Origin of the sequence: Mycoplasmopsis hyopharyngis, from assembly GCF_045276885.1 — a bacterium.
In the GTDB taxonomy this organism is placed as follows: domain Bacteria; phylum Bacillota_I; class Bacilli_A; order Mycoplasmatales; family Metamycoplasmataceae; genus Mycoplasmopsis; species Mycoplasmopsis hyopharyngis.
Window position 1 is genome coordinate 1 of record NZ_CP174164.1, and the last position, 57,671, is coordinate 57,671.

Annotated in this window: 42 protein-coding genes and 1 pseudogene (1 of these 43 running past the window's edge); 16 read left to right on the forward strand and 27 right to left on the reverse strand. The window is 26.2% G+C overall.

Features of this window, described 5'->3' with window-relative positions; translation table 4 throughout:
- Window positions 1-137 precede the first annotated feature (137 nt).
- The 5 genes from dnaA (at window position 138) to ACJA25_RS00025 (ending at window position 4,556) form a co-directional block, all read left to right on the forward strand.
- On the forward strand, window positions 138-1,562 hold the full coding sequence (gene dnaA / locus ACJA25_RS00005) for a chromosomal replication initiator protein DnaA (RefSeq protein WP_406615484.1): 1,425 nt from the start codon (window positions 138-140) through the stop codon (window positions 1,560-1,562).
- A gap of 129 nt (window positions 1,563-1,691) precedes the next feature.
- Window positions 1,692-2,798: a DNA polymerase III subunit beta gene (locus tag ACJA25_RS00010; RefSeq protein WP_406615486.1), complete on the forward strand. Its 1,107-nt coding sequence runs from the start codon at window positions 1,692-1,694 to the stop codon at window positions 2,796-2,798.
- Between the two features lie 2 nt (window positions 2,799-2,800).
- Window positions 2,801-3,025 (forward strand): RNA-binding S4 domain-containing protein, encoded by a 225-nt coding sequence (locus ACJA25_RS00015; protein ID WP_406615488.1) that lies wholly within the window; start codon window positions 2,801-2,803, stop codon window positions 3,023-3,025.
- Window positions 3,009-3,338, forward strand: coding sequence for a hypothetical protein (locus ACJA25_RS00020; RefSeq protein ID WP_406615490.1), 330 nt, complete (start codon window positions 3,009-3,011; stop codon window positions 3,336-3,338). Before ACJA25_RS00015 ends, ACJA25_RS00020 begins: the two co-directional genes overlap by 17 nt.
- Window positions 3,339-3,644: 306 nt before the next feature.
- Window positions 3,645-4,556, forward strand: a complete 912-nt coding sequence (locus ACJA25_RS00025; protein ID WP_406615493.1) for a hypothetical protein — start codon at window positions 3,645-3,647, stop codon at window positions 4,554-4,556.
- An 80-nt stretch (window positions 4,557-4,636) separates the two neighbouring features.
- On the opposite strand, the gene ACJA25_RS00030 is transcribed toward ACJA25_RS00025, so the two are convergent.
- The gene (locus ACJA25_RS00030) at window positions 4,637-5,053 is read right to left on the reverse strand and encodes a hypothetical protein (protein ID WP_406615495.1); all 417 of its coding nucleotides are present in this window, start codon (window positions 5,051-5,053) and stop codon (window positions 4,637-4,639) included.
- A gap of 147 nt (window positions 5,054-5,200) precedes the next feature.
- Here ACJA25_RS00030 and ACJA25_RS00035 point away from each other — a divergent pair, with 147 nt between their 5' ends.
- Together ACJA25_RS00035 and ACJA25_RS00040 are read left to right on the forward strand one after the other, a co-directional pair.
- Window positions 5,201-7,576 (forward strand): phosphoketolase family protein, encoded by a 2,376-nt coding sequence (locus tag ACJA25_RS00035; protein ID WP_406615497.1) that lies wholly within the window; start codon window positions 5,201-5,203, stop codon window positions 7,574-7,576.
- 86 nt (window positions 7,577-7,662) lie between these two features.
- Window positions 7,663-8,058 carry a hypothetical protein gene (locus ACJA25_RS00040; RefSeq protein ID WP_406615499.1) on the forward strand — a complete coding sequence of 132 codons (396 nt, stop codon included), beginning with the start codon at window positions 7,663-7,665 and terminating at the stop codon, window positions 8,056-8,058.
- A gap of 72 nt (window positions 8,059-8,130) precedes the next feature.
- Here the strand turns inward: ACJA25_RS00040 and ACJA25_RS00045 are convergent, their stop codons facing one another.
- The 18 genes from ACJA25_RS00045 to tsaB all read right to left on the reverse strand — a co-directional run bounded on the left by ACJA25_RS00045 (window position 8,131) and on the right by tsaB (window position 24,734).
- Window positions 8,131-9,420: an amidohydrolase gene (locus tag ACJA25_RS00045; protein ID WP_406615501.1), complete on the reverse strand. Its 1,290-nt coding sequence runs from the start codon at window positions 9,418-9,420 to the stop codon at window positions 8,131-8,133.
- 220 nt (window positions 9,421-9,640) lie between these two features.
- Window positions 9,641-10,651, reverse strand: a complete 1,011-nt coding sequence (locus tag ACJA25_RS00050) for a hypothetical protein (protein ID WP_406615503.1) — start codon at window positions 10,649-10,651, stop codon at window positions 9,641-9,643.
- 12 nt (window positions 10,652-10,663) lie between these two features.
- Window positions 10,664-11,833 (reverse strand): methionine adenosyltransferase, encoded by a 1,170-nt coding sequence (gene metK, locus ACJA25_RS00055; RefSeq protein WP_406615505.1) that lies wholly within the window; start codon window positions 11,831-11,833, stop codon window positions 10,664-10,666.
- A gap of 687 nt (window positions 11,834-12,520) precedes the next feature.
- A complete protein-coding gene (gene era / locus ACJA25_RS00060) occupies window positions 12,521-13,393 on the reverse strand; it encodes a GTPase Era (RefSeq protein WP_406615507.1) in 873 nt (290 codons plus the stop codon).
- Entirely contained in the window at window positions 13,393-13,785 is a 393-nt protein-coding gene (gene cdd / locus ACJA25_RS00065; protein ID WP_406615509.1) for a cytidine deaminase, read from the reverse strand. Before cdd ends, era begins: the two co-directional genes overlap by 1 nt.
- A 1-nt stretch (window position 13,786) precedes the next feature.
- Window positions 13,787-13,972, reverse strand: a complete 186-nt coding sequence (locus ACJA25_RS00070) for a hypothetical protein (RefSeq protein ID WP_406615511.1) — start codon at window positions 13,970-13,972, stop codon at window positions 13,787-13,789.
- 381 nt (window positions 13,973-14,353) lie between these two features.
- Window positions 14,354-14,821, reverse strand: coding sequence for an rRNA maturation RNase YbeY (gene ybeY, locus ACJA25_RS00075; RefSeq protein ID WP_406615513.1), 468 nt, complete (start codon window positions 14,819-14,821; stop codon window positions 14,354-14,356).
- A 7-nt stretch (window positions 14,822-14,828) separates the two neighbouring features.
- Window positions 14,829-15,257 carry an MscL family protein gene (locus tag ACJA25_RS00080; protein WP_406615515.1) on the reverse strand — a complete coding sequence of 143 codons (429 nt, stop codon included), beginning with the start codon at window positions 15,255-15,257 and terminating at the stop codon, window positions 14,829-14,831.
- Window positions 15,258-15,320: 63 nt separating this feature from the next.
- On the reverse strand, window positions 15,321-16,169 hold the full coding sequence (gene fmt, locus ACJA25_RS00085) for a methionyl-tRNA formyltransferase (protein WP_406615517.1): 849 nt from the start codon (window positions 16,167-16,169) through the stop codon (window positions 15,321-15,323).
- Window positions 16,170-16,184: 15 nt separating this feature from the next.
- Entirely contained in the window at window positions 16,185-16,469 is a 285-nt protein-coding gene (locus ACJA25_RS00090; protein ID WP_406615519.1) for a hypothetical protein, read from the reverse strand.
- 11 nt (window positions 16,470-16,480) lie between these two features.
- Complete coding sequence (locus ACJA25_RS00095) at window positions 16,481-17,734, reverse strand: HNH endonuclease (protein WP_406615521.1); 1,254 nt, start codon at window positions 17,732-17,734, stop codon at window positions 16,481-16,483.
- A complete protein-coding gene (locus ACJA25_RS00100; RefSeq protein WP_406615523.1) occupies window positions 17,734-18,384 on the reverse strand; it encodes a sugar-phosphate nucleotidyltransferase in 651 nt (216 codons plus the stop codon). The genes ACJA25_RS00095 and ACJA25_RS00100 overlap by 1 nt, the downstream gene beginning before the upstream one ends.
- A gap of 68 nt (window positions 18,385-18,452) precedes the next feature.
- The gene (metG, locus tag ACJA25_RS00105) at window positions 18,453-20,003 is read right to left on the reverse strand and encodes a methionine--tRNA ligase (protein WP_406615525.1); all 1,551 of its coding nucleotides are present in this window, start codon (window positions 20,001-20,003) and stop codon (window positions 18,453-18,455) included.
- A 1-nt stretch (window position 20,004) separates the two neighbouring features.
- Window positions 20,005-20,784, reverse strand: a complete 780-nt coding sequence (locus ACJA25_RS00110; protein WP_406615527.1) for a tRNA1(Val) (adenine(37)-N6)-methyltransferase — start codon at window positions 20,782-20,784, stop codon at window positions 20,005-20,007.
- A complete protein-coding gene (rnr, locus tag ACJA25_RS00115) occupies window positions 20,768-22,924 on the reverse strand; it encodes a ribonuclease R (RefSeq protein WP_406615529.1) in 2,157 nt (718 codons plus the stop codon). Before rnr ends, ACJA25_RS00110 begins: the two co-directional genes overlap by 17 nt.
- Window positions 22,925-22,927: 3 nt before the next feature.
- On the reverse strand, window positions 22,928-23,173 hold the full coding sequence (gene secG, locus ACJA25_RS00120; RefSeq protein ID WP_406615531.1) for a preprotein translocase subunit SecG: 246 nt from the start codon (window positions 23,171-23,173) through the stop codon (window positions 22,928-22,930).
- A 65-nt stretch (window positions 23,174-23,238) separates the two neighbouring features.
- Window positions 23,239-24,189, reverse strand: a complete 951-nt coding sequence (gene tsaD, locus ACJA25_RS00125; RefSeq protein WP_406615533.1) for a tRNA (adenosine(37)-N6)-threonylcarbamoyltransferase complex transferase subunit TsaD — start codon at window positions 24,187-24,189, stop codon at window positions 23,239-23,241.
- Complete coding sequence (tsaB, locus tag ACJA25_RS00130) at window positions 24,189-24,734, reverse strand: tRNA (adenosine(37)-N6)-threonylcarbamoyltransferase complex dimerization subunit type 1 TsaB (RefSeq protein ID WP_406615535.1); 546 nt, start codon at window positions 24,732-24,734, stop codon at window positions 24,189-24,191. Before tsaB ends, tsaD begins: the two co-directional genes overlap by 1 nt.
- Before the next feature lie 260 nt (window positions 24,735-24,994).
- Here tsaB and ACJA25_RS00135 point away from each other — a divergent pair, with 260 nt between their 5' ends.
- Window positions 24,995-26,224, forward strand: coding sequence for a hypothetical protein (locus ACJA25_RS00135; protein ID WP_406615537.1), 1,230 nt, complete (start codon window positions 24,995-24,997; stop codon window positions 26,222-26,224).
- A 335-nt stretch (window positions 26,225-26,559) separates the two neighbouring features.
- Here the strand turns inward: ACJA25_RS00135 and fusA are convergent, their stop codons facing one another.
- Genes fusA through rpsL form a run of 3 tightly spaced genes read right to left on the reverse strand, consistent with a single transcriptional unit; the run spans window position 26,560 to window position 29,590 of the window.
- Window positions 26,560-28,650, reverse strand: a complete 2,091-nt coding sequence (fusA, locus tag ACJA25_RS00140) for an elongation factor G (RefSeq protein ID WP_406615539.1) — start codon at window positions 28,648-28,650, stop codon at window positions 26,560-26,562.
- A gap of 12 nt (window positions 28,651-28,662) precedes the next feature.
- A complete protein-coding gene (rpsG, locus tag ACJA25_RS00145) occupies window positions 28,663-29,133 on the reverse strand; it encodes a 30S ribosomal protein S7 (RefSeq protein WP_406615541.1) in 471 nt (156 codons plus the stop codon).
- 43 nt (window positions 29,134-29,176) lie between these two features.
- The gene (gene rpsL, locus ACJA25_RS00150) at window positions 29,177-29,590 is read right to left on the reverse strand and encodes a 30S ribosomal protein S12 (protein ID WP_406615543.1); all 414 of its coding nucleotides are present in this window, start codon (window positions 29,588-29,590) and stop codon (window positions 29,177-29,179) included.
- Between the two features lie 217 nt (window positions 29,591-29,807).
- Here rpsL and ACJA25_RS00155 point away from each other — a divergent pair, with 217 nt between their 5' ends.
- Together ACJA25_RS00155 and ACJA25_RS00160 are read left to right on the forward strand one after the other, a co-directional pair.
- The gene (locus ACJA25_RS00155) at window positions 29,808-34,172 is read left to right on the forward strand and encodes a PolC-type DNA polymerase III (protein ID WP_406615545.1); all 4,365 of its coding nucleotides are present in this window, start codon (window positions 29,808-29,810) and stop codon (window positions 34,170-34,172) included.
- A 32-nt stretch (window positions 34,173-34,204) separates the two neighbouring features.
- A complete protein-coding gene (locus ACJA25_RS00160; protein WP_406615547.1) occupies window positions 34,205-37,639 on the forward strand; it encodes a hypothetical protein in 3,435 nt (1,144 codons plus the stop codon).
- Between the two features lie 4 nt (window positions 37,640-37,643).
- On the opposite strand, the gene ACJA25_RS00165 is transcribed toward ACJA25_RS00160, so the two are convergent.
- The 3 genes from ACJA25_RS00165 to ACJA25_RS00175 form a co-directional block, all read right to left on the reverse strand.
- Window positions 37,644-38,588, reverse strand: a complete 945-nt coding sequence (locus ACJA25_RS00165) for a phosphatidate cytidylyltransferase (RefSeq protein WP_406615549.1) — start codon at window positions 38,586-38,588, stop codon at window positions 37,644-37,646.
- A 646-nt stretch (window positions 38,589-39,234) separates the two neighbouring features.
- Window positions 39,235-39,636, reverse strand: a complete 402-nt coding sequence (locus tag ACJA25_RS00170) for a hypothetical protein (RefSeq protein ID WP_406615551.1) — start codon at window positions 39,634-39,636, stop codon at window positions 39,235-39,237.
- Window positions 39,636-40,295, reverse strand: a complete 660-nt coding sequence (locus tag ACJA25_RS00175; RefSeq protein ID WP_406615553.1) for a hypothetical protein — start codon at window positions 40,293-40,295, stop codon at window positions 39,636-39,638. Before ACJA25_RS00175 ends, ACJA25_RS00170 begins: the two co-directional genes overlap by 1 nt.
- Before the next feature lie 227 nt (window positions 40,296-40,522).
- Between ACJA25_RS00175 and tpiA the strand changes: the two genes are divergently transcribed.
- Entirely contained in the window at window positions 40,523-41,257 is a 735-nt protein-coding gene (tpiA, locus tag ACJA25_RS00180; RefSeq protein ID WP_406615555.1) for a triose-phosphate isomerase, read from the forward strand.
- A 9-nt stretch (window positions 41,258-41,266) separates the two neighbouring features.
- The gene (locus ACJA25_RS00185; RefSeq protein WP_406615557.1) at window positions 41,267-42,004 is read left to right on the forward strand and encodes a phosphotransferase family protein; all 738 of its coding nucleotides are present in this window, start codon (window positions 41,267-41,269) and stop codon (window positions 42,002-42,004) included.
- Between the two features lie 82 nt (window positions 42,005-42,086).
- Here the strand turns inward: ACJA25_RS00185 and proS are convergent, their stop codons facing one another.
- Both proS and ACJA25_RS00195 read right to left on the reverse strand, forming a co-directional pair.
- The gene (proS, locus tag ACJA25_RS00190) at window positions 42,087-43,523 is read right to left on the reverse strand and encodes a proline--tRNA ligase (RefSeq protein ID WP_406615559.1); all 1,437 of its coding nucleotides are present in this window, start codon (window positions 43,521-43,523) and stop codon (window positions 42,087-42,089) included.
- Between the two features lie 150 nt (window positions 43,524-43,673).
- Entirely contained in the window at window positions 43,674-45,029 is a 1,356-nt protein-coding gene (locus ACJA25_RS00195; RefSeq protein WP_406615561.1) for an ATP-binding protein, read from the reverse strand.
- Window positions 45,030-45,291: 262 nt separating this feature from the next.
- Between ACJA25_RS00195 and pth the strand changes: the two genes are divergently transcribed.
- The 4 genes and pseudogenes from pth to ACJA25_RS00215 form a co-directional block, all read left to right on the forward strand.
- Window positions 45,292-45,858: an aminoacyl-tRNA hydrolase gene (gene pth, locus ACJA25_RS00200; RefSeq protein ID WP_406615563.1), complete on the forward strand. Its 567-nt coding sequence runs from the start codon at window positions 45,292-45,294 to the stop codon at window positions 45,856-45,858.
- Window positions 45,858-46,745 carry a tRNA lysidine(34) synthetase TilS gene (gene tilS / locus ACJA25_RS00205; RefSeq protein ID WP_406615565.1) on the forward strand — a complete coding sequence of 296 codons (888 nt, stop codon included), beginning with the start codon at window positions 45,858-45,860 and terminating at the stop codon, window positions 46,743-46,745. The genes pth and tilS overlap by 1 nt, the downstream gene beginning before the upstream one ends.
- A gap of 49 nt (window positions 46,746-46,794) precedes the next feature.
- Window positions 46,795-48,765 (forward strand): annotated as a pseudogene (ftsH, locus tag ACJA25_RS00210) (ATP-dependent zinc metalloprotease FtsH); the annotation flags it as partial.
- A 489-nt stretch (window positions 48,766-49,254) separates the two neighbouring features.
- Window positions 49,255-57,671, forward strand: the 5' portion of a protein-coding gene (locus tag ACJA25_RS00215) for an FtsX-like permease family protein (protein WP_406615567.1). Its footprint extends 94 nt past the window's final position; only the first 8,417 of its 8,511 coding nucleotides appear in the window; its start codon is at window positions 49,255-49,257; the stop codon falls past the right edge of the window.

A 57,671-nucleotide genomic window follows, 5' to 3' on the forward strand; every position in this document is an offset into this window, starting at 1 on the left:
AAAAATTGTTATTTTAGCATTATTCCCCTATAAATAAGCATAATTCGTTGTTAATAATATTGTTAATATATTGTTAATAAACATTATTAATTAACAAAAGAAACATTTTTTTATTTTTTAAATATATTATTTAAATTATGAACAAATATCAAGATGAAAAAACAATTAAAAAAATAGAGTTTAAAGCAGCGACATCAACTTTTTTAGATTCTATTTCTATGGACATTAATGACCCTATGAGTTTTAAGACATTTTTTGAAAATTTGTCTATTCATAAAATCGGTGCTAACAATATTGTATATATCACATCAGAAAAATTAACTGATATTATGATTAACTTTATAAATCAACAATATAAAGAAGTTATTCTAAAAGCTTTAAAAGATACTTTTGAGCAAGCATACGACTATAAATTAATAAAAAATATTGATGAAATTGAGGAAAAAACTCCTTCAATTAAAACTTTAGTTAAACAAAATGCTTCTTTAAAAAAACAAGAAAGTTCATCTTTAAATAAAGATTTTACTTTTGAAAACTATGTTGAATCTAAATTTAATGAATCAGTTATTAAGTTAGGAAAGTATATTATTGAAAACGTTGATCAACAAAATGAATATAACCTTATATTTATATATAGTAAATCAGGATTAGGAAAAACTCACTTTCTTTATGCAATGGGGAATGAACTAAATAAAAAAGGCTTAGTAGTTAAATACATAAATCCAGATATTTTTTCAAGAGATATTTCCTCACTTCTAAAAGAGAACAATCAAGCAAAAATTAAAGCAATTCACGAAGTTTTTCATCGGGCTGATGTTGTTATGTTTGACGATTTTCAAAATTATGGAATCGGGAATAAAAAAGCTACTGTTCAAACTATTTTTAATATTTTAGACTACAGAATAACCAATAATTTATTAACTTTAATTTGTGCAGATAAACCTACTAATACTCTTTCTAACAGTTTTGATGCTAGAATTTCAACCAGATTATCTCAAGGGTTACAACTTGAAATAAAAATGCCTGATAATAATGATTGAAATAAAATTTTAGATTTTATTTTAGATAATAATGATATTGACCCAAATAATTGAGAAAATGAAGCTAAATCTTTTTTAACCAGAAATTACACTTCTTCTATTAGAGCATTACTTGGTGCTGTAAAAAGAGTTAAATTTTATGGTGAATTTATTAAACAAACCAACACAAAATATACTTTAGCAGTTATGAATTCAATCTTTAAGGATATTCAACAAAATAAAGAAAACATAACTCCAGAATCAATTATCGAACATGTTTGCAAGTATTACAAGATAAACAAAAAAGAGGTTTTAGGCAAGGGTCGAAATAAAAATGTTGTTCTTGCTAGACATATTGCTATCTTTATTATAAGAACACAGTTAGAAATTTCTTTAGAACAAATTGGAAAAATATTTGGCAATAGAGACCACTCAACTATAATCAACGCAATAAAGAAAATAGAAAAAGAAATAGACGAACCTGATAAATCAATTTCGAAAGCTATTTCACTACTTAATAATGATATTTATAAAGTTAAGTAATAGTTTTCCACAAACTAAAAAAATGAAAAAAGCGCTTTATGTTTTAAAATAACCATTATTTTTTACTTTTTGAGCCTTATTAACAAAATAACAAAATATATTATTTATATAAGAAAAAATGGAGCCAAAATGAACTTTGAAATTCAAAAAAATATTTTAGATAAAGCAATAGAAATAGTTTCTAGATACTCTGATACTGCTAATGCTTTTTATTCATTAAGATGTATTTTAATTAAAGTTACAAATGAAGTAATTTATTTAGTTGCTTCAAATGGAAGTCAAAGTATTGAAAAACAACTTATTGTTGATAACGATAAAATTAAAGTTTTTGAAGAAGGAAAATTTTTAATAAACACACAATACTTTAAAAATAGTATTAAAAAATTTAATCAAAACATAATTATAAAATTTGACAATGACAAAAACCTAATCTTAAAAGAAAAATTCACATCTTACTCTTTAACTACAGTTGATCCCGAAACCTTTATTCCTATTGAATTTGAATTACCTGAAAAATTCATTACAGTTAATAGTGAACAATTTAGAAAAGGTCAAAAAGATGTTGAAAAAGTTGTAGCAATAGATTCGGAATTAATTTACAAATGTATCAATGTTAAATTTAAAGACAACTTAATGATTTTCGGAGCAACTGATACTTATAGATTAGCTTATGAAAAATTTAAAGTAAAAAATGAAAATAAATATGAATATGAATTTTCACTTGAAAGTAATTACTTTAAAGACTTATTACCAGTTGATGTTCCAAATGAATTTAAACTTTACTTTGACCAATTAAAAATTTGTGTTGTTTATGAACAAACTAAAATTTTTTCAAGAATTGTGGATATGGAATTTTTTGATTTAGCAAAATTAATTCCTAGTGAGTTCAAATATCAAATAAAAATAAATAAAAATGAATTATTAAACTTAATTGATAAAGTTTCTGTTGTAACAAGCGAAAAGCAAAATAAAATCGAAATGAAGATTGAAAAGAATGAACTTACTTTAAAAACATTTGTCAAAGAAATTGGTACATCAATAGCTAAAACAACTAATTTTAATAATTTAACTAAACTTGAATTGGAATTAGATCTTAATATTACTTTCTTAAAAGATGCTATTAGTGTTTTTAATGATGAAATAACTTTAAACATTGATGATAAGGTTTCTAGAATTTTAATTGTTTCAGAAAAAGATCCTGAATTAAAACAAATTATTACTCCAAAAAGAAGATAAAAATGAACATACAAATAAAAGGTGAATTTATTAAAGTTGGCCAATTTCTAAAGAAAATAGGTTTTATTGATAGTTGTGGTGCTGCTAAAAGCGTTTTAAAAACTACAAAAATATTAATCAATAATAAATTGGCGATTGGAAGAAGTTCAAAAATAAAACCAGGTGATACAGTTTGAATCAACGATAAGGTTTATTTTGTAGAGGCAATGAATGAAAAAGAAAATTAATAAACTATTGTTAACAAGTCTTTTAGTTCCTATGTCTTTAAGCTTGTTTTCTACTTCCTTTGCTTGTACTAACTTACAACAAAAGTTGGATAAAGAAATAGAAAAAATAGAAATAACTTTGAAAAAAGTTGACAAAACAATTAACCAAATTAGCGTTAATGATTTACAAATAGAAAACAAAAATGAAAAATATAAATTCTTTATTTATTTGACAAAAGATGAAAATAAGAAAATTCTTTTTGTTAGATATTGATATAAATCAACAAACGTTGAGTCTAAAAAAATTAATAAAGAAATCAAAGTTCTTAAATAAAAAACTCGTGGAAATAAACACGAGTTTTTAAATTCTAAAATGAAATTGATTTTCTGAACTATTCATCTTTTTTCCTGTTTCACGTCATTCTTTAATTTGTTTTTTAAGTCTTTTATCGGAAGGGAATTCATATAAAAACTAGAAACTATTTCATTTTTTTTCTCAAAAAATTTATAATTTTAAGACAAAGGAAAAACTTTGTAAAATGAATGTGAACAGTTAGAATAGACTTATAAAAAGAATCAGAAGCAGTTTCTCCAAGAAAATATTTTGCTTTCAAAAATGAAATGATATCAGGAAAAGAATATGGAAAAACACCTAGAAAATAATTTTTATACACCATTTACTTTTATTTTTAAAATAGCAACTATTTATAAAGAAAATAAACAAAAAATAAATAGTAAATCTTTATCTTTAAGTATTTTGTTTTTTATACTAAACTATACTTTATTAATTCCTTTATTAGTTACAATACCATTAATAGGATATTATGAATATCGTTATGTAGGTGAACAATTTTGAAAATTCATTAATAAGATGATAATTTTAAATATCGTTTTTGTTTTTTTATTTTTTATATTTTATACATTGAATACTTTTATTTTTAATAATTTAATCGATAAAACAATTTCAAATAGTAAATTAAAAATAATCAATAGATTTAAAAATACTTTTAAACAATTATTTTGATTAGATAGTATTTTTGCGTTTTTATACTTTTTAATCCCAATTTCTTACTTAGTAGGTAACATTGGAAATGATAGAACTAACACCAATGTTAGTTTCGAAATTTTGTTGGCTGTTTTTTTGCCAATATTAATTATGTGGTTATTGAAATTCTTGTTATTTGACTTACACCTTAATATTAAAACTTTTAAATATGAACTTGAAGAAAATGAATTTATTACAAAACATAATTTATTTGCTATTGTAATTATGACAATTCAATTATTATGATTTGTAATGATTATTTGATTTATAGGTGGTTTTATTTTTTACAATAATATGTTTGATGAAGCATTTCTTTCCGGTATATTAAAAATGCATCCTATAAGCATTTGAGCAATTTATTGAGGAATTTCAATTCCAATATCAATATTATTGTTTTGTTTAATAAAAGTTTTAGCTAAATACTTTATTTTAAAAAAAGAAACAATATCTAAAAAGTATAAAGTTTTTTTAACTTTAATTCCTTGTTGAATTAGAATAACAAAATAATTAATAAAGAAATTAAGGTTCTAAAATAAAAACCCGTGTTAAATTTCTACGGGTTTTTAAATTTGTTTTTTTATACTTTATTATTTAGAATGTCCAATTGCATAAACTAAGATAGCAAAGAAATAAGGTAACATTGTTGTTCAACCTAAACATAGAACAGCAATAGAAAAAGCTTTCATATTTATGTTGCCACCGCCTGAAATACTTACCATTGAATAAATAAATAATAAGATTATTCCTAGAAATGCTATTGTCATCAAAATCAAAATAACTTTTGCTCAAACGCTACTTAATTTAGCTCTTGTATAAATTGGATTAAAGAAAAAACCAATGTAAATTTGAATCATTAAAGCAAAAGAAAGTGGTCCTATTGCTATTCCATAATCTCTAGTGTTTTTCCCCATTACAACAAAAATAAAACCTATTAATGCTAATGTAAATAATATTCCACTGTAAATTACAGATTGAGCAATATATGCTTTTTGTGTTTTGTTCATACTCCTCCGTATTTAAAATAATATATATATTATAGAATTAATATAATATATAATTATTAAGCATTTTTTAAGTATCGTTTTTCTTAGAAAAAAGGTGCTTTTTTAATCACTTTTAAAACAAAAACTTAAGTTTATTAAGGAGAAAAAATGAAAAAAAATAACATTTTCGATACTAAAGAATATTTAGAAAAAGTTGATGCTTGATTTAGAGCAGCAAACTATTTATCTGTTGCTCAAATTTATTTGAGAAATAATCCACTTCTAGAAAAACCTTTAGAAAAAGACGATGTAAAAATCTACCCTATTGGTCACTGAGGAACAATTCCTGGCCAAAATTTTATTTATGCACATTTAAATAGAGTTATCAACAAATATGATTTAAATATGTTTTATATTGAAGGTCCAGGACATGGTGGTCAAGTTATGATTTCTAACTCATATCTTGATGGAAGCTATACTGAATTATTCCCTCATGTAACTAAAGATAAAAAAGGTTTAGCTTACATGTTTAAGAACTTTTCATTCCCTGGTGGAACAGCTTCACATGCTGCACCAGAAACTCCTGGTTCAATACATGAAGGCGGTGAATTAGGTTATTCTCTTTCACATGCTACCGGAATGATTTTAGATAATCCTGAAGTTATAGCAGCAACAGTAATAGGAGACGGAGAGGCAGAAACAGGTCCATTAGCTGCTGGATGATTTTCAAATTCATTTATTAATCCAGTAAATGATGGTGCTGTATTGCCTATATTACATTTAAATGGAGGGAAGATTTCTAACCCAACTATTCTTTCTAGAAAAACTAATGAAGAATTAACAATGTATTTCGAAGGAACAGGATGACATCCTTTATTTGTTGAAGGTTCAGAACCTGAAAAAATGCATAAATTAATGTCTGAAAAATTAGATGAAGCAATTGAAACAATTAAGAAAATTCAAGCAGATGCAAGAAAAAAAGATGCTAACAAAGCAACCAGACCAGTATGACCAATGCTTGTTGTAAGAACACCAAAAGGTTGAACCGGACCAAAAGAATGAAACAAAGAAACAGTTGAAGGAAGTTTTAGAGCACACCAAGTTCCTATTCCTGTAAGTGCAGAAAAAATGGAACATATTGCTGAATTAGAAAAATGATTACGTTCATATAAACCAGAAGAATTGTTTGAAAAAGATGGTTCATTCAAAAAAGTTTATGCAGAAATCGCACCTAAAGGCAATTCAAGAATGGGTATGAACCCAGTAGCAAATGGTGGACTAAATCCTAAAAAATTAGATTTAGGTGATTGAACTAAATTTGCTTTATCATTCGATAAACCAGGTCAATTCATCGCACAAGATATGGTTGAATTAGGAACCTATTTTGCTGATTTAGTAAAAAGAAACCCAACTAACTTTAGAATTTTTGGACCAGATGAAACTAAATCAAACCGTTTATACAATTTATTTAAAGTTACTAATCGTCAATGATTAGAAAGAACTGATGCTAAATTAGATGAATTTATGGCACCTGCTGGAAGAATTATTGATTCACAACTTTCAGAACACCAAGCAGAAGGTTTTCTTGAAGGTTATGTACTAACAGGTAGACACGGTGTTTTTGCTTCATACGAATCATTTTTAAGAGTTGTTGATTCAATGATTACTCAACATATGAAATGAGTTAAAAAAGCAAGAGACATTGAATGAAGAAAAGATTATCCTTCATTAAACTTAATTGCTACTTCAAATGCTTTCCAACAAGACCACAATGGATATACACACCAAGATCCAGGTTTAATTGGACACTTAGCAGATAAAAGACCAGAATTGGTAAGAACATATTTACCAGCTGATACTAATACCTTGTTAGCGACAATGGACAAATCATTACAAGAAAGAGATGTAATTAACTTAATCATTGCTTCTAAACAACCAAGACACCAATTCTTTTCAGTTAAAGAAGCACAAGAATTAGTACAAAAAGGTTACAAGGTAATCGACTGAGCTTCTACTTGCAAAGAAAATGAAGAACCAGATTTGGTTATGGTAGCTTCAGGAACAGAATCAACCATTGAATCATTAGCAGCCATTTCTTTATTAAATAAAGCATTTCCAAAACTAAAAATTAGATTTGTAAATGTTCTTGATTTATTTAAATTAAGACACCCAAGCGTTGATCCTAGAGGAATTTCAAACGTAGAATTTGATAAAGTATTTACAAAAGACAAACCTGTTGTATTTGCTTTCCATGGTTATGAAGCAGTTCTAAGAGATATTTTCTTCTTAAGAAATAACCACAATTTAATTACTCATGGATACCGTGAAAATGGAGATATAACCACTTCATTCGATATTCGTTTATTAAGCGAAATGGACAGATTCCATATTTCAATCGATGCTGCTAAAACATTAGCGAAAGAAAATACTCAAGAATTTGTTAAACAAATGGAAGAAAAAATTGCTTACCATAAAAAATACATTAGAGAATTTGGTACAGATATTCCAGAAGTTAAAGAATGAAAATGAGAAGGTTTTAAATAGTTCGAACAAATATAGAAACATGTTTTCTATATTTTTTATTTTTTAAAGCAACAAAAAAAGCAAGCAATATTTCATATAATTTTAGTATGCAAAAAACAAATAAGGTTTTAATAATTTTAATTGCTATTAGTTTAACTTTAGGTGTTATATTTTTAACATTACCATTTGTTTTTAAAATGTTAGAATCGATAGCAATTGTTCTTTTAACTATTGTTACAATTGGTTTGATTTGAACAACTGAAGAGGGACAAGATTTTATGCAAAATCAAATCTCTGATAATTGAAAAATAATGTCTTATATTTCTTGAGTTTTATTAACAATTACCATTGCCTTATCGATTACACTCATAATTTTAAAAATCAAAAAATGAAAAGAACAACCAAACACCAACGGATTTATTTTTTCATGTGTAGCAACAGCAAGCGCAATATTTTTATTGATTATTGGAGTTGTTTTCTACGTTTTCAACTACTTTATTTAATGTGATTGAGATTAACAAAAAATTCCGTATTTATCTTTAAAATAGACGAATACGGAATTTTTTATTGTTTAATTAATTCAATTTTTGTTTTAGTTTTTCAAAAATAAAATTACATTTTTTAATCAATTGCCTAATGTTTAAAGACTTAAATTTTTTGTTTTCATAAACAATGTTACCATCAATAATTGTAGTAATTACATCCTTACCAGAAGTTGAATAAACTAATGATGCAGGAATGTCAATATTAGGACAATGGTTGATATTGTTAATATCTACAATGATTAAGTCTGCTAAATAATTTGTTTGAATTTTACCTAGTTCATGTTCCTGTTCTAATGCTTTTGCTCCATTATTCAAAACCATTTGAATAGTAGTTTTAGCATTCAAATTTTTTGGTTGCAAAGTAGAACCTTTTGCTAATAAAGAAGCAAATTTCATTTCTTCAAACATATCTAAAGAATTGTTAGAAGCTACCCCATCAGTTCCAAGTGTTAGGTTTAAACCTAAATCAATATTTTGTTGAGCATTCATAATTCCGCTTGCTAATTTTAAATTTGAAACTGGATTATGAACCAAGATAACATCTTTTTGCTTAGCAATTTCTTTTTCTTTATCTGAAAGTCAAACACAATGACCACCAATTAAATGTTGGTCTGTTAAACCTAAAGAATGAACATATTCTAAAGGTGACATTTGATTTTCTTTAATTGAGTTATTAACTTCTGTTTGTGATTCATTAAGATGCATGTTGATACCAACATTTAATTCTTTTGCTAGATTTAATGCTCTTGTTAAATCTTCTTTGCTGTTAGTATAAACCGCATGAGGAGCAATCATGGTTTTGATTCTACCGTTTTCTTTATTGTGTCATTTATAATAAAAATCTTTTGCAATTTTTAAATCTTTTTCTATTGAATAATGAGTAATCCCTTGACTAATTATTCCTCTCATTTGCATTTTTTGTGCTGCTTTAGCAACTTCATCAATAAAGAAATACATATCAATAAAAGAAGTGGTTCCAGTAGAAATCATTTCTGCCATTGAAAGTAATGATGAATAATAAACATCTTGCGCTGTTAATTTTTCTTCAATAGGAAAAATAAATTTATATAATCATTCTTCTAAAGAAACATCATTACCATAGTTTCTAAATATTCCCATTCCTATGTGAGTATGACAATTGATCAAACCAGGCATAACCAAATTATTTTTTGCATCTATTACTTTGTTTATTGATAAAGTTTGTTCTTCATTACCAACATAAAGGATTTTGTTATCTTTAATATAAACATTAGCGTTATAAAGAATGTCAAAATTTTGGTTATTAGTTAATACTGTAGCATTTTTAATTAATATGTTCATTATTGCTCCTTTTAAATAAAAAACACCGTACTGGCGTTTTTGTTATTTAGCTGCTGCTTTTCTAGCTTCTCTTCTTTTAGCACGAGCTGCTTCTAAAGCTAATTTGTGTTTTCTTTTTTCTGCTCTAATTTTATTTTTTTCTCTAACAATCTTTCTCATGATTATCCTTTTATGGTGTTTTAATAAAAACTTAGTTTTTTACTGTTGGTAAAATATATTCTTATTTTAACAATTTTATAAAAATTGCTATAACATTTTTTTCAAATTCTAAATTTAATTCTTTAGTTTGGTATATTGAAATTGCTTCTTTTTTTCTTTTTTCTAAGAGATCTAGATATGTTTGTTTTTTATTATTAAAAACAACTTCATCTCATAATTGTGAATCTTTAGCATAGAATTTAACTCATTCAATAGCGTTTGAATCTTTATTATCTAGACCTTTAAAATCCTTAACGTTTTGAATAAACTTATTCATATATTTTAAGTTTAAATCATCAATTTGTTTTACTTGTTGATAAGCATTTTGAAGATTAACATTTAAATTAAGACAAGCATCAAAAAATGTTTTATATCTAATGCTATAAAGTAAAGATTTAGCTAGTGTTGTACTATCATAAACTAAATTGTCTTTTTTTAATTCTGCTTTAACAAAATCAGTATAAGTATATTCGCTTAAATCTTTAGTTGCTGATAAGAATAAAGGATCTAATGAAGATGAAAAGTTTAATGATGTAGATAAATAAGGATTTAATATTTCTGCTATATCTTGATAATGTTTAATCAAAATTTCAAATATTTCTTTTTTAGTTTCAGCATCTAATTTTTCATTATTCTTAATTTTGCTTTTAGACGAATTAATAAACAAAACAAAGTTTTGTGCAACAGGTTTCATTATGTTCTCAAAAACGAATTGCTCAACTTCTTTCGAATCTTTTTTATTGGTAATTTCCTTGGTTTTAGTTACAAGAAAATTTGAATAATAATTTAAAGTGTTAGTAAGCTGTTTTGCGTAATTTCAAGCAATTGTTTTTAATAAACTATGATTTTTTAAGTTTAAAAATGATTTTTTATCGCTATCTAAAAAGAACTTAATACTTTGATTGAATTCATTTTTTAATGAATTAATTTGACTAGTAACTTCATTATTTTTGGTGCAAGAAGCAGCAACAACTGGTAAAAAGCTACTTAATGATAAAGCGGGTAAAATAAGTAATGTTTTTTTGCTTTTCATATTTTCCCTTTCTTATTTTTTGTTAGTTTTATTAATTATATATTCTTGTATTCCTTTAACCTTATTTAATCTTTCTCAAGGCAAGTCTAGATCATCTCTACCAAAATGTCCAAAATATGCGGTTTTACTGTAAATTGGTTTTAATAAATCAAGTTCCTTAATAATGTTTTTTGGAGTTAAAGAAAAACAATTTTTGATTATATCTAGAATAAATTCATTATCGTATTTTGAACTATTAAAGGTTTCTACTGAAATAGAAACGGGTTCAGCAACCCCAATTGCATAAGAAACTTGAATTTCGATTTCATTAGCTACATTTGCTGCTACCAAATTTTTAGCAATTCATCTACAAGCATAAGCCGCTGATCTATCTACCTTGCTAGCATCCTTACCACTAAAAGCACCACCACCATGGTGAGCATAACCTCCATAGGTATCAACTATAATTTTTCTACCTGTTAGTCCAGTATCACCTAATGGCCCGCCTATTACAAATCTCCCGGTTGGGTTAATAAAAACCTTTTTAGGAAAGTTAAGTTTATATTTTTCACATACAGGTTTAAAAATATTGTTTTTAATATGCTCTTTGAATTCTAATTCGTTGTAATCATCGCTATGTTGGCATGAAAATAAAAATGTATCAATTTCGTTAGTTTCATAATTAAAAGTAACTTGTGATTTCATATCTGCTTTAGCTCATTTAAACTTATTATTAATTCTTAAATTGTTTGCTAACTTAACAATATCATGTGCTAAAGAAATTGCAATTGGCATATAGCTAGGTGTTTCTTTACAAGCATAACCAAACATAATTCCTTGGTCTCCAGCACCAATTTCTTGGTTTTCTAAAACGACACCTCTAGCAATATCAACGCTTTGTGGTTTTAAATCAGTAATAATTTGTAAATCATTATGATAATAATCTAGTTCCTTTAAAATGTTTTTTGCTATTTCAACCACATTGACATTTTTAGCATTTGAACTATATTCACCTGCTATTAATAATTTATTTCCTGTAGCTACTGTTTCAATAGCAGTTCTAGAATAAATATCTTCTTTTAAAAAAGCATCTAAAATAGCATCCGAAATTTGATCGCAAATCTTGTCAGGATGTCCTTGACCAACTGATTCGCTTGTAAATAATTTTTTATTGAACAAAAAAACCTCCTTATTGACAAACATAAGAAGGCAAGCACATTTATATTTTAATAAACATGTTAATCAAACGATTCTAACCTTCCACCATAATTTATTAATCTGGTTGGCATGCTTCTACGCAGGTAATGCTCAGCAACTCTTTATGTTTATGAAAAAAATTATAAAGTAAAAAGTGCTTACTAGCGTTAAAAAAGTAGATTTTGCAAAATTAAATTTTTTAAAATCAGCATTTTCAAAAGATATATTTTAATAAAAATATATTAATGTTAAAATGTAAAATGAGGAAAAAGAATTCCTCAAATAAATTATGGAATATAATAATAAGTCTTATGAATTCAAAATTGGCGGAACGTTTTTAATTCATAAGACAAATTAATAAATTTGTATTAAATAAATACTTTGACTAATATATAAAAAAGACATTTAAAGAAGTTTCAAAATTAATAGATATTAAAGAACTTTATATTTCTCTTTCCCGAATGACAAATAATATCATTTTCATAATCACCTTAAACTACGAGAGTAGTTCCATATAATTGTTTATTTTTCATTACAGTAAAATAATTACTATCTATAACTATTAAGTTTTATAAATAAATAAACTCATTCGAAAACTTTGATGTCTAGTAAGGGTTAAAAACATCAGTCGTAAGTAGTGGTACTTACGATTTTTATTAAAAAAATTGTCAATTTAAGCGTTGACAATTTTTTCTATTCATACCCAAATTTTTTTAGTGTTTTCTTATCATCATTTCATTTGTTAGCGATTTTAACTTTTGTAAACAAATTAACTTTTGTTCCAAATTGAGCTGACATAGACTTTCTTGCATCTGTACCAATTTTTTTTATTTTTGAACCATTGTTTCCAATTACCATACCTTTTTGAGAAGCTTTTTTAACATATATAACCCCATGAATTTCAATGTGGTCTTGGAATTCATTAAATTGTTCGATTTCAGTAGCAATTGAATGAGGCAATTCCTCATACAATTCATTAATTGCTGCTTCACGTAAAATTTCTTTTGCTATAAATCTCATTGACTTATCAGTTATAGCTTCTTGGTCATAATAAGGAACAGATTCATATGAATAAGTTTTTATAAGTTTTATTAAGCTATCAATAGATTTATTATTTTTAATTGACACTGAAGCAATTTGTTCAAAGCCAATTTTTTGTAATTCTTCTTGCTTTTGCAAAATGAGTTTCGGATCTTTAATTAAATCAATTTTGGTAATTACCGCAATTTTATTTTTTACGTTTTTAATTTTGTCAATTATTAAGTTATCACCAGCACCAATTTTTTCATTTGCTGGACTTAAAAATAAAACTAAATCGGTTTCTTGAAGTGAAGAATAAGCGTTTTTGTTTAGAATTTCGCCAAGTTCTGATTCTGGTTTGTGAATTCCAGGAGTATCAGTAAAAACTATTTGGTAATCTTCTTCATTATAAACACCTACAATTTGATCTCTTGTAGTTTGTGCAACATTAGTTACAATAGAAACATTGTATCCTAATATATTGTTTAACAGTGAAGATTTACCTGTATTTGGTCTTCCTAATATTGAAACAAAGCAAATCTTCATTATTTGATTTGCTCACTTCTAATTGCGAAAGGAATCAATTCAGCAATAGTATTAACTCTAACTTGTTTTCCATCGCCTGAATATTGATATACCTTTGCATCATCTTGCATAAATTCTGTCATAACTTGACGACAACCTGCGCAAGGAGAAATAATCCCTTGTCCAGAAGAAATGATGTGAATTTCTTTGAATGTGCCAACTTTTGCACCGTGAGCAACAGAACCAAACATTGCTGAACGTTCAGCACATAAACCAGAAGGGAATGCAGCATTTTCTACATTAACCCCAGGGTATTCTTCCCCATTTTCATCTATCGCAATAGCAGCAACTCTAAAATGAGATCAAGGCGCGTATGAGTATTGTAATAAGTCTTTTAATTTTTTAAATTCCATTTTATATCTCCTTAGTTGTATTTTTTATTCAAACATTAAAAGAAGCAGTTCCTAAACCACACTTATCAGGATATTTTTTTCCTTTGTATGTAAAAGAATTTTTAGGTAGCCAATTAGATTCAAAAATTAATTTCAAATTAGGATTGATTTGTTTTTGAACATTTCATCTTTGAAATTGTAAAGGCAAAACAAAAGCAATTATATTTGAAAACAAACTTGAATGATTAATAAATTTGATAGCTAATGAAGATTTATAACCAAAAGGCGGATTGCCAATTGTAACTAAGTTAGTATCAGGTTTTAAATCAATATTAAGAAAGTCTGCTTTTTGAATCTTTTCGTTTCTAGGTTCAATATCAAAACTTGTGATTTTGCTTTTTGGTCATTTATTTTCAATACCTTTAACAAATTGACCGTTACCAGCAGAAGGTTCTAAAAATTCAACTTTATCAAAATCTAAGCAGTCTTTTAATGTTTTGTCAAAATATTCAAGGCAAATTTTAACTGTGTCATCACAAGTGTAAAATTGGTCAAAATAAACTGAAGATGATTTATTAAGTTTGCTATTTTAATTTCCATATTCATCCTCCCGAGTAATATTTAAAGGAGCAATTATTTGATCCACCATATTATTCATTTGGATTCTTTCTTCTTCTAATTCATGGTCATATCCCATCAAGTGAACTAATCCATGAGCAAAAAGGTAGCAATATTCTCTTTTTAAAGAATGATTAAATTCTTGGGCTTGTGCAATAATTTTTTCAGGACAAATAACCAATTCACCAATAGCGACAAAAGGCATATCATTGTAAATATCTTCATGTCCAAAGTCAAAAGACAATATGTCGGTTACATAATCTTTATTTCTATATGTTTTATTTAACGTTTGGATTTCATAAGTGTCAACAAAAGTAATGTCAACCAAAATTAGTTTGTCTAAATTAAAAAAACTTTTAAATGATTTAAAAACATTTAAAAAGTCTTTCTTAAAATTAAACTTAAATTTGGTTTTGTTAAAAAAGTTTAATTCTTCCATTTTGTACCTATTCTGTTTGCTCGTTAGCTTTGGTTTGTAAATTTTGATTTATCTTTTGTAGTTCTAATAGTATTTTTTCTTCAGTGGTTGGTTCTTTTTCTTTTTCAATTAATAATTCAGGATGTCTTTTAGTTTTTCATTTTCAAATTAAATTTTTGATTATAAAGAAAATAAATAAACTTAAAAAGATAATTAGTGAAACAATCAAGAATGAAATCAATGCTCCGATGAATTTACCTATTAATATTCCATTGATTGATAAACTTTCAACTGAACTTGCATTTCATATTTTAGCGATTGCCGCCATAATTACATCGTTTGCCAATGAAGAAATTACAGAGTTAAATGATGCTCCTAGCAATAAACCAATTGCTAGCATAAACATATTTCCTCTTTTAACTATTTTTCAAGAATCTTGCATACTTTTTTTAATCATAATGTAAATATTATATATTTAACTATGTAATAAAAATTAGATAATCTAACCAGGATTATCTAACTAATACTTCTTAATTCTCTTTTTACTTTCAAATTGATAGTCTAATAAATATATTTCTTTATCTTTGCATTTTAAACAAATAGTATTTTTAACAAATTTAGTTGTAGCTAAATAAACTTTTAATCTTTTACCATCTACAAAAGTATATGCGCCAGGGTTGGCTTCAAAAGCTTTAATGATTTGAATAATTTCTTGAGCATTTTTATTTTCCAAATCCAATAAAGCATCCTCTTTTAAAAGTTTTTTGCAAAAAGAAACTTGATCTTCATTTTGTTCAATTTCTACAATTTGTTTGTTGTCGATTTGCTTAATTCAATTATTTATATTAGCAACAATATGGTCATCGAACTTTTTAAATAAGGTGCTAGCGGTTTCGTTTTCATCTATGTCAATTCTACTTTGAACTAAGATATTTCCAGCATCCATTGCTTTAACCATTCTAATGATTGAAACCCCTGTATATTCATCGCCATTTAGCAAAGCGTATTGAATAGGCGAAGCGCCACGATATTTAGGTAATAGTGATCCATGAATATTAATGTTATCTTTTTTAGCAATATTCAAAACGGATTCAGGAATGATTTGACCAAATGCACAAGTGATTAAATAGTCATAATTTAATTGGGTTAATTCATCATAAATTTCTTTAATTTTAGTTGGCTGAAAGCATTTTATATTGTATTTTTTGGCTAATGTTTTGGTTGGAGTTTCAACTATTTGATAATTCCTATTTGCTTGTTTGTCAGGTTGTGAAACAATTCCTACAACTTCAAAATCAGAGCAATTAATAATTGCTTCAAAAATAGGAACAGAAAATTCAGGAGTTCCTGCTAGTAAAATTTTAATCATTACAATACCAACTTTTTAATTGATAGTTGTATAACCAAAATATTTAATAGGCTCAACAACAAAAGAATTTATTTTTACATATTTTTCTTTATTATCTTTTTTAGCATAATAAGTTTTGCAAGCCATTTCGCTGCTTCATCTTTCTAAAATAACGAAAGTTGAATCACTTTTTCAACCACCATCATATGATAGGTTCATACTTTCTTTTTTAATTTCATTAATAAAGGCGTAAATTCATTTATTAAATTCATCCTTCATTTCAGGTTTAACGTTTAAAGTTTTACAGGTACAGTAAATCATTTTATTTCTCCTTAATTTTTTGTTCTAACTTTATGTCTTTTAACATTCTCTATAAATTCTTCTGTTATAAAATTTCTATTTAATTCATTCATATTAATTCGAAAATTAATAAATTCAAAAGTTTCAATATCTAAGTTTTCTGAAGCAACCATCTTTTTTGAGTTAGGATCAAAATAAATATATCCTTTTTCGAATTCTTTATCATGATTAGGACAAAGCATAAAACCATTATCTCCTGAAATAATGTATTCTTGTGCCTTTTCCAAAGAAATGTTGCGGTTTTTATAATCAGAAATTATGTCAGCAACCCTATAAATATGTGATGCTATTAAATTACTAGTTATCATATAATTACAACAAAAACACTTGCTAGGATTTAAAGTATCATATTTTTTTAAAATGTTTTTAATAAAATAAGGTTGATTTCTCCTTAAATCATTTTCAATATCTTTTTCAGTTATTTTTGTATTTAAACCAATAAAATCATTTTTATTGTATTTAATAGTATCTATATATTCAAAATTATATTCTTCATTTATAGTCTTAATAAAGTTTTCAGAAAGTGTTTTTTTACCAATATTAAAAAATCAATAATTTTTTATATTATCAACATCTCTAAATTTATTAATCATTCTCATTGAATTTAAAGCATCTATTCCAGAAGCACCATCCATATTAGCGTAAATAGCAATTGTGTTTAAAAAATCAAATTTTTTAATAAAAGTTGATTGATTAAAAGAATTTTTAGATTTTAAAAAATTCTTCATATTTATATATTCATCAATACTTTTAAAATCAAAAATATTATTATCAATATTGATTGATTTGTTTATTATTACCCCTAGTGTTGATAAAGTTCTAATATCTTTAATTATAGTATTAGGAAAACTAGGAACTTTTGTTCCTAAATCAAGAGGATTTAAAGATAAGCAAATGTAGGAATTATTTTCTATAGCTATTTTTTGAATAGGATTAAAATTTTGACTAACAAAAGTGTTTCTGCTTTTTGGTTTTCCATTTGAATTTAATAATTGTGAAAAATAAACAAATAAATTTTTTTCAGAAATAAAAATTCCTTGATATGCTCTTTTATCTTTTATTCATTTAATATTCGAAAAACTAATAGTTTCCCTTAAAATCCCATCATTTATTAATAGCGCATATATTTTTTCAAATAACACAGATTCTAGTAAAGAGATTAAATCTCTTTTTTTGATGGAATTTAAAGCATTTTTAATGAAGCTTTCTGATACTAATATTTCCATTAACAATATTCCTTGTCATCTTTTTTATAGTTAACACCATCTCAAACTTGTATATCTTTTTTAAACATATTATTACATACTCACATAGATGCAAAAGAAGGTCTTTGTAAATTCATAACATCATAATTCAAATGATCTTTTGTAAAACACATTCTTCTCTTTAAATGAATATACTGTGGTCTTTCAAATTTTTGAAGCATATCACAAAATTTTTCACTATTCAAACATTGAATTCCAAAAATTAGTGCTCAAGGCTTTTTGAATTTTAACAATCTTTCTAATAATCTATGTTTATTTCTAAAAGGAGGATTTGAAATTATTATGTCCCATTTTTCACTTGGTTCAAAATTGTAAAAATCTTGTCCATTAGCAATATGAGAACTTATTACTTTATAACCATTATTTTTAAATACGGTAACAAAATTAGAACTTGGTAAGTCAAAAGGACATCAAATTACTTTATCTTTTGATATATGAGCTTGGTTTATAAAGTGTTGAACATCTTCTTTTGTAGTATACCATTCATCATCATTAGCATAGTTAAATGCTTTGTTTATTGTGTTTTTTGATTTAGCAAGCATAGTTTTGTGATACTCATCGTAAAATTGTTTAGCTATTTTATATTCACTTTGTATTTGATTTTTGCTCATATTTGCCTTTCTTATATATTTTAATCCTACCTATATTAATTAGTTATTTTTTATTAAATGTAAAAAAATTATTTTAATCTATCAAAAAGAATAAATTTTTCTTCTTGGATAAGATTATCAAATTTATTAAATTTATCAATTTGTTCAATGCTAAATTCTTTAACTTTTAAAGCATTAGCAACTTCTTTGATTTTCTTTGGTAAAATCATTTGTAAAAATGTTGACACAGCATAAATACCATTTAGTAATCTAGAAATTACTAAATTAAGCTCTTCTAAATTATTGGTTAGTTTTCAAGGTTGAGTTTTATCAATATAACTATTCAAACTAGAAGCTAAATTTATTGCTACTTGTAAACCTTCTTGTAGTTCAAATTTATCCATATGTTTGATAAAGTCATTTTTAGCTTGTAGAATTAATTGTTCAATTTCATTGTGGATTTGAGTATTTGACTTTTTATAAACAATTCCATTGGGGAATGAATTGAATTTCATTTTTAAAGTTCTAGAAATTAAGTTCCCATAAGTGTTTATTAATTCAGCATTAACTTTTTCTTTCAATTGTGCTTCACTAAAGTTTCCATCTTCACCAAACCTAATTTGTGAGCATAAATAATATTTGACCATTTCAGGATCAAATTTTTCAAGAAGCGAATCTAAATCTACAATGTTGTTAAGTGATTTAGACATCTTTCTTCCTTCTTTATCTCTTAGAAGTCCATGTACTAAAATATTAGTTGGCTGTTTAAGATTTAAAGCATTTAAAAATATCGGTCAATAAATAAAGTGAAATCTAGCAATTTCTTTTCCAAGTAAATGAACAATTTCAGTTCCTTCTTGTCAATACTTTAAGTAGTCTGCTTTTGATTTTTTCAAATCAAATCCCAATGCAGATACATAGTTAAACAAAGCATCTAGTCAAACATATATTGTGTGTTGGGGATCACTTTTTACTTTGATACCTCATTGAACATTTTTTCTTGTAACCGATAAGTCTTCTAAACCTTTTAAAACAAAGTTGTTTTTCATTTCAATAACACTACCAATTGGTCTTAGTCAATTTGGATTATCATCAACTTCTTTTAGTCATCATTTTTCAAAAGCACTCATTTTGAAAAAGTAACTTTCTTCTGAAATTAAGGTTAATTGATGTCCGCTAGTAGGATGGAACAAGTTTCCTTGTTCATCTTTTACTGCTTGAGTTTCAGTTAAATATTCTTCATCATTTATTGAATATCAACCTTGATATTTAGCTTTATAAATGATTCCTTGTTTTAAAAAGTGTTCAAAAATGTTAGCAATTAATTCTTCATGTTGTTTGTCGGTAGTTCTACTAAAATAGTCAAAATTAATGTCTCATTTTTTTCAAAGTTCTTTGTAGTTTTTGATTAGACCATCAACATATTGTTGCGGTTCTAAAATAGCAAGTTTAGCTTTTTGTTCGATTTTTGCTCCGTGCTCATCACTACCTGTTAAGAATTTAACATCATAACCCATCATTTTTTTATATAAAGCAAAAGTTTGTGCCAAGGTAGAACAATATAAATGCCCTAAATGCAAATTACCAGAAGCATAATAAATTGGAGTAGTTATATAAAAAGTTTTCTTTGTGGTTTTCATGTTATTCCTTTATTTTTTTAGGTTTGTATAATTGCTTAATTTCAGGTAAATATTCATGTTTGTTTTTATTGCTAGAATCATATAAATATAAATTAGGTAAAAAGTGAACTCCTCAACCTGTTTGATATCTCGATTCTATTAAAATAAATTTTGGTTTGTCATAAATTCTTGGAAAAACAAATTGAATCCTTTTGGGTTCAAATTTGTATTTCCTTAATAGTTCCATAACATCAATGGTGCGTTCAACAGGAAGCACTAAATTTAGATAACCTTTTTGCTCAATAATTTTAGAACAACCACAAATAAGTTGTTCTAAGTTGAGCATAATTTCATGAGTTGCTATCAATAATTCTTGAGAAACATCTTTTTTAGTATTAGTTTTATCGAACGGAAAATAAGGTGGATTAGAAACAATTACTTGATATTTTTTGTTGTTAGTTTTAATATATTCTTTTCAGTATTCATTAAAATCTTGATTAATAATATTGATTTGTGCTTCTTTGTTGTTTAAGCTAACATTTTCTTTCGCTAGATTAGCAGATTTTTCTTGGATTTCTATAGCATCAATTTTTAATTTTGAATATCGGTCAGATAAAAATATTGATAAAGCACCATTGTTTGTTCCAATTTCTAATAAATGTGTTGTTTTATGATTTAAAGCAACAAAGTTTCCTAACAAAATAGTATCAACTGAATAATTAAACATTGATTTATCTTGTTTAATGTATAAGTTGGAATCAAAACCTAAATTATTTTTAATTATCTTATTTTCTTTTTTCATATTTTTTAGCAATGTTGTTTAAGTATTGTGGGTAAAATTCTTCTAAAACAGCATCAACTTTTCCACTAATTTCATCAGCGTTTACAATGATTACACTTACTTTTTGACCTAAATTGTAGGTTTTAGTAGCACCTATTAATTTAGTAAATTGTTCATTAGCTTTAAATTCATCTTTTTTTCCAATTGTAGAAATGTGAACTAAAGCATCAGTTTTATTATCAAATTCAATAAACATACCGAATTTTAAAATACTTACTATTTGACCAGTGAATTTTTTACCGATTTTATTTTTATAAAACTCAGCAAATTTAAGGTCATTAACATCTCTTTCAACATCTGTTGCACCTTGCTCAGTGTTACTTGAATGTTCAGCAATTGAGGCTAAGATATTTCTGTAGTGTTCAATTTTGTTTTTGTTTTTATGGATAAAAACATCTTTTAAGATTCTATGAACAATTAAATCAGGATATCTTCTAATTGGGCTAGTAAAGTGACAATAGTCAGTTGAAGCCAATCCAAAGTGTCCGATGTTATTAGGTGAGTAAATTGCTTTTTGCATTGTTCTTAAAAAAAGCAATTTAATAAAATCATCATTTCTATTCTTTTTAATTTCTTCAATAATGTTTTGGAATGATTTAGGACTAATATCATTTAAATCAATTTTGACATTGATATTTAAAGCGTTCAAAACAGTTTTAAAGTAATCAATTTTTTCTACATCGGGTTTGTCATGGATTCTAAATAAAACAGGAATGTTTAATTTGTTTAAACCGTGAGCTACTGCTTCGTTAGCAGCAACCATAAAACTTTCGATCAATTTTTCTGATTCACCAGAAGGTTTTACTAAAATGTCTAAAACATTTCCTTTTTCATCTAATTTAACATATGGTTCATCAATTTCAAAATCAATATAACCTTGTTCATATTTTTGTCTTTCTACTAATTTTGCTAATTCTCTAGCATCATTTAGCATTTTTTCTAATTCAGGACTATTGAATTGAAATTCATTTTTTCAAAACTTATTAACATTATTATAAGTTAGTCTGTATTTTGAACAAATAATCGATTCATAAAAATGAGTGTCAATTACTTTTCCTTTTTTATCATAGTTAATAATTACGGATAAAGTAAAACGATCTTCATTAGGGTTTAATGAACAAATTCCATTCGATAATTTAAAAGGTAACATTGGAACCACTTGGTTCAATAAGTAAATTGAAGTTCCTCTATTAAAAGCTTCTAAATCAATCAAACTATTTTCTTGAACATAGTGTGAAACATCAGCGATATGAACACCTAATGTATATGTACCATTGTCGTGTTTAACAACATTAATGGCATCATCGAAATCTTTAGTATCATCACCATCAATTGTTACAATTAGTTGCTCTCTATAATCTTTTCTAGAAGCTGTATTTTCATTGTTTATATTTTCGGGAATGTTTTCAATTTCCTTACTTAAAGTGCTTGGAAAATATTTAGGAATTTTTCTTTCGTCTAAAAGTGTTTGAACATAACACATTGGATCATTGATGTTTGAAATCTTTTCAATAATATCAATAGAAATATAATGGTTAGTAATGTTAAGGATTTTTGCTTTAACTACATCATTAATTCTTGCGCTTGCTGAATTTTTCTTAATAGAAAAAAAGCGATCATCGAACTTTTTATTAATTGGTTTAAAATTTAAAAATTCTTTATTTTGTTCTATAATCCCATATACAAATTCAATATTTCTATTAAGAATATTAGTAATCATTGCAAAAATTTTGCCATTGATATCGGAAAATATTTTTGCTTCGACCTTATCGCCATCTAATGCTTTGTTGAAATAATTTTTTGAAACATAAAAACTTTCTGCTTCACTTTTTAAACCATTTTCTTCCAAAGGATCAATAAAACCAAAAAATCCATTAGAGTTAACTTTAAAGGTTCCAACAACATTTTTTATAAAAGTAATTTTTTCAAATTCTAATGTTTTTGGATTTTTGATTAGTTGGAATTCATCAATCAATGAAAAAATTAAACTAGTCAATAGTTTATTTTCTTTATGTGATATTTTTAATTTTTTAGCAATGTCAATAAAACTTAATTTTTTCTCTTTTTCAAACAGTTTTAAAACTGCGTCTTTATTAACCATAATTTATTGTTTTATTAAAAAGATTCTAATTACTACTGCGAGAATTATTAAAATAATTCCTAAAGTAAACATAGTGTATTTAAGAATTTTTTTAATACCCCTTTCTTTTGAATATTTGAATAATTCCAAATCTCCTGAACCAACAAGTGCTCCAGAAAAACCATTAGAATCTGGTGACATAATTAAAGAAACAACCATAATGATGATTGAAATTACTATCATAAAAGACATAATGATTGTTGCGGCCATAGTTAACCTTTCAATAAATATTCTATATTATATTATTAATAATATTAAAAGTAAGGAATCCCAAACTATTTTTTGTTTTTATATCTTAATTGCTCATATGCACAAGAAGCAATCATTGCTCCATTATCAGTTGCATATTTTAAATTAGGAACAACTGCTTGTTTAGAGATTTTTAAAAATCTTTTTCTTAGTTCAGTATTAGCAGAAACCCCGCCACAAAGCACAAGAGTTTTAGGGTTAAATTCTTTATAAGCTTTTTTAGTTTTTTGAATTAAATAGTCAATTGCACATTCTTGAAAACTAATAGCTACTTGGTGTTTGTCTATGGTTTTATTTTTTTGTTCATTGTTATGTACATAATTAATAACTTGTGATTTTAGACCGCTAAAACTAAAATCATATTTTCCTTCAGTATGAGGGGTAGTAAATTTAATTAAATTATCTTTGTATGAAGCAGATTTGTTTTGATAAATTTGGTCAATTATTGGTCCACCAGGAAAACCTAAACCAATTCTCGAACTCACTTTATCAAACGCTTCACCAACTGCGTCATCTAAAGTTTGACCAATAATTTGAATATCAAAAGGATTATTGATTAACATCAATTGTGTGTGCCCACCAGAAACCAATAATGAAAGCGCAGGATATTCAATTTGATTATCAATAAAAGTTGAAAAAAAATGTCCGTGTAAATGATTAATTGGAATTAAAGGTTTTTTTAAAGTTAAAGAAAGAGCACTAGCAAATAAAAAACCAATTTGCAGGGTTCCAATTAAACCAGGTTCATTAGTGTAAGCGATGTAATCAATAGTTTTTAAATCGTTTTTTTCTTGAATTAATTTTTGAATAATTGAAATGTTTTTAACATGTTCTCTTGATGAAATTTCAGGAATTGTCCCTCCAAATTGCTTAAAAATATCAATTTGTGAAATAGTGAACATTTCAACTACTTTACCATCTTCATAAATCGCTAAAGAAGTATCATCATGACTAGTTTCAATACCTAAAATTTTCATTATTTCACCTTTCCAATTTGTGGCTCTTTAAGATATAAAGGTTCGATAGATAATAAATCTTTATGTGATTTAAAAAGATGTAAATAGCTTTCGAAATTCTTTGTTAATTCTTCAAAATCAATCTTATCTTTTTTAATTCCTTCTTTAATTTGAATTTGCAAAGGTTCAAAATTTTCGCTATTTTGCCATTGAAAAATTTTTCCACCAGCAGCTTCGATTTCAAACATTTTTTGATTAGGTTTTTGGAATTTTAAGATTTCAAAAGTTGAACAAGTATGAATATTAGCGTTTGTTAATAGAACAATAGTTCTAACAAAAACTAATGAGATTCTAACACCAGTAAAAAAACCTGGACCAATGTTTATATAGAAATCTTTTATGTCTGACAATTCAAAATTATTTTGTTTCAAAGCTTCTTCAACAAATTGAGGAATTAAGTTTACTTTTTTTGAATAATTAGGCAAATGTTTAACATACAAAGGCCGATTTTTATTTCAAATTAATAGGAAAAAATCTTCATTAGCAGTATCTAAAAATAATTTCATTTTTGTGCACCTTTTTATTAAATAAATTAATAAAAATAATAACTTATTTTTTTATTTTTAACTAAAAAATAAATTAGAAATTTTAAACAAAAATTTACTTTTTGCTCTATTTTATAGGACAATTTGACAAATAAAAAAAACTCCCAATTTATAAATTTTAAAATGTGTAAAATTTTCCACATTAACTTTCTCATAATTTTTTGATTAAAACAAAAATATAATTTATTATGAAAAATAAGGAAGGAAAAGAGTAAGTCTATATGAAATTAAATAAAAAGCTAATTTTTGGATTAGCTATGCCACTAGCGATTGCTTCTGCGTTCGCTGTGTCAGCACAAGGATGTAAACCAAAAGATAACCCAACCCCAACACCAAATCCTACACCAACCCCAGGACCTAGTGATACACAAGTTAAAGCTTTAAACGAAAAATTGGCAACTATATCAGCAACAATAAAAGAACCATCAACAATGTATGCAGCAAGTGTGGAAGCTGAAGACATTGAATTTTCATTAGAAGATGATAAATACGAAGTTCAAGTTGTTGCTTTAACTCCAAGCAACACTGTTCTTGTGGTTCAATTTAAATTGAAAGAAAAAGCAAGCGGAAAAGTAAGTTCAGATGTTAAAAGTCAAACCATTCAAGGCTTTAAAGAAGTGGTTGAAGGTGATATTGAAGCAGTTTTAGCATCAATTAAATGTACTAAAGAAGACAAACAACATGTTTATGCGAACACTTTAACAAAAGCAGAAGATTTCACTTTTGAAAATTTAGATGAAGAAAGATACACAATCGAAGACTTTGCTGTTAAATTAATTGATGAAACAACAGTTGAAGTTAAATTCGCTATAAAAGATGCTACTTCTAATAAAAAATCTTCATTAAAAACACAAAGAATTACTGGATTTAAGAAGAAAGAAAATGCAACAAATGATTCTATAAATGAACTTGTGGATAAAGTACAAGTTACTATCAAAAATAAAGAAAATATTACACCAAACCAAGTTAATGAAGAAGCTTTAGAATTTTCAGGTTTTAATGATCAAGAGTATGCAATTGATGAAGACACATTACAAATTACACCAAAAGAAACAAGTGTAATAATCACATTCACAATTTCAACTATTGAAGAACCAAAAGTAACAAGTAAAGAAAAAACAGTTGAAATAAAAGGATTGAAAAAATCAACAGGTGAAGAGTTACAACCTCTTAAAGACGCTGCTAAAAAAGTTGTGATATATTGAGATGGAGATCCTGAAGCTCATAAAAGCATCACAATAGAAGAAATGCAAGAAAAAATTAACAAACATGAAGGTGATTTTGATTATCAATTTACAGATCAAAGTTTAACTGAACTTTATGTAATAAATCCAATATCTGTTCAAAAAGTTAATAATACAACTGTAAAAATTATCTATGAAATTGCTAATGAAGAAGAAACATTAAAATATCAAGCAGAATACATAATATCAGGTTGAAAAGCATCTTAATTATTAAACATTAATTTTATTAAAAAGTAAAACCTCAAGTGTGATGAGGTTTTTTACTCTCTCCTTTTTATATAACTAGGGTTAGTAAAAAAGACGGAATAATATCAAGTTTTGTGCTTGATGTTATTTCTTTTATTCGTTTTAAATATTAAAGTTCAAGTTTCCAAGTTGAAAATTTTAAAATTCCATATCAGTCTATAAATTAGGTTAATATGGAATTTTTAATTCTTAAATTACTATCCTAAATTGGATTTCTTTTTTATAAGATTAAACTAGCTCTTAATATCTTATAGGTGTAAAAAAACATCAAGTTTTTCGCTTGATGTTTAGTTTAATTAGTCATCATTTTTGTTTTGGATATTTCTTTTCTTGATTATTTCATCAGAAATTGATTTTGGACATTTTTCATAATGATCAAATTTCATTTGGTATGTACCACGACCAGCAGTCATACTTCTTAAATCAGTTGCATAACCAAACATTTGAGCAAGAGGAACTAATGATTTAATAACATGAGCTCCATCATTTCTTGTTTCGTTATCTGTAATTTGACCACGACGACGGTTTAAATCACCCATAACATCACCAAAATAATCTTCAGGAATAACAACAGAAACTTCCATAATAGGTTCTAATAACACTGTACCTAAATCATCTTTTGCTTTGGTTAAAGCTTTAGAAGCAGCAATTTTATATGCTAATTCAGATGAGTCGACTTCATGGTATGAACCATCGAATAAAGTTGCTTTAATATCAATCATTGGGTATCCAGCCAAAATACCAGCAGCCATTTTTTCTTCAAGACCTTTTTGAATTGGTTTAATGTATTCTTTTGGAATTTTACCACCAACGATTTTATCAACGAATTCAAATCCTTTGTCATGGTTAGGTTCGAATTTAATTCAAACATGACCATATTGTCCTTTACCACCAGATTGTTTAATGTGTTTACCTTCAACTTCAGCACTCTTAGTAATAGTTTCACGGTATGAAACTTGAGGTGCACCAACTTTAGCTTTAACGTTGAATTCACGTTTTAGACGATCAACGATAATATCAAGGTGTAATTCACCCATACCAGCGATGATGGTTTGACCAGTTTCTTCATCTGTTCAAGTTCTGAAAGTAGGATCTTCAGCAGCAAGTTTTTGTAAACCAATACTTAATTTTTCAACAGCATCTTTTGATTCTGGTTCTAATGCTTGTGAAATAACTGGTTCTGGGAATACCATTTTTTCTAAAACTACTTTTTTACTTTTTTCAGCAATTAAAGTATCTCCGGTAGTAGTTGATTTTAAACCAACAGCAGCTGCGATATCTCCAGCAAAACATTCATCAATTTCATTTCTTGAATTAGCATGCATTTGGATTAAACGACCAATACGTTCTTTTACATCTTTGGTTGAGTTGTACACATAACTACCTTTTTGTAAAGTACCTGCATAAACACGGAAGAAGGTTAATGAACCAACAAATGGGTCAGTCATAACTTTAAATGCTAAAGCAGCAAAATCATGATCATCTGTTGAAGGAACTTCAACAATCTCATCATTTAAATGTCCTTTAATAGCAGAAACATCAACTGGTGAAGGTAAGTAATCAACAACAGCATCAAGCATTTTCTTAACACCTTTGTTTTTGAAAGATGTACCACAAACAGCTGGGAAAAATGCAGCGGTTAAAGTTGCTTTACGAATCGCAGCTTTAAATTCTTCAATTGTTACGTCTTTACCTTCTAAAACTTTCATCATAACTTCATCATCAAAAGTAGCAACTGCTTCTAATAATTCTTGTCTTTTGATTTTAGCTTCATCAAGTAAGTGTGAAGGAATAGCAATTTCTTTTGCGTTTTCTTCTGGTTTTCCATCATATTCAAAAGCTTTCATTTCTACTAAGTCAACAAGACCTGTAAAATGTGCTTCAGCACCGATAGGAATTTGGATAGGAACAGCATTTGCGTTTAAACGTGTATGACATGATTTAACAGCAGCGTAAAAGTCAGCTCCTGCCTTATCCATTTTATTAACATAAACTATACGAGGAACTTTATAGTTTGTTGCTTGTCTTCAAACAGTTTCTGTTTGAGGTTCAACACCTGATTGAGCATCTAAAACAGCAACTGCTCCATCAAGTACCCGTAATGAACGTTCAACCTCAACAGTAAAGTCAACGTGTCCTGGGGTGTCAATTATATTAATTCTTTTTCCATTTCAAAATGCTGTAGTAGCAGCAGAAGTAATGGTAATACCACGTTCTTGTTCTTGTTCCATTCAGTCCATTTGGCTAGCACCATCATGGGTTTCACCTAATTTGTGAATTTTTCCTGTATGTAACAAAATACGTTCAGTGGTTGTAGTTTTTCCTGCATCAATGTGAGCCATAATACCGATATTACGGTAATCTTTTAATAAAAATTCTCTACTCATAAAAAATTCTTATTATCAACGGAAGTGAGCAAAAGCACGGTTTGCTTCTGCCATCTTATGTGTATCTTCACGTTTTTTAATAGCTCCACCGGTTTTATTTGATGCATCAATAATTTCGTTTGCTAAACGAATTTCCATTGTTTTTTCGTTTCTTAAACGAGCATATTGAACTAATCATCTTAATGATAATGATTGTTGTCTACGTTTTGAAACTTCTGTAGGAACTTGATAGTTGGTTCCACCAATTCTTCTAGTTCTTACTTCTAATTGAGGGGTTACATTTTCTATTGCTTGCATAAACACATCAATAGCTTTTTTGTTTGTTTTTTCTTCAATTATTTTAAAAGCACTATATAAGATATCTTGTGCGATAGATTTTTTTCCGTCTAACATAATTGTATTAATTAATTTGGTAATAAGTGTTGATGAGAAAATTGGATCTGATAATACTTCTCTTATAGGTGCGCTCTTTTTTCTTGACATAATATCTCCTTATATTTTGTGATTAGATTAAACAAATATATTTTTAATTTTTAGGTCTTTTAGCACCGTATAAACTACGACCTTGCATTCTTTTTGCAACACCAGCAGTATCTTGTGTTCCACGAACAATGTGATATCTCATACCAGGTAGGTCTTTAACACGACCCCCTCTAATTAATACAACTGAGTGTTCTTGAAGGTTGTGACCTTCTCCACCAATGTAAGCGTTAACTTCCATTCCATTAGACAATTTCACACGAGCATATTTACGTAATGCTGAGTTAGGTTTTTTAGGGGTTAAAGTACCAACACGAGTACATACACCACGTTTAAATGGCGATGCCATAGGACGAGGTTCTTTAAGTAAAGTGTTATATGAGAAACTTAATGCAGGTGCATTTTGCTTCTTAATTTTATCTTTACGACCTTTAGTAATCAATTGATTAGTTGTAGGCATATCGATATTCCTTTCTTTTGTTATATTATGATGACTATATATTAATAAAATAAATAGTGTTTCAATTATATAACAACATTACCGTGTGTATTAAAATTTTTTACTCTTCGTTTTTTGGTCTTGATAACATTTTAAACATTATTTTTGGTTTTCCTATAAATAGAAAAAAATCTTTTTTATTAAACTTAATTTTTTAACTTTGTATAATGAAAATATTATGGATCGTAAGAAAATTTTTGAAAAGTTTTGTAAGCAAATAGACTTTAAATTTCATCATCCTGTGCTAGATACAGAAATGTTCCAAATTGGAGAAGGCAGTGACAAAAGCCTAAATTTTGTAATTGAATTTAAGCAAATTCCTAATGCTTTAGATTTTTTTACTTTGTTAAAAAAAATAAAAGCTGTTTCAGAATTAAAGCTAAATATTAAATATCATTTTAACGTATTAGCCTATAAAATAGAGCAAATCAGAGAATACTTAAATGTTATTTTAAGCTTTAAAACCAAATATAGCAAACTTAAAAAAATTAATTTTCAAGAGCAAATTTCATTAATAAATGAAAATGAATTGTGTTTTCATTTTACCAACGATGCTGAAAAAGAAAATTATTTAGAACTATTATCCGCATTAGAAAAAACTTTTATCAAATATGGTTTTGTAAATATCAAGATTTCTCATAGAAATGATTACCATAATTTTGTTTCTAAAGTAGAAGTTGAAAAAGAAGTAAAAGAAAAACCAAATAAAGAAATTTTAAAAGACGCTGAAAAACATTTTAAAAATTTGATCCAAAATGAATTAGAAGAAAAAGAGACTATTTCAAATAATAATGGTTTTAAAAAAACAGACTACGGACTCAAAAATAATACATTTACAGAAGTTAAAATTGAAGAAATTGAAACTATGAGAGAAAATCAGGCTGTATGTATTTCTGGTGTTGTTTTCAAAAAAGAAATTAAGTCAGTTAAAAATGCAGAATGATACGTTAGAACATTAGGAATTTCAGATCATAATGTTGCGATTTTTGCTCAAGAATTTTCTAACAAGAAGTTTGATAAAAACGATATAGAAGAAGGCAATTTTGTTAAGGTTTTTGGTAGAGTTGCTTCTCAAAAATATGGTGAAAAAATAATTAAGGTTTCCAAATTAGAAAAAATTGAAGATATTTTTGCTTCAGACATAGATTTAGCACCAAAGCCAAGATATGAATTTCATGTTTCATCAAAAATGAATACAATGGATGGTCTAATCGAAGCTAGTGAATTTATTGATTGTGCTAAAAATAAAAAAATAGCTGGTGGAGCAATACTTGATTTAAACACTGTTCAAGCTTTCCCTGATTTTTATAATTATTCGAAAAATAAACCTGATTTTAAACCAATTTTTGGTGCTACTTTTTCAACAATTAGTAAAAACAACAGAGCAGTTTATGGAAAGCTAAATGATTTGAAGTTTTCAGAAATTGAATTTGTTTCATTCGACTTAGAAACCACAAGCTTGTCACCTAGATTTGGCGACATTATCGAATTTGGTTCTCAAAATATTTTGAATTCTAAATTAAAAGAAAGTGAACAATTTTTCTTAAAAACTAGTAATCCTTTAAGTTCATTCACAAAAGGTTTGACTAATATTACTGATGAAATGTTGGAACAAAAAGGATTAGAACAAAAAGAAGGTTTGAAGAAAATCTATGATATTCTAAATAACAAAGTTGCCATTGCTCACAACGCAAGTTTTGATATGAATTGATTAATTGAAAAATATCATCAATATGGAATGAAAGCACCAAATACTATTTATATAGATTCTTTGATTGTATCTAGAATTGTTTTTGAAGACGCTAAAAGATATCGTTTACAAAATTTAGCAAATAAATTAGGTATCGAATACAATGTTAATGAAGCCCATAGAGCTGATTATGACGCTTTAGTTTTAGCAAAAGTTTGAATCGCATTGCAAAATAAAATTATTTTAAACCACAATATTAATAATCTAAAAGAATTAAATAGTTATACAAGCAAAAGTTTATATGAAAGAGCTTTTTCTGATGAATATACAATTATTGCTAAAAATCAACAAGGATTAAAAAAGTTATTTAAATTGATTTCAAAATCACTAACTGAAGATTTTTATAATGGTGCAAAGTTATTTGTTGAAGATTTACCAGTTAATGATCCTGACCTTTTAATTGGTTCATCAACATTAAAAGGGGCATTGTGAGATGCGTTTCTATATAGATCTGAAAAAGAATTTTTAAACGTTTTACAAAAAGTTGACTTTGTAGAGATTCCTCATCCAGGTGTATTTAAACATATTTTAGATTCTGATATAACTGTTGCGAAAGTTCAACAAGGTATTAAAGATTTAATTAAATATGCTAATGAATATAACAAGATTCCTATTGCTGTATCAGATGCTAAATATCTTGAAAAAAGAGAAGAATTAATTTACAAAATTTTAATATATTCAAAAGGTATTAAAAATAGTAGACACCATTTATATAACTATGAAAAAGCTAAGTCTAATTCTATTGTTTTGCCAGAAGCTTATTTACTTAGCACAAGTGAAATGAAAAAAGCGTTTTCATTTATTGGAGATGAAAAAATTATAGACGACATAGTTGTCGAAAACACCTATAAAATAGCGCAAAAAATCGAAAATATTCAAGTAATTAAAGACAAATTATATACTCCAAAATTACAAGATTCAAAAGAAAAATTATATGCATTAGTATATAAAAATGCACATGAAAAATACGGAGAAAAACTACCAAAAATAGTTGAAGAAAGAATTGAAAAAGAGATCCAACCTATTATGAAATATGGTTATGATGTGATTTATTGAATAAGTCATGGACTAGTTCAAAAATCACTTGACAATGGATACTTGGTAGGGTCAAGAGGATCGGTAGGTTCTTCGTTTGTTGCAACTATGAGTGGAATTACAGAGGTTAACCCATTAGTTCCTCATTATCTATGTTCAAAATGTAAGTACTTTGAAATAGCAAATTTGCCTGACGTTACTTCTGGGTTTGATTTACCAAATAAAAAATGTCCTAAATGTGATATTGAATTATTAAAAGATGGACAAACTATTCCTTTTGAAACCTTTTTAGGTTTTAACGCTGACAAGGTTCCTGATATAGATTTAAACTTCTCAGGTGAATATCAAGGTGAAATTCACAACGAAATTAGAAGACTTTTTGGTAAAAGTCATACTTTTAGAGCCGGGACAATTTCAAAAATAAAAGAAAAAACTGCTTTTGGATACATTAAGTCATATTGTGAAGAAACTAATGATTCATTTTCAAATGCTTATATTTCATATTTAGCTTATAGATTAAATGGTGTCAAAAGAACAACCGGTAAGCATGCTGGAGGAATTATTGTTATTCCAGCAGAATTTGAAGTTGAAGATTTTACTCCAATTAACTATGCTGCTAATGCAACCGATGAGGATTGATTTACAACTCACTTTAATTTTGAAGCTATACATGATAATGTTTTAAAATTTGATATTCTTGGGCACGATGATCCAACCGCATTAAGAATGCTTCAAAAAATAACTAAAATTGATCCTAAAAAAATTCCTAACCAAGATGAAAAAGTTATTAGTATTTTTTCATCTACTAAAGATTTAAATATAAAACCTTCAGACATTAGTGGTGAGACAACAGGTGCTTTAGGACTACCTGAATTCGGTACTAACTTTGTTAGAAATATGTTAAAGTCTGCTACTGTTAAAAGTTTTGCTGACTTAATTTCACTTTCTGGTTTAAGTCATGGTACAGATGTTTGAAATAATAATGCTGAGGAATTAATTAGAAAGAAAAATTTCGCTATCAAAGATGTTATTTCTTGTCGGGATGAAATTATGAACTCCCTAATTAAATATGGTGTTGATGCTTCTTACTCATTTAAAATAATGGAAAAAGTTAGAAAAGGAAAAGGTCTAACCGCAGAAGAAGAAACATACTTAAAAGAACATAATGTTCCAAATTGATATATAGACAGTATGCAAAAAATTGAATATATGTTCCCTAAAGCACATGCCACTGCTTATGTTTTGATGGCTTGAAGAATTGCTTGATTTAAAGTTTATTATCCATTAGAATACTATGCAACCTACTTTTCAACAAGATCGGATGATTTTGATATTCAAAATATGATTGACATCAAAGGTGGAACAAAAGTAACTAATAGACTTGCAGAATTAAATAGCAAGAAAAAAAGTTTAAAAGGTTTAGACACCAAAGAAGAAGGTTATTTAGGATTATTAGAAATCACACAGGAAATGTATGCTCGTGGTTTTAGTATTCAAAATATTAATTTAGAATTATCAAAAGCAAAAGAATGAGTTATTGATAAAAAAGATAAATCATTAATTCCACCTTTTTCTTCTATACCAGGTTTAGGCGAAAGTGCTGCTGAAAACATTATTAAAGCAAGAAAAGAAAAACAATTTATTTCAATTGAAGACTTTTCTGCAAGAACTTCTACAACTTCAACAGTTGTAAAACTAATGAAAGAAATGAACATTTTCAAAGGGCTTGATGATACTGACCAATTAAAATTATTTTAATATAATTAAGTAGTTGTTCAAATAGAGGAATGATGTTTAAATTTAAAAAAAGATTATTGTTACTATTAGGAGCTTCGGCATTGTCAATAATGCCATCTTTTTTACATTATTTACAAACCAACGATTCCAATCATTTGAAAGGAACCTATTTTGAAAAAAATCACAAGGTTCAATATTTAGAAAACACATCTTTAGCTAAATTTTATGAAGATATTGATCAAAGACTAAAACCATTTTCATTTGAAAATGAAAAAGATTTAGAACTAATGAACAATTCTGAGTTTTATAGAAAATTTTCTAATGAGCGAATTTTTAATTTGATTAAGCAAAATCGAAAAAATAGCTTAAAACAAAAAAATAATTTAATTTTTATTAAAACAATTCAAAAAAGACAAGAAGCTTTAATTTTAAAATTACAAAAATGTTTGGAAAAAAACATCGATATTCCTACTAAAAATTCTTTAACATCTTTTTATAAAAGCATTCTTAATTTGAATTTTAATCAAGGTTTTGATTTTGTTAAAAATGCTAACTTAATTTTACAAATAATTAATTTTGATCTTAATGCGCTTGAGTATATTGAAAATGACATTGCATATTTAAATTTAATTGATAATTTATATGCTAGCACGATTGATCAAATAACAAATTCTAGTGCTTTGACCGAAATAAAAAATCGATTTGCTGAATTAAAAGATTTGTATAAAAACGAAAAACAAATAGATTTTGTTAAGTTATCAAGATTTAAAGAATATATTAATGAACAAATAGTTCTAACTAACGAATCTATTGACCAAAAAATTATTGATCCAAATACAACTGAAATTTTTAATGACTTGTTTAGAATAGCATTGGAAATAGAAAACTTAAAAACAAAAGATTCTTTCTTTCCGATTGTTGAATGAAAAGGTTGAAGTTATCGAATCAAAACATGAATAAAAAATAAAGAGCTAACTAGAAAAAAAGATTTAGCATTATTTTTTTATTACTTATTAAAAGATGAGTACAGACAAATCACAATAAACAATGAACTAACTTTTTTGTTCAGAATTGTGTATGCAAAAAATGTTAAAAAAATTCAAGGTATAACAAATAATTTTGAAAATTTCTTGATAGCTACTGATTCAAATTTAGAAATGAATAATTTTAATAATTTTCAAAAAAAGATCAATAGTTTATATTTTAACAACGCACTTTTCAAGAAAAGAGAATATGAATCTATTGAATGAGAATTATATAAAAATGATAAAAAAACATACTTTGAAAAACATTATTTAAAAGATGACATTATTAAAGTTAGTCATTACTATGATGATTTTTTAACAAAGAAAAACGATGATTTTATTAGTTTAAATATGAAACGAAAATATTACATCGAAAGAAAATTTATCGATGATATTTCTAAAAACAATCATACTCAATTAAAAGTTTTATTGGCTAAATACTTACAAAAATATATTTTTTTAGACAGAGAAATTAAAGTGAAAAAAGTCCAAGAAGACTTTGAATTTTCAGATGAAGAAATTGTTATGGTAAATAAGATTTATGAAGAAATTCTAGGTCAAAATTTTAACATTGAATTGCTTACAAAATATGCGCTTAAATTGATTGAAAAAATCCATAATAAGATTTTTGATTTTTACCAAAAGCACTATAAACAAAGTGAAAAAATAAATTATATGGTTACAAAAACATTATTAAATTTTAAGAACAAACAAGATTTTATTCTTAAACAATTACCTGATAAAGCATTTGTTTTTAACTTTGATTATAGTTCTATTGAATCTTTTAATAACCAAATTTTAAGTATGAATTTTGATGACAAAAAACTAAGATTTGTTAGCTCGATAGATACTTTAAAATTGTATGTTTTTGGTACAAATGCTAATTCAATGAATTTCAATTCTAATCTTGATGGATTATTTAAATTTTGAGATACGTTTTTAAAAATTAAAAATGATTTTAAATTTTCATTATCTGAAATTCTAAAAATTAATTGATCTTATGCTTTAAAATCTATCAAGGAACATTACACACAAATTATGAGCGAAATTCTTGATATTGTAGAATTTGCTGAACAAAATGAAGATTCCCAAATCTTAAAATATGTATTAGATAATTTTGCATATCGAAATCCAAATGAATGAAAAATTGTAGATATTAAAGAATTAGAAAAGCTATATCTTAAAAAAATGAATTCTGTAAAAACAGATGGCACAACTCAAAAATGATTAGAAAATTATTTTAAAAATGAAAAATTGGTATTTAAAAAATATTTGCCAAATGCTTTTTCTTTTTATAAAAATAAGTTTGATACTTTAATTGAATGAAACAAAAAAACCATTGATAAAATAGAAAATCAAACTAATGACATTATTGAAAACAAAAATATTCAAAAAGAATTTCTTGCTATAAAAAAAGACATTTTAAACATTATTAAGAAACAATCTTTATTTATTAAATTAAACTCTAACACTGAATTATTAGATGAAATATTAAATTTAATCAACAAAGTTTCAGATTCTACTATTAAGCAAAAATTAATTGATAAACACACAAAACTAAAAAATGATTTAGAAAATGTAAACGAAAATACATATAAAGACGTTTTGTTTGGTCTGCTAGATTTTAAATATGAAGTAATTTTGGAATTGGCTAATCAAGAAAAAGAAACAAGAGACATTTGATTACCAAATGAACAAAATGTTCTTTCGCCAGCTTTTCAAATTAAAAATCTATACGCTTCGAATAAAGAAATTAATTTACTCTCGAAAGTAGTTTTAAAAAATGAAATTAGTATTTTGTACCAAGCAAAATTAGAAGGTTTTACATTTTATAAAACAACAAGTTTTAATAAGTTTCAACCATTGCCTGGTGGCCCAAAAAATGCTAAATTGATTTTGTTTGATATCAAAAACTTTTTCAATCAAAAAATATATTTATTAGATGATGAAGTTATGAATTCTAACTCTATTGATGAGTTATTTGTTTTAGAGCACTTGTTTAAAGATTACAAAACAAAAGAAGATATCAAAAGTATTTTTGTTTCTAAATTTAATAAACAAATTTTCTTTGACAGAATTCAATTAGATTTTGAATTAACTTTAGGTGATGAAAAAATAAAAGTTAATAATGTAATTGTTCATAATACATACAATTATTATTTGTCTCAAGTTGCTTTAAATGAAGAAGCAAATAAAAGCTTAAAAAATATTTTTGTTGAAAATAGCATTTTTAATCAAGAAGATCAATTTATTAAAGACAATTTAGCAAAAAATATATGAATAAATAATCCAAAATTAAAATTGTTTATTGATGAATCAACCATTGTGGTTGACAAAGCTAATAAGAAAATCACAATGAAGATTTTTATTTTTGAATATGATTCAGATTGTTTAACCTTGCAAGATTACAAAAATAAAAACAAAGTTTACTTTGAAAAAGCAAACTTTGAATATACTTGATAATTTTTTAAAGTGCATAGACACATAAAAAAGTTAATAAGAAGAAAACGAAGGTATGAGAATCTAATCTATCTAAAATTCCACCATGTCCTTTAAGAATTTGAGAATAATCTTTTATGTAGTTTATTCTTTTTAATAATGAAAAGTATAAATCACCAAGAATTGAAACAACAGGAATAAATATAGTTGCTATCAAAATGTACACTACATTTTTATTAAATAATGGCATTGTAAATGAGAAAATTAAAATAAATATTGCAGTTAAAGTAAAACCACCAAAAACACCTTCTCATGATTTTTTAGGAGAGATTTTAGGAGCAAAACCAACTTTAATAATTTTTCTACCCATTGTCATACCGAAAACATAAGCCATAATATCGCAAATAGCAGAAGCAAAGATTGCCAATATTCAGTAATTATATGAAAAGAAAACAAAATAAAGAAAAGCTTTGATAGCGATTGAAAGTAAATAAAGAGTAATTAATATAAATAGAAATCTTAATAATTTATCAGCTTTTGTATTGTAATAATTATTTTTCATTTCATAAAAAAGAAAGAATAAAGCAAAACCTAATACAAAAATAACTGATTGGTAGTCTAGTATCATTTGTCTTAAATAAGTTTTTAACAAATAATTTGGCGAGGCTAAATTTACATTAGATACAATTTTTCTGAGTGTGATGAAATCTAAAAATTCTTCAAAAGGTGCAAACATTGTTGTTGCAAATAAAATACCCAAAATTATTGAAATATATTTTTTTATACCAAAGGCTGAAAATAGTTCATAAACAGCACAAAACAAAAGAAATGAGCTTATTATAAAAAATATAATCCTAAAAGTCAAACCGATATTATTATTTTTTTGACCAAAAATTGAGGTGGGAATTATAAGCCCAACAAAAAAGAAAGTAAAAAGTAGTCCAGGAAGAATTCTTTCTTTAAATAATTTCATAATTTAAAATTATAAATTAAAGAAATGTACTTTTAAATTATTCTTCATACAAAATTATTTAATCAATGTGAATAAAAAAACAAAAAAGAGCAAACAATTGTTTACTCCCAATGCTTATATTTATACATAATTAAGAAGGAGTAGAAGCTCATTATGTTAGATATAGCATTAGACCATCTAACTTAATTCTAAGTTATTGATGACCCTTGTATCCTATTAATGAAATTATACATTATTAAATTTCTTTATTTTATTAAGTTTCTCAAACAAAATGTCGCTCTTACATTGTGAAACAAGATGTAACTAATCATTTAGAACATAAAAAAAGAGCAAATGCTTTGCTCTTCTTACTAATTATTTAATAATTAGATTTATTATTCTGTTTAGTTATGTGTGAAAAAGGAACTTATTTAAATTAAAATGGAGGTTTAAACATAAAAAAAGTTATTACAAACTTAAAAAACAATAACTAAAAGAATTGGAGAAACTAAAATAAAATGTTTAAAGAAAATAAAAAATAATAAAATTTTTTACAAAATATCGAATAAAAAAATTTGAAAATCTATAATATGGTGATTATCTTTTTTCTTAAAATAACCACCATATTAATGTTTGCACATTTTTTAGTAAAAAAAACAAAAATTTTTTAATTATTTTTTATTAACTCTTTATTCAACGATAATAAAGATTCAAAATTAAGAACATTTTCTTCTATATCAGTAAGACTAATATTGTTCAAATTAGGCACTTTTACATTTTTAACCTTTAATAAATTATCTCAACATTTTATATCTTTGTTATTTACCACAAAAACTTTGCTTAAATCTAAAATACTATCATTTTTTAAAAAAGGATAATCATTTTGTCGCAACACTAAGAAATTAGAAATTTTTGATAAAAGTACTGTTTTAAATGTTTGTATTTTAAACCAATACAATTTTTTATTATTTATGTCATTTTTAAAAAGTAAATATAAATGCGATATTTTAGCTAAACTAGATGAAAAACCAGGGTAAGGAATACACATTGCATAAATAGAATATTCCATTAGTCTATAATTAAATCCCCTTCTTCATCTATACCTAATACATATATTGGATTGATTAAGTCATCACAAGTAGCTAATTTTTCAATTTTTTCCCAAATTTTACCATTTAGCTTTATATCTTTTTGAAAAATGAAAAATTTATTTTGCACATTTTTGATAATTAAATCTTCGTTGTATTCCAACGCAGAATTTTTAATAAGTTTTAAAATTTCTATATCATGATCAGTGATATCTTTTTTAAGAATAGCAATTTGTTCCTTGTCTTCTTTAAACGTATTTTTTCATGCATCTAAATGATGTGTTACATTAGATATTTCTGTAGGAGTACAAGTTTTTACTATAAATAAAGCTTTTCTTAAATTAGATTCATCAATATTTATTGCCTCATTATCTTTGAAGTTTTTGTTTATTAAATGTTTTTTAAAATTATCATTTTCATTATTGTATGTGAAATCACCAAAAACATCACTAAAAACAGGACCGTTTTTGTACGCTTTTAAATAGCCTAAGTTAAAGTCTTTTTTATCTATTAATTGGAACATTTCATACAAAAATAAACATTTATGTAGTTTTGTCACTTGTTCTAAAATTTCAGGCGATCATTCATAAAGATATTTAATAATCTTTAATCTTCTATCTTTTGTGTTACATTTTTGCATAATAATTCACCCCTCATATTTATTATACTTATTTTTCGATATATCTTTTATCACTGCTCATTTTATTTAAAAAAATAACCAACACAAGAAAGAAAAGCAACGGGAAATTATCTTCTAAAAGAGAATTAATGTACATTTTTTGTATGTAAGTAGCAAACTTTTACAATTCTTTTTTTATTGTTTTTCTTTTATAATTTTATTAAATCCATAAACGGAAAAGAGGCACTATGAAGCAATTATTTGTTATAGGAAATTGAAAAATGAATAAAAGTTTTTCTGAAACTGCTGAATTTTTGGAAAAATTATGGTTTCTTTATAAGAAAAATAAAAAAGAGCTTTATCCAAATTTAGTTTTTGGAATTGCGCCTTCTTTTATTAATATTCCTGCTTTTAAACTAAATAGAATCAAAGAATTAAAAGTAGCAGCACAAAATATTAGTCATTTTAACAAGAACTCTAGAACTGGTGAAGTTAGTGGAATGATGTTAAAAGACTTAGATGTAGAGTATGTAATTGTAGGGCATTCAGAAAGAAGGCTTTATTGTAATGAAGACAATAAAGTTGTAAATGAAAAAATTAAAAAAGCTATTGAAAATGGGATAGTTCCTATTTTGTGTATTGGAGAAAATTCTAAAGAATTTCAAGAAAACAAAACCAAAGAAGTGATTAAAAAACAAATCAAAGAATCACTAGAAGGTGTTGATAGCAAAAACATTATTATTACTTATGAACCAGAATGAGCAATAGGAACAGGTGAAGCCGCTACTTCTGAAAATGTAGAAGAAATAGCAAAATTTATTCATTCAATTGTAGGAAAAGAAACAAAACTTTTATATGGCGGAAGTGTATGCCCAGAAAATGTTGCGGAATTATTTAAGCTCGAAGATGTTGATGGATTTTTAGTAGGAAAAGCAAGTCTTGATCCAGAAAAATTTATGAAGATATTATCTTTAAAAAAATAAGGTAGGAAAATGAAAAATAACGAAGAAATTAAGTATATAGAAACTGGTTTCACAAATGTTAGTTATATTCAAAATCATACTTTTGTTCAAGAAAAAAAATATACAGGCTTTAATCACAAAATAGACTATTCATTATTGTCTATTTTTGATTTTGTGCCTAAATTAATTAGCAACAATGAACAAAAGATAAAATGACAAGAAATAGAAGGCGAAAAACCAGATTTATCAGAAGAAAATTTAATTCAAATTGCCAAAAATATTAAACAAATTCATAACTCTAATATTAAATTTCCAGCATCAAACCACGCTGCTAGAGTTAAAAAATATAGACAAATATTAAAAGAAAAAAATATAGAAATCAAAGCCTTAAATGACTTTTATAGAATCATTAATAAAGTTTTAGCTAATATGGATAAAACCACTCCATTACATAATGATCTATGAACTTCAAATATGATTAAAGACAACAAAACCGGAAAAATCTATTTTGTTGACTGAGAATATGCAACATTGGGAGATAGAAATTTCGAATTAGCTTATTTCATTGAAAGCCAAAATTTAGATGAAAAGCAAATTGAAATTTTCCTTAACGCATATGATTCTTATATTGATGAAAAGATACTAACATTACATAGAATTTTAGTTAATTCTTTAGTTGTAATGTGAGCCAATGCCCAAGACATCCTTCCTTTTGATACTGCAATTTATGAAAAAAGAATGTATGAATTACAAGCAAAAATTAGTTAATTAATTTTACTAATTAACCTATAAAATAGGAAAAAACAACAAAAAAACTTCATAAGCAATTTTAGGCTATGAAGTTTTTTAATTAGTATGATTTTGCGAAAACAACGTATCTATTTGTTTCTTTTTTACATTTAGAAAAAATACATTTGCTCTTTTTTAATGGCTTGTCAAATTTCATTGGAATACATCTAGTAGAAGCGCCAGTTTCTTCTTTGATTTCTAATTCAGCATTGTCTAAACAACAAAAAGGAGCAATAACAAAATTATTTTTAGCTATTTCTTCTTTGAATTTTTCATAGGTTTCAACATAGACTGTTTTTTCATCTAATCTCTTTTTAGCGGCATCATATAAGTTTTGATGAATGTCATTAAGTAAAGTAGAAACATATTTTTTAACATCATTAATTGCTATAACTTTTTTCTCTAAAGTATCTCTTCTAACAATAGTAACATTATTATTTTCAATATCTCTTGGACCAACTTCGATTCTTATAGGAACCCCTTGAATTTCAGAATTAGAAGCTTTATAACCAGGTTGATGTTCACTAGCATCTAATCTAACTCTTCACTTTCTAGAAAGGGTTTCTTTTAGTGAAAGTGATGCTTGGTGTACTTTTGGATTTTTATCACCAAATAATTCTAAAATGTCAATTTGAATAGGAGCAATTTTAGGAGGAATAATAATACCTCTATTGTCACCATGAGTCATAATAATTGCACCTAACAATCTAGTTGAAACACCTCAAGAAGTTTGATAAACATTTTCGTTTTCATTATTTTTATTTTTGAAAACGATTTCGTATGGCTTTGAAAAATTTTGTGCTAAATAATGGCTTGTTCCTGCTTGTAAAGCTCTACCATCTTTCATCATTGCTTCAATTGTGTAAGTTGAGCAAGCACCAGCAAATTTTTCATGAGGAGTCTTTTTACCAGCAATTACTGGAATTGCTAAATAGTTTTTTACAAATCTTTCATAACAACTTAGCATTTCTCTAGCAAATCTTCTAGCTTCTAAAGCATTCGAATGACAAGTATGTCCTTCTTGTCATAAAAATTCTCTACTTCTTAAAAAAGGATTAGTAGTTTTTTCTCATCTAACTACATTTGCTCATTGGTTATAAACCACAGGTAAATCTTTATGTGAAATAATAATTTCTTTAAATAATTCAGCAAATAAAGTTTCAGAAGTAGGTCTGATATAAATATCTTCTGATAATTCTTTATCACCAACTTTGGTAATGGTTGCTAACTCAGGGTTAAAACCAGCAATGTGTTCCTTTTCTTTTGCTAATAAATTTTTAGGAATAAAAAGTGGCAAGTAAACATTTTGAATGTCTTTACTTTTGAATGCTTCATTTAAATATTTTTGAATAAGTTCTCAAATTCCATATGAGTTTGGTTTAAATACTATTGTTCCTTTAACTGGTCCATAAGAAATCAAATTTCCTTGCTTTACAACATCTGTATATCATTTAGCAAAATCTTGTTCTAATGGTGTGATTTTTTCTAATTCTTTCATAATTTTAATTATATAAAAAAGAAGTTTTTAACACTCAAAAATATATAAAAAGCAATTTTTTAAGCAAACTAAAACCAATAAAAAACAAAAATAAAACGGCCTATTTTTATGATAAATCACAATAAAAATAGGCTGGATTCATTACAATATTTAAATTAATTCAGAAATATTGATATTTACAAATTGATCTTGTTCATATTGTTTAGGTTGAACAAACATAGTCATATAAATTGGTAAGTATATAATTTTGCCTATTTGTTCAATGTTTTCGTTGCAAAAAACAATACCTTTTTTAATATCAAAGCTTTTATCACTTAATAAATTATTTAAAGCAGAATGTCTTTTATAGTCCTTACCACTTTTAACCTCAATAGGAATTACTTCATTTAATTCTTCTATTAAAAAGTCAATTTCACCCCGTTTTTTATTTGAATGAAAATATAACTCATAATTATGTGCTTTTAATTCTTGAGCAACAAACGATTCGCAAATAGCGCCATAATTATTTTTAGATGTATCACCATTTAAAATTTGAATTTGGTGACCATTAAAAATTTTGTAAGTTAATAAACCAACATCAGAAAGAAAAAGTTTAAACAATGTTCTTTCTTTGCTTGCCAAAAGTGGGTAAACTGGATTGTCAACATTATGTACAAATAAACCTACATCACTATGTTTTAGTCAAGTGAATGAAGTCTCATATTTATAAAATCTCGCTTTTTCATTTAAGTTTTTTAATATAAAACGTTTGTTTTGACTATTTAATTCACTAGGAATAAGATTGTAAATATCTTTAATTAGTAGCTTATTCATTTTTTCATATTTTGTTATGTCTTGCGCATAACCTAAATCAATTTGTTTTAAAATCTCATTGACTTTTGTCATATTATTTGTCTCAATAAAAGTAGCAACTGCTTTTGGCATTCCACCAACTACTAAATATGTATAAAACAAGTTCATTAATTGTTTATGAACAATTGGATCGATTTTTGCTAGGTTGTTATAGCATTCTTTTAAGTGTTGCAAAATTCTTTCAGAAATACCAATTGCTAAAATAAATTCCTCAAAATCCATTGGGTACATCTGAACTATTTTTAGAAAACCAATAGGTATCGATAATATTTCCTGAATTTTTACCCCAAGTAAAGAGCCTGAAAAAATAAATTTAAATTTTGTATTTTGAACCAAAAACTTAATTGGACTAATAGCATCATTAGCTTCTTGGATTTCATCAATAAAAATAATTGTTTCATTTTTAACAAGTTTGACATTTGATAAGGCTGATATTTTTAACATTAAGTCTTTTGAATCTTTTGCTGTATTAAATGCTTCGAGCGCTAATTTATTTTCAATTAAATTTAGTTCAATAAATTTTTTGTTTGTGTTTTTTAAAAATTCACGAATGGTTGTTGTCTTACCAATTTGTCTAGCACCATCAATTAAAAGCGCACTATCACTTTCATTAAATCACTTTTCAATTACATTTGTTATTTTTCTTTTTAGCATATTTTTCCTTAACAAAATCTAAATTTATATAACTTAATTATAGTAAAAATTGCATTTTTCCAACCAATTTAACCCCCAAAAATTGCATTTTTCCAACCAATTTAACCCCCAAAAATTGCATTTTTCCACCAATTTAACCCCCAAAAATTGCACTTTTCCAACTTTTTTGACATTAAAAAAAACAAAATGTGGGGGTTAAAGTCAATAATTTTCTAATTTTTGATATTTCAAAACAACTTTTTTAATATATATAATATTAATTATGAAATTAATAGTTGGTTTAGGAAATCCTGGAAGTAAATACAAATTCAACAAGCATAATGTTGGTTTTTTAGTAATTGACAAATTATGTGAAAAATGACAAATAGATAATTTAAACAAAGAAAAATTTAATGGTGCTTTTACCATAGTTGACGACGTTGTGGTTGCTAAGCCAATGACATATATGAATAAATCTGGTGAATTTATCAGAGATATAGTCAAATACTTCAAAATTCAAACCTCTGACATTCTAGTTATTCATGATGAAATAAATATGGAAATTGGTAAGGCTTCAATAAAAATAGGTGGTTCAGCAGCAGGACATAATGGTCTAAGTAGCATTATTGATGAACTTCAAACAAAGGATTTTAAAAAGATTAGAATCGGAGTTGGAAGAGATACAACTAAAGAACTAAAAGATGACGTTTTATCGAACTTTACAAAAGAGCAAATGCCGATTATTGAAATAATTTGTACCAAAGCAGCAGAAGCAGCTGCTTCATTTGCCTTTAATGACATTAATGTTGTAATGGAAAGATTTAACGTAAATAGAAGAAAAGGTAGTTAATGATTTTACTAGCGGTAAGTGGTGGACCCGATTCAATGTTTATGCTCAATGACCAGCTTAAAAAATACGGGAACAACCAAATTGTTGTTGCTTTTGTAAATTACAATCAAAGAAGCGATTCAAATATTGATCAAAAAATTGTTGAAGACTTTTGTTTAAAGTATCATATTCAACTTGAAAAGTTAATTTTGAGCAAACAAGATTACCAAAAAAATAATTTTCAAGAATGAGCTAGAAACAAAAGATACGATTTTTTTTATGAAATTTATACTAAGTATAATTGTCAAAAATTATTAGTAGCACAACATAAAGACGACTTTTTAGAAACTGCAATAATGCAAGAAAAAAGAAAAAAAGTTGTCAATTATTATGGGATAAAAAAACATTCAATTTTGTTTAAAATGAATGTTGAAAGACCTTATTTATTTAAATTTTTCAAAAAAGAAATTGAAGCAAAAAATAAGAAAAATGGTATCAATTTTGCAATTGATTACACTAACAATTCTGACAAATATGAAAGAAACGCAATTAGACATTTGTTGGAAAAATCGTCGAATTTTTACAAAAATTGTTTAATTTTAAAATTTAGGATAAAGAATAAATGGTTAGCTATCAAAGCAAAAAGAATTGAAAGAATATATAAAAGATGACAAAGTTATATTTTTTCACAAGATTTTTTTGCAAAAATTCGCTCTGAAAAAGACAAATTATCTTTAATTTATAAGTTAATAAATGAAAAATTTGATGGTATTAATCTAACTAAAAATAAGATTTTAAGCATTATTGATTTCATTATTTCGAAAAATAGAACTAGTACTTTTTTGCTAAAAAATAACATATTTTTAGTTAAAAAACAAGGAAAGTTAATTTTTAAGTTTGATAATTAGCATAATATAATATTATTTAAATATTAATAATAGGAACAGAAAGGTAGAAATGAAGCAAAAAACTCCATTAAGCAAGACAAAAATCATTGTAATTACTTTCTTTGTAGTTATAGCAACAATTTTGATTTCTCTTGTTTTATACAAATGACTTCAACCTAAGCCAACTGAAATTACATATGACTTTTTTGAAAAGAAAATTTCAGAAGCAGCTGCTGATTCAGGTGATGGTAAATATATTGAACAAATTCTTTTTAACACTGATACTCAATCAGCGCTTTTACGTTATCACGTAGATGGAAAATCATTTTACTACAAAGTAGGTATTCCATTTAGACTTATTGATGCTTGATTCGATAAATCAAAACAAGAAGGCCAACTTTTAGTAGATGCTTTAAAATTTGTTAATTCAAAAGGAGCAGAAAGTACTGGTTCGTTAAGTTCTGTAATTCCTCAACAACAATCTGTGTTTATGAAGTGATTTACTTTATTGTTACCAACAATCATTTTTGGTATTATCATCTTCATTGTTTATAAAGCACAAATGAATATGTACAATGGAACAGGAGCAATTGGTGAAAAATCAAATCCTGCTGTTAAAGTAAAAAGCGATAAAACATTTAAAAATGTTGCTGGGAACTCTGAAGCAATTGAAGAAATCAAAGAAATTGTTGATTATTTAAAAAATCCTAAAAAATACGAAATTGCTGGCGCAAGAATGCCTAAAGGTATTTTATTAGGTGGTCCTCCAGGTACAGGAAAAACATTATTAGCTAAAGCAACTGCTGGTGAAGCAAATGTTCCTTTTTACTTCATTTCTGCTTCTAACTTTGTTGAAATGTATGTAGGTCTTGGAGCAAAAAGAGTTCGTTCTGTAGTTAATGAAGCAAGAAAGAATGCTCCTGCAATTATCTTTATTGATGAGTTAGATGCCATCGGAAGAACCAGAGGTTCTGGTATTGGTGGTGGAAACGATGAAAGAGAACAAACACTTAACCAATTGTTAGTTGAAATGGATGGAATGACAGAAAATAATGGTTTATTATTTTTTGCTGCAACCAACAGAACTGACATATTAGACCCTGCTTTAACTAGATCAGGTCGTTTCGATAGAACTATTACAGTAAGTTTACCTGATGTAAAAGAAAGAGAAGCAATTTTAAGATTGCATGCTAAAGGTAAAAGAATTTCAAAAGATGTTGATTTAGCACAATTAGCAAAAAGAACTCCTGGATATTCTGGTTCTCAATTAGAAAACGTTATTAACGAAGCTAGTTTATTAGCGGTTAGAGAAAATAGCGATGTAATTTTAAGAAGTCATATTGATGAAGGTGTTGATAGAGTTGTTTCAGGGCCTGCTAAGAAAAATAGAGTTATTACCAAAGAAGAACTTACTATGGTTGCTTACCATGAAGCTGGTCACGCAGTTGTTGGTATCAAATTAAAAGGTGCTAACAAAGTTCAAAAAATTACCATTATCCCTCGTGGAAATGCTGGTGGATATAACTTAATGACCCCTGAAGAAGAAAAATACAATGCTTCAAAATCAGAATTAATCGCGGTTATTACCAGCTTTTTAGGTGGTAGAGCTAGTGAACAAATCATTTACGGAAAAGGTGAAGTATCAACCGGTGCTGCTGATGATATTGCTAAAGCAACTAAGATCGCAAGAAGAATGGTTGCTGAATGAGGTATGTCAAGTTTAGGACCAATTCAATATGAAGAAGATACAACTAATCCATTTTTAGGTAGAGATTTTGCTAAATCTACTCACTCAAACCAAGTTGGTCATGAAATTGACTTAGAAGTAAGAAAAATCATTTTAGAAGCTGAAGCAAAAGCGATTGAAATCATTTCTGCTAATAGAGATTTACTTGAATTAATTAAAGATGCTTTATTAGAAAAAGAAACTATTGTCGCTGAAGAAATTGAATATATCGAAAAAAATATGAAACTACCTCCAAAAGAGGAAAAAGTTGTATCAAATACAGCTGAAGCTAATGTTTCACTTGATGACTTATTACAAGAAGTTAATAATTCAAATACAAAAGTACAGCAAGTAATTTCTGTAACTTCTACTGAATCTGAAATTCATGCAATTAATTTAGATGAAGAAATCAAAAAGCAAACTATTGAAATCGCTACTGAAGAAGCAGTCGAACCAATAGAGGTTAAAGAAGAAACTACACAAGTTCAAAAAGAAGAACAATCTGAGCAAGAAGAAAAAGAGGTTAAGGTTAAAGAAACCAAAACCAAGAGCACTAAAGCCAAAAAGGACTCAGAAACACAAACTAAACCAAAACCTAAAAAAACTTCTTCAAAGCCTAAAAAGAATGAATAATAATAAATTTGTCTCAACTAAAATTGAGGCTTATTTTTATTTTAAAAAATAAAAAAATTTAATTAAAATCAAAAATATAACATTAAAAAACAAGCGTTTTGGACAAAAATAATTATTGATTAGAACAAAATATTATATGTAAAATATTTACAAAATAAATTAGGGAGTTCTATGTGAAATTTATTTAAAGAAGCATTTAGATCACTTAAGAAAAATAAAGTTGTGGTAGTTGGACTAAGTATTTTAGTATTTTTAGTTTCATTAATTTTTACATTGCTTTATGATCTAAAAACCACAATGACCACCCAATTTAATAACTACAAAAAAGTTTCTAAACTTCATGATGTTACTGTTGATTTAAACCTTTCTAATCAAGGTTCACCATATAAAAATGGTTATACCAATAACGGTAAATTAAATGACGATTCAAATTTTGATACACCTAAAAAATTTAGTTTAGATTTATCAAAATGAACTAATGAATATATCGATAGCACATTTACTTCTGATATTTATAGAGCAAACGTTAGAAAAATGATTAATGATTTGAAAAACAAAGAAAAATCTTTGATTTTGCAAATCAAAAATGATAGTTCATTTATTCAATTATCAAATTTAAATAAAGATAGTTCAAAACCAATTCCTGATGAATATAAAGATTTATATATTAAAAAAGAAGAGATACTTAACTTATTTAATTTATATACTTTAATTAACGAAGTTAATCAAGGAAATAATTTGGTTGACTTTAATTTAAAGGAACAAGATTTAAAAAATAGTTACTTTAAATTCATTAATTTATCTAATCCTAATATTGAATATAGTCCTACATATGACTTGTATGAAAAAAAAGATAACGATTTTCAAAAATACAAAAAGATTTTAAGTATTAATAAAAATCAAAATATTCAATTAGACAAAACATACAAACTAGAAGATATTTTTTCTTTATCTAAACAAATTCAAGAAACCACTTTACCTGATGGAACAATTGAAAAAAAGACAAACTATTATGTTTCTCAAATTGCCTCAATGTTCATTAATTACGAAACTTCTGAAGCTACTTTCGAATTTACCAAAGGTAAAAATTGAATTGAAAACAAAAAAGGAAAAATCGTTGATACTAGTGTTTTAATGAAATTATTAGGTTTCGAACCTTTTAAAAATAAAAACAACGAAGTAGTTGAACACCTTTATCAATGTATTAATTTTGATAAAACTGTTGCTGCTCAATTCATTAATTTAACTAATCCTAATGAATATTCAAAAGAAGATACATTAAAAATGAATTTTTCATTTGCTTCTTTTAATATGGATAACACTATTGAAGGTGTAGAACAAAAAATAACTTTACAAGAAAATAAACAATATTCAATTCCTGCTGAATGAATTTTTAGTCATGAAGTTAAAGTCGAATTTGCTCGTTGATTTTATGAAACCACTTTTAACAGAAACCAAAAATCAAAAGAAGATCCAAATGTTTCAATGGCTGATAAATGAACAGATGAGTATTACAATTTTATGAATGAAATTGAAAAACCTAATAATGAGGAAACTAAAAAATTTCATGATTATTTTTGAAGTTTTTCATATTGAAAACAATTTAAAACAGCACTAGTTACTCCTTTTGATGCTGATGGAAAATTAGATTATTCAAAAACTGAAAGCAAAGAATTGATTGTTAATTTAACTAATGAAAACGATTATTTATTGCTTAAACAAATCGATTTAGTGGATAATGGAACCAAAATAGGTTCAATCGAAGAAATTGAAAGCAAAAGTACAAGTTATTCTTCAATTGAAAAATTATTTGACCAAATAATTGATGAAAAAATTCTTTCAACTAGATTAATTAAATTAAAGGAAGTAGTTTCTACTAGAACAAGAAACAAAGTTATTGAAAAAATTAAAAACAATGTACTAGCTAAACATTCAAAAAATCCAGAGCAATTTATTGGTCTAAGACAAACTATGACCATTGATGGTTTGGACGATAAAAATAAAAAACAAATTTATCATTTTATCAATATCGGAGACAAAGACAAAAAGGTTCTAGGTATTGAATTAAATGTCGGTAAATTGTTTGAAGAACAATCAAAGAATTCTCAAATTTATGGTTGAAATACAACTAACTTTTTTAAATCACCACAAATAAATCCAATTGTTGCTGCTCGTTTAATTCAAGCATATAGTCAAAATCTATTTTCTGATCCTAAGTATATTGAACCAGAATATCACTATGGCACAATGATAGACAACAACTATGAACAAAATATTTACATTGAAAGAAAAAATACCAAAATTATCCAACTTTCAAAATGACTTGAAAACGCAAAAGATTCAGATGGTAATTTATTACCACAATTACCAAAAGAACAAGACATCAAAATAGCAGTTGCATTACTAGGTAAGCAATATAAATTAGTTTATAAAGCACCTCAAAATAAAAAAGATGTTTGAATTAATTTTCCTAATTCTAAAGATTTCATCAATGACTTTGATTATGAAAAATTAAAGCAATGAATGATCGCAACTAGAAGCACCATTAGAACTAAATTTATTAATACCACCGAAGGTTGAATCAAGGTAGATAAAAACTTTAATAATATTTGATATATTCCAATTTATTTTGAAGCACCAAAATCAGACATTATTCAAAATATATTAACTACTAACTCAATTCAATCATTTATGCAAAGCATTGAAAAATACTTAATGAATTCAGATTTAATCAAAAATGAATTTATTACTGTACAACAAATGTACGAATTGGTAAAAGCTGCTACAAAAGTTTTAAACAAACATAAGTTTTACAATGTTTTATTAAATTCACAAATTGATAAAAATCTAGTTGAAAAAATAGTCATTGATTTATTTTATGAATTAACCACCAACAAAAATGGTGATATTGTTAAATCAATTTTACTTAGAATTTTTAAACGTTCAGTAGAAATCATAAAAGTAAATCCTACTATTGACAAACAAAAGAACTTTTTAATTAAAGAATTAAATAAACTATTTAACATCTTTAAACAAATGTTAAACATAGATATTACTAAAATCTTTTCTTCAGAAGAAATTGTTAAAATCTCACATGATCCAATTAAAGTATTAACATTCTTAAATGAACTTGTTGATTCTTTTGACTTCAAAAAAGTGTTTAGTCAAGCAAAAGAATGAATGGATAAATATGCTGATAAGCAAGTAGAAGCTCAAATAAATAATCCATTTAATTCTAATGAATTAACCACCAATAAATTCACTAACAAAATTTCAAAAGATAATTGAGTTTATTGATTCTTAAATTCTATTGATCAAAAGAAAATTAAAAAATCATTATCTACTTTAATTAGAAACATAGATTTTTCAGTTCTATTCAATTTAAAAAACAAAGAAAGTATTATCACTAGATTAATTACTTTATATGTTCCTAAAAATGAAAAAGATATCGAATTGATCTTAAACAAAATTGATAAATACAAAGATAGATCATACAAAAACGTTAAAGATTCATTAGTAAACATTGTTAACAATTTTGACTTATCAATCTTTTTAAATGAAATTCAAAAGATACTTTTTGAAAACAATGAGTACAAATTTACTAATTCTTTAGAAAGAATTAAATATCTTAGTTCAAAAGATAACAAACCGCATTATCAAATAGTTCCTTTAAGAAAAAACATCATTAAAGATGAAGATTACATTTATGCATTTTTTAAAGCAATGTTTAATGTTCCTGGTTCAAATAGAGAATTCAAAAAGAACATTTCAGAGATGTTGAACTTATCAGATGCGGGGAGAAAAATTGATCTAGGTAATGGAAGAAGTTTAATTCTTCCTGATAATGATAGTGAAAGATTAAGCTTGCTTGATTTGATTAATCTTTCAAATTTAAAAATTGAGAACAAAACTAATAAAACAATTTTTAATGATGTAACTAATTTAAAAAACATTCTTAATGTAGTTTTAGAAAAAATTAACCAAAATAAAGAAAAAGTAAAATTTGAAGATTTTGGATTAGCACAAGAAGAACTTTTATTGGTTAAGAAAATTTTTAAAATCAACACCAATGAAGAATTACAAAAGAACTATCAAACAATTATTGCTCAATTATTGAATTTGAACAAATTCTTTAACCAATTTAATTTAAGACTTAACCACGAAAGCTTTACTTCATCTTCTTGAACTATTGCTGAATGAATTAAATATTTAAAGGATTGAGACGGCAATATTAATGCTCCAATGATTAAGGACATTAAGAATTTACTTAACTTCTTTTTAAAATCTTCTACCAATCCTGACACTTTTGGTTTAGAAAATATTTCTTTAATTAGTTTTTGAATCAACACCGTTGCTCACAACCCTTATAATGCTACAAGTAAAAGTTCTATTCAATTTGTTAAAGATTTATTAAATTTAGCAAACGATGCTGAAATTAAAAAAATCATTAACAATAAAGATTTAGATGATTTTTCAAACGAAAATATCGAACTTCACGAAAGTACTAAATTAGGTATCACTATTGGTTTAGTAAAACTACAAGAAACCACCAAAAGAATTTTTGCTAAAGATGCAGATGACAAATATGTTCTTGATGCAATAAATAAATTAATAGCAAAATATCCAGAAATCAATAAAGATGATTGATTAAAGAAAAACAAAGTTGAACTTATAAGAAACTTAGCTTTAATTTGTGCTAATGCTGAATTAACTGAAGGTGTTTCTAACCCTAATATTGATAATGGTTTATATTACTATGTAGTTGAAAATATTTTAAATAATTATTTATCTACTGAAAGTTTTTGAAGTGTAAAAGATATTGTTTCTGACTATATTTATAACAATTTAGCTGCTAGAGTTTCAGATTATTTTGGTATCAATTCTGCAATTTTTAATAGCGTATTACGCCAAGTATTTCCTCAATTTTTAGTTTATTATTTTGCTAACACTACTAAAGAAGGGTTAAACAAAAAAGCTAATTTACAATATTTATTAGAAGAAAAAATTATCAATTTTGAAGAATTAGCCAACGAAAAAAAGAATTACAAAAACTTAATCGCTTATGATTTTCTTATTTCATCAATTAAGACTAAATACTCAATTAAAAACCATGAAGAAAACATTTTCCAAGATGGTGAAGTATTAAAAAGTAGAAAAACTTTAGGTTTTGACAAACCATTTTTTGACAAATTTAATATTCCAGGAGATAATTCGTTTTTCGGAATAGATTTTCCAAAAATGATTAATGAAGTTCTAAATAGCATTTTAGAATCAACTCCACATAATGAAGTTGTTTATACATCACCTTCATCATATGTTGCCAAAGTTAATCATGCTTACTTGGAAAGAAACAACAAATCAATTTATACTGGAAGTATTCAACATTTTACTAACCCAATTGATTTAGAAGAATTTTTAGACACCTTAGATTCAAAATACATTTTGAATGTTAATGGAATTAAGTTCTTAATTGTTGGTGCTGATACCACTGTCGATTATTTATACCCAGTAGTTGATGAAAACAATTTACAAACTAATGTTTCTAGTCAAGCACTTGTTTTCTTAAACAGTGAAGGATTTGACAGAATTCGTTTAGGTTATGCTGCTAATGCTATTAAAAACTATTTATTGGTTAAAAATCCAAATGAAAAAGATAAAAATAGTGACCAATTAAAACAAGAACTACAACAAATTATTAAACAAAATGTTCCTAATAACCAACTTGAAAGAGTCTATAAAAACACTGAAATTGACCCAATCAACCCTGAAAGAGCATTAAGAGTTTCTACTATTAGTGCGATGATTAACTCAGTTAATTTAATTTCAATTATTAGTATTTCCTTTTTAGTAGTTTTAATTGGTATTTCTACCACCTTTATCATTAAAAGATATACTAGCTCAAAATACCGGGTTTTAGGTATTTTAGTAGCCCAAGGATATTCACCATTAAAAATTGTGATTTCCTTTACTGTTTTTGCAATGGTTACTTCGATCATTGGCGGAGTTTTAGGTTATGTAATTGGTAATAGGTTACAACTTGTATTTTTAAACCTATTTAGTTCTTATTGAACCTTACCAAAAGAAGTAGTTAACTTCAACATCTTTTCATTACTATTTACAGTTATTGTACCTTTTATATCAATGAGTTTATTAATCATTATAGTTTCACTTTCTTCATTACGTCATAAACCAATCGATTTAATTTCTGGAAGCGCTGAACTAAAACCAAGTAAGGTATATAACAAGGTTAAAAAATCAATTAAGAATTGAAATGTTAAACGTAAGTTCTCAATTTCATTAATCTTTAATGGAATTGGAAAATTAATTTCCTTTGGTTTAAGTATCGTTTTAGTAGCCGTAACTTCAATGTTTGCATTAGCAAACTCATCTGTTTTCAAAAATACTTTAAATGATACTTACCAACATAGAAAATATACTTTTAGAGCCGACTTAGAAACCCCAACTAGAGAATCGGGACAATATAAAACATTTTATAATTCTGACAACCAAGGATTACAAAATAATCTTTATGTTCCTATTGGTGTTTCTTCAGAAGCAATTAAACATAGCTATGATTACTTTAAACCAGGAATGTCTTCAATCATCAATAGTGATCCTACCAAAAACGGAAATCCTACTTTAGGTGATTCACACATTTTAACCCAGTTTTCAGTTAACATCAAAGTAAGCACCGGGGTTGCAATCGACCCATGACAAACCGCTTACAACTCAATGCCTGATACCCAAAAAGCAAGAGTTGATCAATTACGTCACCGGGTAGCTGCAGAATTAATGGCTTTCCAAGATGGTCAAAAAGGTACTGGCGAAAATCAAGGCTATATTAAAAAAATGGTTATCTATTTCTATCACGATCAAAAATATCCTATTGAATATGAAGCCAAATACAACGAAAACCGCAAATATATTTCTTTTGTTTGAATCAAAGAACAAGAATGAGATTTGATTAAAAACAAACCTCAAAGCGAAATTAATAAATACTTAATTGACAAACTTGAAAAGAACGAAGTTAAAAAAGCTGAATTTTTCAAATATGTTTTAGGTGCTACCTTAAAAGAATCAAAATTTGTTTATATAACATACGATTCACAAGGTTTTGAAGAAAACAAAGATATTCAAACTGGTGATGATACTAGAAGAGCATATCGTGAATTCTTGATTGATGCTTATAAGAAAATTGGTCAAGAGATCCAAATTCAAGATGATAAGCAAGAAAAAATACAAAAACTAGAAGAAAAATTAAGCGCTTCTAAAACCAAAGAAATTAGAGAAAAAATTCAATATGAAATCTCACAAAATTATTCTGAATTCGCTCGTAAATCAACTGCGGTTTTAAACACTGTTTTATATCCAAATAACCAAAGTAAATTTACTTTACCAGTTGTTAATGATTACTTTATTAGTTTTGGTGGAGTATACTACAATCCAAAAGTTGATGAATTATATTCATATGCTAAAGTAGCAAATACAAAATTTGGTACAAGCAACATTATTTATGGATTTAATGAACAAAATAAATTAGTTAAAATCGTTGATGAAAAAGGAAATGACTTATTAGCAAAATTATTAAAAATAAAAACTACTAATGAGGTATATCCAATTATTATCAATAATGTTGTAGCTAACAAATACAAAGTTAAAGAAAATGATGTAATTGATTTTAGCATTGAAAATCATGTTGATAGATACAAGAATAAAATATTAACCAAAATCTATGACAAATTTAATCAACAATACAAATACAAATTCAAAGTTATTGGAATTAGCAACACACACATTGGAAATGAATTTGTAACTTCTAGAGAGATTGTTAACAAAATTACTGGATTAGATTCTCTAACCAATAATGGTCAATTACCATTTAATGGTGTTATGACCAAAGGTAATGCACCACAACAATTAGTTGGTTCTACTTCTATTTATTCAAATTCTGGTTATTGATCAGGAAATGATTTGTTTAACTTCGAAAACATGTCTGATAGTGAAGTTAAAGACGTATTCGAAAGTATCTTTAACAAAGATAAGGGTATTTTAAAACAACAATTGAATTTAAATCCTGATGAAATAATGAAATTTATTTCTAATGACAAAAACATTCAATACTCTGATTCACAATATGAACAAATTAAAGCGACCCAAGCTAAAACAGTACTTGCTTCATTTGCTGATGTTTATAACCAAACAATGTATACTGCTTTAGGTGCTTCAATTTATGCTAAAAGTATTGAAGTTGGATTTACCAACCAAATTGCCAATGTTGCTGAAAATGTTATTACCATTATTATCGGAATATCATTCGTTATTTCAATAATTGTTTTAGTTATTATTTCTAACATCATCATTGCTGAAAATGAAAAGAATATTGCGATATGATCAATTTTAGGATACAACCGGAAAGAAAAAATCAACATGTTCTTTACCATCTTCGTTCCATTTATCATTGCTACTATTATTTTATCTGTACCAATAACTTATGGAATAATATATGCTTTTAAAACCTTTATTTTAGCTAAACAATCAATTTCTTTACCTATTTACTTTAATGCATTACATATAGGTGGAGCTGCATT